Origin of the sequence: Bradyrhizobium iriomotense (assembly GCF_030160715.1) — a bacterium.
Classification (GTDB): Bacteria; Pseudomonadota; Alphaproteobacteria; order Rhizobiales; family Xanthobacteraceae; genus Bradyrhizobium; species Bradyrhizobium iriomotense.
Window position 1 is genome coordinate 1 of record NZ_BSOW01000026.1, and the last position, 57671, is coordinate 57671.

Annotated in this window: 47 protein-coding genes (1 of these 47 running past the window's edge); 23 read left to right on the plus strand and 24 right to left on the minus strand. The window is 62.9% G+C overall.

Annotated features, from left to right (window positions below):
* Window positions 1-217: 217 nt before the first annotated feature.
* From QQL28_RS31140 to QQL28_RS31210, 15 genes are all read right to left on the minus strand, one after another.
* Entirely contained in the window at window positions 218-1036 is an 819-nt protein-coding gene (locus QQL28_RS31140) for an ABC transporter ATP-binding protein (RefSeq protein ID WP_284271684.1), read from the minus strand.
* A gap of 85 nt (window positions 1037-1121) precedes the next feature.
* Complete coding sequence (locus QQL28_RS31145) at window positions 1122-2450, minus strand: ABC transporter substrate-binding protein (protein ID WP_284271685.1); 1329 nt, start codon at window positions 2448-2450, stop codon at window positions 1122-1124.
* 99 nt (window positions 2451-2549) lie between these two features.
* On the minus strand, window positions 2550-3677 hold the full coding sequence (locus QQL28_RS31150; protein WP_284271687.1) for a branched-chain amino acid ABC transporter permease: 1128 nt from the start codon (window positions 3675-3677) through the stop codon (window positions 2550-2552).
* Between the two features lie 15 nt (window positions 3678-3692).
* Complete coding sequence (locus QQL28_RS31155; RefSeq protein WP_284271688.1) at window positions 3693-4622, minus strand: branched-chain amino acid ABC transporter permease; 930 nt, start codon at window positions 4620-4622, stop codon at window positions 3693-3695.
* Between the two features lie 9 nt (window positions 4623-4631).
* Window positions 4632-5417, minus strand: coding sequence for an ABC transporter ATP-binding protein (locus QQL28_RS31160; RefSeq protein ID WP_284271689.1), 786 nt, complete (start codon window positions 5415-5417; stop codon window positions 4632-4634).
* Entirely contained in the window at window positions 5414-7384 is a 1971-nt protein-coding gene (locus tag QQL28_RS31165; protein ID WP_284271851.1) for an AMP-binding protein, read from the minus strand. The genes QQL28_RS31160 and QQL28_RS31165 overlap by 4 nt, the downstream gene beginning before the upstream one ends.
* Window positions 7385-8648: 1264 nt before the next feature.
* Window positions 8649-9107, minus strand: a complete 459-nt coding sequence (locus tag QQL28_RS31170; protein ID WP_284271690.1) for a hypothetical protein — start codon at window positions 9105-9107, stop codon at window positions 8649-8651.
* Between the two features lie 402 nt (window positions 9108-9509).
* Window positions 9510-10871, minus strand: coding sequence for a tyrosine-type recombinase/integrase (locus QQL28_RS31175; protein WP_284271691.1), 1362 nt, complete (start codon window positions 10869-10871; stop codon window positions 9510-9512).
* A 310-nt stretch (window positions 10872-11181) separates the two neighbouring features.
* A complete protein-coding gene (locus tag QQL28_RS31180; protein ID WP_284271692.1) occupies window positions 11182-12309 on the minus strand; it encodes a M24 family metallopeptidase in 1128 nt (375 codons plus the stop codon).
* A gap of 40 nt (window positions 12310-12349) precedes the next feature.
* The gene (locus QQL28_RS31185; RefSeq protein WP_284271693.1) at window positions 12350-13564 is read right to left on the minus strand and encodes a M20 family metallopeptidase; all 1215 of its coding nucleotides are present in this window, start codon (window positions 13562-13564) and stop codon (window positions 12350-12352) included.
* An 18-nt stretch (window positions 13565-13582) separates the two neighbouring features.
* Complete coding sequence (gene nikE / locus QQL28_RS31190; protein ID WP_284271694.1) at window positions 13583-15157, minus strand: nickel ABC transporter ATP-binding protein NikE; 1575 nt, start codon at window positions 15155-15157, stop codon at window positions 13583-13585.
* Entirely contained in the window at window positions 15154-15984 is an 831-nt protein-coding gene (locus QQL28_RS31195; protein WP_284271695.1) for an ABC transporter permease, read from the minus strand. Before QQL28_RS31195 ends, nikE begins: the two co-directional genes overlap by 4 nt.
* A complete protein-coding gene (locus tag QQL28_RS31200; protein WP_284271696.1) occupies window positions 15977-16924 on the minus strand; it encodes an ABC transporter permease in 948 nt (315 codons plus the stop codon). The genes QQL28_RS31195 and QQL28_RS31200 overlap by 8 nt, the downstream gene beginning before the upstream one ends.
* A 15-nt stretch (window positions 16925-16939) precedes the next feature.
* Window positions 16940-18487: an ABC transporter substrate-binding protein gene (locus QQL28_RS31205; RefSeq protein WP_284271697.1), complete on the minus strand. Its 1548-nt coding sequence runs from the start codon at window positions 18485-18487 to the stop codon at window positions 16940-16942.
* An 18-nt stretch (window positions 18488-18505) separates the two neighbouring features.
* Window positions 18506-19822: a M20 family metallopeptidase gene (locus QQL28_RS31210; protein ID WP_284271698.1), complete on the minus strand. Its 1317-nt coding sequence runs from the start codon at window positions 19820-19822 to the stop codon at window positions 18506-18508.
* 81 nt (window positions 19823-19903) lie between these two features.
* Here QQL28_RS31210 and QQL28_RS31215 point away from each other — a divergent pair, with 81 nt between their 5' ends.
* A complete protein-coding gene (locus QQL28_RS31215; protein WP_284271699.1) occupies window positions 19904-20665 on the plus strand; it encodes a GntR family transcriptional regulator in 762 nt (253 codons plus the stop codon).
* 182 nt (window positions 20666-20847) lie between these two features.
* Here QQL28_RS31215 and QQL28_RS31220 read toward each other — a convergent pair whose 3' ends face one another.
* A complete protein-coding gene (locus QQL28_RS31220; RefSeq protein ID WP_284271700.1) occupies window positions 20848-22221 on the minus strand; it encodes a DUF1254 domain-containing protein in 1374 nt (457 codons plus the stop codon).
* A 48-nt stretch (window positions 22222-22269) separates the two neighbouring features.
* Window positions 22270-23601 carry a DUF1254 domain-containing protein gene (locus QQL28_RS31225; RefSeq protein ID WP_284271701.1) on the minus strand — a complete coding sequence of 444 codons (1332 nt, stop codon included), beginning with the start codon at window positions 23599-23601 and terminating at the stop codon, window positions 22270-22272.
* A gap of 190 nt (window positions 23602-23791) precedes the next feature.
* On the opposite strand from QQL28_RS31225, the gene QQL28_RS31230 reads away from it, so the two are divergent.
* The 5 genes from QQL28_RS31230 (at window position 23792) to QQL28_RS31250 (ending at window position 28981) form a co-directional block, all read left to right on the plus strand.
* A complete protein-coding gene (locus QQL28_RS31230) occupies window positions 23792-24712 on the plus strand; it encodes a LysR family transcriptional regulator (protein WP_284271702.1) in 921 nt (306 codons plus the stop codon).
* Between the two features lie 150 nt (window positions 24713-24862).
* Window positions 24863-25567, plus strand: coding sequence for a GntR family transcriptional regulator (locus tag QQL28_RS31235; protein WP_284271703.1), 705 nt, complete (start codon window positions 24863-24865; stop codon window positions 25565-25567).
* Between the two features lie 157 nt (window positions 25568-25724).
* Window positions 25725-26687, plus strand: coding sequence for a dihydrodipicolinate synthase family protein (locus tag QQL28_RS31240; protein WP_284271704.1), 963 nt, complete (start codon window positions 25725-25727; stop codon window positions 26685-26687).
* 45 nt (window positions 26688-26732) lie between these two features.
* On the plus strand, window positions 26733-27977 hold the full coding sequence (locus QQL28_RS31245) for an NAD(P)/FAD-dependent oxidoreductase (protein ID WP_284271705.1): 1245 nt from the start codon (window positions 26733-26735) through the stop codon (window positions 27975-27977).
* Between the two features lie 2 nt (window positions 27978-27979).
* Window positions 27980-28981 carry a 4-hydroxyproline epimerase gene (locus QQL28_RS31250; protein ID WP_284271706.1) on the plus strand — a complete coding sequence of 334 codons (1002 nt, stop codon included), beginning with the start codon at window positions 27980-27982 and terminating at the stop codon, window positions 28979-28981.
* On the opposite strand, the gene QQL28_RS31255 is transcribed toward QQL28_RS31250, so the two are convergent.
* Window positions 28960-29583, minus strand: a complete 624-nt coding sequence (locus tag QQL28_RS31255; RefSeq protein ID WP_284271707.1) for a TetR/AcrR family transcriptional regulator — start codon at window positions 29581-29583, stop codon at window positions 28960-28962. The genes QQL28_RS31250 and QQL28_RS31255 overlap by 22 nt on opposite strands.
* Before the next feature lie 257 nt (window positions 29584-29840).
* Here QQL28_RS31255 and QQL28_RS31260 point away from each other — a divergent pair, with 257 nt between their 5' ends.
* From QQL28_RS31260 to QQL28_RS31315, 12 genes are all read left to right on the plus strand, one after another.
* Complete coding sequence (locus QQL28_RS31260) at window positions 29841-30596, plus strand: ABC transporter ATP-binding protein (RefSeq protein WP_284271708.1); 756 nt, start codon at window positions 29841-29843, stop codon at window positions 30594-30596.
* On the plus strand, window positions 30593-31300 hold the full coding sequence (locus tag QQL28_RS31265; RefSeq protein WP_284271709.1) for an ABC transporter ATP-binding protein: 708 nt from the start codon (window positions 30593-30595) through the stop codon (window positions 31298-31300). The genes QQL28_RS31260 and QQL28_RS31265 overlap by 4 nt, the downstream gene beginning before the upstream one ends.
* Window positions 31301-31339: 39 nt before the next feature.
* Entirely contained in the window at window positions 31340-32530 is a 1191-nt protein-coding gene (locus QQL28_RS31270; protein WP_284271710.1) for an ABC transporter substrate-binding protein, read from the plus strand.
* Between the two features lie 10 nt (window positions 32531-32540).
* Window positions 32541-33401, plus strand: a complete 861-nt coding sequence (locus tag QQL28_RS31275; RefSeq protein WP_284271711.1) for a branched-chain amino acid ABC transporter permease — start codon at window positions 32541-32543, stop codon at window positions 33399-33401.
* 1 nt (window position 33402) lies between these two features.
* Window positions 33403-34344: a branched-chain amino acid ABC transporter permease gene (locus QQL28_RS31280; protein ID WP_284271712.1), complete on the plus strand. Its 942-nt coding sequence runs from the start codon at window positions 33403-33405 to the stop codon at window positions 34342-34344.
* A gap of 13 nt (window positions 34345-34357) precedes the next feature.
* Window positions 34358-34864 carry a hypothetical protein gene (locus tag QQL28_RS31285; protein WP_284271713.1) on the plus strand — a complete coding sequence of 169 codons (507 nt, stop codon included), beginning with the start codon at window positions 34358-34360 and terminating at the stop codon, window positions 34862-34864.
* A 75-nt stretch (window positions 34865-34939) separates the two neighbouring features.
* Window positions 34940-36166 carry a metal-dependent hydrolase family protein gene (locus QQL28_RS31290; RefSeq protein WP_284271714.1) on the plus strand — a complete coding sequence of 409 codons (1227 nt, stop codon included), beginning with the start codon at window positions 34940-34942 and terminating at the stop codon, window positions 36164-36166.
* Between the two features lie 156 nt (window positions 36167-36322).
* Window positions 36323-37330, plus strand: a complete 1008-nt coding sequence (lhpH, locus tag QQL28_RS31295) for a trans-3-hydroxy-L-proline dehydratase (RefSeq protein WP_284271715.1) — start codon at window positions 36323-36325, stop codon at window positions 37328-37330.
* Window positions 37331-37423: 93 nt separating this feature from the next.
* The gene (locus QQL28_RS31300; RefSeq protein WP_348522531.1) at window positions 37424-38662 is read left to right on the plus strand and encodes a metal-dependent hydrolase family protein; all 1239 of its coding nucleotides are present in this window, start codon (window positions 37424-37426) and stop codon (window positions 38660-38662) included.
* A 109-nt stretch (window positions 38663-38771) separates the two neighbouring features.
* Window positions 38772-40019 (plus strand): DNA polymerase IV, encoded by a 1248-nt coding sequence (gene dinB / locus QQL28_RS31305; protein ID WP_284271717.1) that lies wholly within the window; start codon window positions 38772-38774, stop codon window positions 40017-40019.
* 298 nt (window positions 40020-40317) lie between these two features.
* Window positions 40318-42648, plus strand: coding sequence for a bifunctional salicylyl-CoA 5-hydroxylase/oxidoreductase (locus QQL28_RS31310; protein WP_284271718.1), 2331 nt, complete (start codon window positions 40318-40320; stop codon window positions 42646-42648).
* Entirely contained in the window at window positions 42645-43823 is a 1179-nt protein-coding gene (locus QQL28_RS31315) for an acyl-CoA dehydrogenase family protein (protein ID WP_284271719.1), read from the plus strand. Before QQL28_RS31310 ends, QQL28_RS31315 begins: the two co-directional genes overlap by 4 nt.
* Window positions 43824-43855: 32 nt before the next feature.
* Here the strand turns inward: QQL28_RS31315 and QQL28_RS31320 are convergent, their stop codons facing one another.
* From QQL28_RS31320 to QQL28_RS31335, 4 genes are all read right to left on the minus strand, one after another.
* Complete coding sequence (locus QQL28_RS31320) at window positions 43856-45865, minus strand: putative bifunctional diguanylate cyclase/phosphodiesterase (RefSeq protein ID WP_284271720.1); 2010 nt, start codon at window positions 45863-45865, stop codon at window positions 43856-43858.
* A 288-nt stretch (window positions 45866-46153) separates the two neighbouring features.
* Window positions 46154-47305, minus strand: a complete 1152-nt coding sequence (locus tag QQL28_RS31325) for a caspase family protein (RefSeq protein WP_284271721.1) — start codon at window positions 47303-47305, stop codon at window positions 46154-46156.
* A gap of 121 nt (window positions 47306-47426) precedes the next feature.
* Window positions 47427-48188: a cyclase family protein gene (locus QQL28_RS31330; protein WP_284271722.1), complete on the minus strand. Its 762-nt coding sequence runs from the start codon at window positions 48186-48188 to the stop codon at window positions 47427-47429.
* Window positions 48189-48197: 9 nt separating this feature from the next.
* Window positions 48198-48524 carry a hypothetical protein gene (locus QQL28_RS31335; protein WP_284271723.1) on the minus strand — a complete coding sequence of 109 codons (327 nt, stop codon included), beginning with the start codon at window positions 48522-48524 and terminating at the stop codon, window positions 48198-48200.
* 121 nt (window positions 48525-48645) lie between these two features.
* Here QQL28_RS31335 and QQL28_RS31340 point away from each other — a divergent pair, with 121 nt between their 5' ends.
* Window positions 48646-49683: a CobW family GTP-binding protein gene (locus QQL28_RS31340; protein WP_284271724.1), complete on the plus strand. Its 1038-nt coding sequence runs from the start codon at window positions 48646-48648 to the stop codon at window positions 49681-49683.
* Window positions 49684-49727: 44 nt separating this feature from the next.
* Here the strand turns inward: QQL28_RS31340 and hisC are convergent, their stop codons facing one another.
* Window positions 49728-50780, minus strand: coding sequence for a histidinol-phosphate transaminase (gene hisC / locus QQL28_RS31345; RefSeq protein ID WP_284271725.1), 1053 nt, complete (start codon window positions 50778-50780; stop codon window positions 49728-49730).
* A 219-nt stretch (window positions 50781-50999) separates the two neighbouring features.
* On the opposite strand from hisC, the gene QQL28_RS31350 reads away from it, so the two are divergent.
* The 4 genes from QQL28_RS31350 (at window position 51000) to QQL28_RS31365 (ending at window position 56880) form a co-directional block, all read left to right on the plus strand.
* Window positions 51000-52475, plus strand: a complete 1476-nt coding sequence (locus QQL28_RS31350; RefSeq protein ID WP_284271726.1) for an FAD-binding oxidoreductase — start codon at window positions 51000-51002, stop codon at window positions 52473-52475.
* Window positions 52476-52616: 141 nt separating this feature from the next.
* Window positions 52617-53279 carry a TetR/AcrR family transcriptional regulator gene (locus tag QQL28_RS31355; protein WP_284271727.1) on the plus strand — a complete coding sequence of 221 codons (663 nt, stop codon included), beginning with the start codon at window positions 52617-52619 and terminating at the stop codon, window positions 53277-53279.
* A complete protein-coding gene (locus QQL28_RS31360) occupies window positions 53276-55957 on the plus strand; it encodes a molybdopterin-dependent oxidoreductase (protein WP_284271728.1) in 2682 nt (893 codons plus the stop codon). Before QQL28_RS31355 ends, QQL28_RS31360 begins: the two co-directional genes overlap by 4 nt.
* Window positions 55954-56880: an FAD binding domain-containing protein gene (locus QQL28_RS31365; RefSeq protein WP_284271729.1), complete on the plus strand. Its 927-nt coding sequence runs from the start codon at window positions 55954-55956 to the stop codon at window positions 56878-56880. The genes QQL28_RS31360 and QQL28_RS31365 overlap by 4 nt, the downstream gene beginning before the upstream one ends.
* 18 nt (window positions 56881-56898) lie before the next feature.
* On the opposite strand, the gene QQL28_RS31370 is transcribed toward QQL28_RS31365, so the two are convergent.
* Window positions 56899-57671: the 3' portion of an IclR family transcriptional regulator gene (locus QQL28_RS31370; protein ID WP_284271730.1), read on the minus strand. Its footprint extends 10 nt past the window's final position; 773 of the gene's 783 nt are visible here — the last part of the coding sequence; its start codon lies off the right edge, out of view; it ends in the stop codon at window positions 56899-56901.

Consider the following 57671-nt stretch of genomic DNA (forward strand, 5'->3'; position numbering starts at 1 on the left):
CCATCCATGCTGGCCTCCTTCCAGCCAGCATGGTGAATCAGAAACGGGCTGATTTGGGAATCCCAAATCGATTCAACTTAACCCCATCCCGCTTTAGCGGGAAGGGCAGCTCTTGGCGCAAAGCGGACATTCGCGAGACTCCCCTGTCACAGAAGGCCAGAAGCAGACCGGTGGCAGGCAATCACCGGCCCTAGCGGCTCAAGGCAAATCGTCGGCGCTAAGCGAGCCAACGCTTTCGCCGCTTGTAGTGCTTCACATCGCGATATGATTTTCGCTTGTCGCCGGCGACTCCAAGATAGAACTCCTTGACGTCCTCGTTTGCGGCGAGCGCGCGCGCTTCGCCGTCCATCACCACGCGGCCATTTTCGAGAATGTAGCCGTGGCTCGCATATCTGAGCGCCATATTGGTGTTCTGTTCAGCGAGAAGAAACGACACACCCTCCTTGACGTTGAGATCCTTCACGATCTCGAAGATCTCCTCGACGATCTGCGGCGCCAAGCCCATCGAAGGCTCGTCGAGCAAAATCATCTTGGGGCGCGACATCAGCGCTCGCCCAATCACGCACATCTGCTGTTCGCCGCCTGACGTATAGCCCGCGGTGGAACCGCGTCGCTCTCTGAGACGGGGGAAATAGGCGTAGACCCGCTCCAGATCCTGCGCGATCGCCAACTTGCCGTCCCGCCGCGTGAAGGCGCCGGTCATGAGATTGTCTTCGACCGTAAGATGGGGGAAGGCACGCCGCCCCTCCATCACCTGAATGCAACCCCGCCGCACCAGATCGTTCGGCGAGAGGGACTGCACCTCGACCCCGTCGAACAGGATCGCGCCCTTGGTGACCTCGCCGCGCTCTGCATGCAGGAGATTGGAGATCGCCTTCAGTGTCGTGGTCTTGCCAGCACCATTGGCGCCGAGAATCGCGACAATACCGCCCCGAGGGACCTCCAGCGATACGCCCTTCAACACGAGGATGACGTGATCGTAGACAACCTCGATATTGTTGACCGACAGAACCGGAGCTACCTTTTCCGTCACCATGACAACTACCTTGTAAATTGACACGCGTCCATCTTTCCAAGCAGGGGTCCGGGAGCCGGCACAGGCCCCCGGATCGCCCACATGCTCAGCTTTCCTTCGCGCAGTCGCGCGGCTTGATCTTCTTGTCCGCGGCATACTTCGCGGAAACCTCGGCTACGAGCGGGTCGATCAGCGGTTCGTCAGCCGTGTACCAGTCGGAGATCACTTTCCAGGACTTGCCATCCCACTGCTGTACGCGCCCATCGCGCGTGCCCTCGTGGTCAGAGCAGGAGATCCTGATCGGCTTCAACATTCCCTCAAAGCCGAGCTCCTTGATGCGCGCATCATTAAGGTTGAGATTCTCGAGGCCCCAACGGACCTGCTCGCCCGTCAGCGGCTTCTGACCGAACTTCTCCTGCGCCTTGCGGATCGCCTCCACGCCGAGCATGGCATTCACGATGCCACGGTTGTACAGAATTTCGCCGACCTTGCCAGGTTCTGTCGAGCCTTTACCCTTGGCGTAGACGTATTTCGCTACGTCGGCATGCACCGGAAACTGACCTGCGCCATGCTGAAGCATCAGCGACTTGTAGCCTGCGGCCTGATCACCTGCGGGCGTCACATCCGGCTCCGCACCCGACCACCAAACACCAATCATCTTGTCGCGCGGGTAGGCGACGGCCGCCGCTTCCTTGACTGCCGTGCTATTCATTACGCCCCAGCCCCAGACCAGCACATAGTCTGGACGGTTCTGGCGGATCGCCAACCATTGCGACTTCTGTTCAACACCGGGGTGCGTGACCGGGATCGGCGTGAACTCAAAGCCGTATTTCTTTGCCAGCACCTGCAGCATCGGAATCGGCTCTTTGCCGTACGGGCTGTCGTGATACAGCAACGAAATCTTCCTGCCCTTCAGCTTGTCGAACCCGCCCAGTTCCTTCGCGACATGCTGGATTGCTATATCGGCCGCGGACCAATAAGTGCCAAGAAAGGGGAAATTGTATGGGAACACGGCGCCGTTCTTCGAGTCGGCTCGGCCATATCCCATCGTTATGATCGGGATCTTGTCCGTCTCAGTCTTTTCGGTAAGGGCGAAGGTGATGCCGGTCGACAGCGGATTGATGAAGGCCGCGCCGGTGGGCCCCTTGCCCTTGAGGCGCTCGTAACACTCGACGCCCTTGTCGGTCGCGTAAGCTGTCTCGCATTCCTCGACCAGAAGTTTGACGCCGGTGATGCCGCCGTCGCGCTCGTTGATCAGGTTGTAGTAATCGGCAACGCCGTTGGCATACGGCGCGCCGTTTACGGCGTACGGTCCCGTCCGGTAGGACAGTATCGGGACGAACTGTTCGTTTTGAGCCGAGGCCGGTGCGATGAACGCTGCGCCCGACAACATGGCCGTTGCCAGTGTGGCTAGGCTGCGTGCAATATTTGCCATTTCGATATTCTCCTGCTTGAGCTTCTCCTTCGTATTTCGCTTCGTTCGTTCTTTGCTAAGGGCTGTCACCCGCGTTGCGGTCTAGACGCGATCTATCCTTCAATAGGGAAATGGCCAAAGTCTAAGCTTCTCCTTGCCAATCGATATCAGCCGGGCGAAGCCACGGGGTTCTTTGATAAGGAGATAGCAGATCAACGACCCGAAGATGATGAATTCGAGGTGCGTGATCGTTTGCGTCGATAGTGGCACGCCGAGCTCGGTTGGAACGAGGTTCAGCATAATCGGCACGATGAGGATGAAGGCCGCCCCGACGAACGACCCCATGATCGATCCGAGCCCGCCGATGATGACCATGAACAGAAGCTCCAATGAACGGTCTATCGAGAACGCAAGGGGTTCCCAGGATCCCAGGTAGACGAACGCCCAGAGGGCGCCCGCTACCCCAACGATGAATGAAGAGACCGCGAAAGCCGTGAGCTTTGCATAGAGCGGCCGGATACCGATCAGTTCGGCGGCGATATCCATGTCGCGGATCGCCATCCACTGTCTGCCAAGATTGCTGCGAACGAGATTCTTCGTCAACACCGTCAAGACAACCACGAACAACAGGCAGAGCAGGTAGCGCTCGACCGGCGTGCGAACGACCAGGCCGAAGAAATCCAGCGCCGGCGCGTTCACCGATCCCGACGGGGCGTAATTGGTGAACCACGGGATCCGCAGGAATACCCAATCGAAGAAGAACTGCGCAGCGAGCGTTGCAACTGCCAGATAGAGGCCTTTGATCCGCAGACTGGGAATACCGAACAGGATTCCGGCACCCGCCGCCATGAGCCCCCCAAGTAGAATGGAAGCCAGCACCGGCAACGGCGGGATTGAGATCGCGAAGCCAAGAAAGCCAAGCGGGATATGTACGCCTGTCGCCAGTTTGTAGGCGGAATAGGCGCCGATGGCCATGAACGCGCCGCTGCCGAGCGAGATTTGGCCGCAATAGCCGACGAGAATGTTGGTCCCGATGGCGGCGAGCGCCAGGATAAGGAAGGGGAGCAAGATGGCCCACAGGAGATAGTCGCTGCCGAACGGCCAGATATGGAAGGTGGCAAACATCGGCACGCCGATGAAGGCGATACCGAGCAAGACAGCGAGCGCAATACGGTCCTGACGGATCGGGAAGATCGCCATGTCCTCTACGTAGGTCGTCTTGAACTGGCCAGCCTCGCGATAAAGCACCACGAACTCCTTGCCTCAGATACGTTCAATGATCCGCTCGCCGAACAGACCCTGGGGGCGCACGAGCAGCACCGCCAACGCCAGCACGTAGGCAAACCAATATTCGATACCGCCGCCGATGGACGGCCCCAGGTACACTTCCGCAATCTTCTCACCCGCCCCCACAATGAGCCCGCCGGCAATGGCTCCCGGAATTGAGGTGAGCCCCCCGATGATCAGGACCGGGAGCGCCTTCAGCGCGAGAAAGGTGATGGAGAACTGCACGCCAAGCTTGGTACCCCACACGGTCGCTGCAACGAGCGCAACGAGACCGGCAACGAGCCACACCACGAACCAAATCCAATTGATCGGAATCCCGACCGAATGCGCGGCCAAATGGTCGTCAGCCACAGCCCTGAGTGCGCGACCCGTCCTAGTGCGCTGAAAGAAGATCGCGAGGCCGGCAACCAGAATGCCCGCGATCAACGCACCCAAGACGTCCAGCTTGTTGATCAGAATCCCACCCGGAAAGAGCTCCTCAAATACAAACCAGGCGTCCGTCGGGAATAGCCGTAACGGGTAGACGTCCGACCCGAAGATCATCTCCGCCGCGCCCTCAATGATGAATGTCACGCCGATCGTGGACATGAACAGCGTGAGGCCGTCCTGGTTAACAAGAGGTCCGATCACGAACCGCTCGATTAGCCAGGCGGTCGCCGCCATGATCGCGGCGGCAAAGCCGAGACCGAGGACGATCGCGGCCCACAGCGGAAAGCCGTTGACAACCAGGAGATCGAGGGTGCGAACCAGCGCCAGCCCTGCGAGCAATACCATTGCTCCCTGAGCATAATTGAACACGCCGGATGCCTTGAAGATCAGCACGAAGCCGAGTGCGACCAGCGAATAGAGCACGCCGGACATCAATCCGCCGATCAGAATCTCGAGAAATTGACCCGTTGCGATCACGAACGCTCCTCAGTGTGAAACGCCAAGATAGGCGTCGATGACGGCCTGGCTTTTCTTCACCTCGTCCGGCGTGCCGTCGGCGATCTTGACGCCGTGATCGAGCACCGCCACTCGATCCGAGAGATCCATGACTACGGCCATGTCGTGCTCGATCAGCGCGATTGTCGTGCCGTAGTGATTGTTCACGTCGACGATGAACCGCGACATGTCCTCCTTCTCTTCGAGGTTCATGCCTGCCATTGGCTCGTCGAGGAGAAGTAGGTCAGGCTCCATCGCGAGGGCGCGACCAAGTTCGACGCGCTTCTGCAAACCGTAGGGCAAACGCCCAACCGGCACCTTGCGGATCGCCTCGATCTCCAGAAAGTCGATGATCTCCTCGACCCGGCGCCGATGCTCGAGCTCCTCTGCCAGAGCAGGTCCGTAACGCAGCATCTGCCACAACAGACCCCGGCGCACCTTCAAAGTGCGGCCGGCCATAATATTGTCGAGCGCGCTCATTCCTTTAAACAGGGCAACATTTTGAAAGGTGCGAGCGATGCCTCCACGGGCCGCCTCGAATGGCTGCATTCTGGTCCGGGTTCGTCCCTTGAAGGTGATGGTACCGGAATCGGGATGGTAGAAACCGTTTACGACATTGAGCATCGAGGTCTTACCGGCGCCGTTGGGGCCGATAATGGCGCGAATCTCGCCTTTTCGGACGTTGAACGAAACGTCTCTCAACGCTCTGACGCCGCCAAAGGCCAGCGCTACGCCCTCCACATGGAGCAGGATTTCGTTTGTGTCCGGCGCTCTCATGCGGCCTTTCCCCGAGGCTTGGCCCCGTTAGTTACCTGCATGTCGCGAATCTTGACCCGCGCCGCGATCGTGCCCTTGCGACCATCCTCAAAGGTGACTTCGGTGGAAATGTCGGCCTCATACGAGCCGTCGTAGAGTGCCGTGAGCAGCGGCGCATAGCGCTCTGCGATGAATCGGCGGCGCACCTTCTGCGTGCGGGTCAATTCACCATCATCCGCATCGAGCTCCTTGTGCAAAATTACGAAGCGGCGAATCTGAGCGCCTGCGAGCATCTTTTCTTGGGCGAGAGAACGGTTCACCGCGGCAACGTCTTTTGCGACCATTTCATAGACGAGCGGATGCCCGGCAAGCTCCTGATAGGATCCGTAGGCGACGTTGTTACGTTCCGCCCAATTCGCGACGGCAATCGGGTCGATGTTGAGCATGGCGCAAACGAACTCTTTTGAGTCACCGAAAGTGACCGCTTCCCTGATGTTGGGAAAGAACTTCAGCTTGTTCTCCAAGTACTTCGGTGCGAACATTGTGCCGTCCGCCAGTTTGCCGACGTCTTTTGCGCGATCTATGATTTTTAGATGTCCGGTCTTTTCATCGAGAAACCCGGCATCGCCGGTCTTGACGTACCCGTCGGGCGTCATGACTTCAGCGGTTTTTGCCTGATCCTTGAAATATCCGATGAACATGCCGGGCGAGTGAAACTGCACCTCGCTCGATTCCGTAATGCGGATGTCGACGTTCGGCGCAGCCGGGCCAACCGTATCTGAGTAGATCTGGCTATCAGGCTGGCACGTCACGTAAAGGAACGCCTCAGTCTGACCGTAGAGCTGCTTCAGATTTAGTCCGATCGAACGGTAGAACGCGAACAGATCCGGACCGATGGCCTCACCTGCAGTGTATGCGACGCGTACCCGAGACAGGCCGAGAACGTTCTTGAGTGGCTCGTAGACCAGAAAGCGCCCGAGCGCATAGAGCAACCGGCCCGACAGCGGCACCGATTTTCCGCTTGATACCTGCTCGCCATACCGGCGCGCGACCTCGAGGAAGTACTTGAAGGTTCGTCGCTTGATGGGTGCAGCGTCTTCCATGCGGATCATGAGCCGCGTTAGCATGGCCTCGAAGCCGCGCGGCGGGGCGAAGTAGAAGGTTGGTCCGATCTCGTGCCGGTCCTGCTCGATCGTGTCACTACTCTCGGGACACGCCGTACAGAATCCAGCGATGATGCCTTGCACGTAGTTGAGGTAATGATCGCCCACCCAGGCCAGCGGCAGATAGGCGAGCACCACGTCGTCGTAGGTCAGTCCGTCGAACCTTGTGGTATCGGTTGCGGCGTCAATGCAGCCTCGTGTCGACAGCATGACGCCCTTCGACGCTCCGGTCGTTCCCGACGTGTAGAGGATGACCGCGATGTCCGAACCATTTCCTGCCCGAACGAATTCATCAATCCGTTCGCTAAGCGCGGCATCGCCCGCAAGCGCCGCCCGGCCATCCTCGATGACTTTGCCGATTGCGATCGATCGGCAGTGATCATAGCTATCGAGGCCGCGCGTCTCGTCATAGACGATCTTGTCGAGTTGCGGCAATCGATCGGACACCGACAAGACCTTATCGACCTGCTCCTGGTCTTGCGCTGCGACCAGCTTCGCCTCGGCATGAGCGAGAACAAAAGCAAGCTCGTCGGCCACCGCATCCGAGTAAACCGGAACGGGAATTGCGCGCAGCGTCTGCGCCGCCATCATGGTCCAGTAGAGCTTTGGCCGATTGGAGCCAACTACAGCGATCGTGTCGCCCGGCTGCAAGCCAAGGCGATGCAAGCCCGCGGCGTAGGCACGCACGATCTCGGCAACTTGAGCCCAGGTCCAGCTCTGCCAGATCCCCAATTCCTTAAGCCGAAACGCCGGACGCGTGCTAAACTGCGCAGCATTTCGCAGCAGCAATTTGGGGAACGTGTCAAACGATCCGCCACCGGCCATGTCGGTCTCGATCCCAAAAACCGGCGCGTTGGTTCGCCCCTGCTTGTGGTGATGCCGGCCCGTTTTGGGCAGCAGCCATGCGAGTGCCGCATGGTCCAACATTACAACGGATGGAGAATCCTACAAGTCCGACATTGATAGATTCCGCTCGGCGGCGGTCCACCCCCGCCGGGGATAGTTTACTGGCCGCCAAGCCCAGAAGCGAATCTTGCGGCCAAACCAGTCCAGAAGGTGTCCGCGGCGGGAGGACACTGATCGGCTCCGAAGGGGTAACCCCAATAGCTAGTAAGTCTCATGTTCGGCGGGGGCCGAGGCGCAAGAGCCGAATGACATTCTCGTTCGCTCAGTCTGCGGGTCCTATGTTTGGGTGCGCTGCCACCAAACCAATCTCATCTGCTGCGCGGGCACTCTTCGTTTTTGCGACGTGCGTCGCTTCATCGATTGAGGCCCCCAGCTCCCGGTAGGTGGATCGAAGCGATGCTTCTGAGGTGTGCATTGGGATCCGACGCTCGCCCAGGGCAGGTCCGGCTTCCCCCTGACAGCGCCCACGACGTCCGGTATCCCAGCGCGCCCGACAGCGGTTGATCTACAGGTCGATCTCCAGGTTGGGAGCATCAGCCCAGCGCGCCTGCAATCCGATCGAGAGGTCACTGAGGATGTGCCCGGACCAGCCTGATTATCTGGGCAGTTACGCTCTCGTAGGCGTCCAATTTCTAGTGCTTTCCGAAAAACAGAAATTCTACCTGCGCCGTCAGGCAAATCAGTGGTTCATAGGGTGCATGCTGGAAAGGTTCGGCCTTCTGCAGCGCGATGCTTAGACAGCGCGTCTACTTCCATCCCAAAAACACAACATGTTCCTATGCGCAGCGCACACTGAGGCCGACATCGCCACGGCTCTCGAAGCGGCCGAGCTGGCCTTACATCTGTGGCGGCACTTCGCACAAGTGGATGAGAGGGTTTGCAGCGCGCAATACCTGTGGTCGCATCGCCTGATGCAAGACTTTGCAAAAAGACGGATGAAGACAAGCCAGCCGACCGGGATATAGGGGAGAGCGCGGTCGAGGAGAAAATCCTCAGTAATCGTTAACAGTATTAGTGCAGGGCCAGTTCTGAGACGCGGTGGCGTTGATGCTCGGGGCCTCCGCCTGCCGGAGGTCACCTTCCGTTGTGCTTGAGGCGGTGGCGCGACAACGGACTGGGCGTCCGTCATCGATAATGGCGGCGGCGCGCCCAGATGGCCTGCTCTGCGGCAGCACCTTACCCTTTAGCAGCCTCGGCAGATCGTGAGATTGGGCTTCAGTTTCTCAATTTCTGCTTGATCGCTCAGCGACTTTATCGCCGATGGCCTCTCGGCAACGTCGGGCTTTTGCCTGACCTTGGACTGTTTTGGGCGAGGCCTAATGGGCAGCGGCTCGCCTGTCTCCTCGCCATCGTCGATACCTACGGTAAAGCCATCGGGACCGGTCTCCTGTGACGGAGACAGCTTGCCGATGCGCGGCCTGGGCAAAATATTGTCGGTGGCCGGTGCCGGCGCGTCTTTGTCATTGGCAGGCGGTGGCGAGTTCTTGGCGGCTGCGGATCGTGCGGAGCCTTTGGCGGTCGATGTTCGCGCTGGAACGTCGTCGGTCGCCGTTGGTGGAGAAACGTTTTTGGTGGCCGGTGGCGACGGACCTTTGGCGGTCGCCGGTGGCGGCGAGGCAAGGATGACGGGCGGCGGATACATCGGGACTTCTGGCGCCATTGTCGGCGGAGGCGACGAACCTTTGGCTGTCGCCCTGCACCCCAGATTGAGACCGCCCCAGTGACACGTAGCCGCCGGTGGCGAACCTTGGTCGGTCACCGAAGGCGGCGGGGCCAGCGAGGTTTGACATCGAGCGCCGCCATGCAGCCAAAAACTGACAAACAACGAACCAACGGCAAATAATGCAGCGCTTTTCAATCGCATTCTGCAATCCGCTTCGCTGTTGAAATCACTGACACCTTAGCTGCGCGCAATCTTGACTACTTACGTCGCGATCAAAAGGTGACCAAAATAGGGAGGATGCACTAGAGACGATGCGGTTTACTGGCGTACGCCTGATGTCGAAATCTCAAATGTGGCCGTGAGTGAGAGTCCCCGAGCAGGCTAGGCGGCCCGCCGAATCCTTTGTTCCGCATCGAGATTGACCGGCCACATTTCACAATTCTTGGTCGCTCGTCGGCTGGCTCCGCGCCCCAGCCAATCTTGCAAGACTTGCATATCGGTAAGCGAGGGCCCTAAAGCGGCGAACACCGCGCTGCTGATAGCTTGCTGCTGGCTTCTTAGATGGTCCTCAAGGAGCTTGTGCCGGGTGATATACCCGGCGTTCACACCCGGGATGGCGTGGTTCATCAGGAGCTTTGCATCAACCTCAGAGACAGCGGCTGATGTCGCGATGGTTCGGAACGTTTGACGAAGGTCATTACCCCACTTGGAGAGCGTATCTCGATCTTCCTTTGTTTCCGCCACGTGGCCCGACTCGCTGTCGGCGGGGAATACCCATTCCCGCGCCTGAGCCGGATACATCTTCGCGCCAAAGCGAATTGCCCGAATGAGACACATGATCATCTCCCGCGACAGCGGAATATCGAAAGCACGTTTCCTGCCGCCTTTGGGTTTGGCGATGTGCAGTGTTCGCCGCCGAAAATCGATGTGGGTCGGCTTGACCTCCTGCAACGCAGTCGGCCTTGATCCAGAAAGCAGCGTGAACAAGTGGAATTCTCGCCGGACTGGATTGTCGAGGGCGGCCAGTTCTGTGAACCATCCTTTAAGATCGCTGGCGCCCATTCCGGTGTCGCGGCGCTCTTCCTGGTTCCAGTCGATAGCGTCTGCGGGGTTGTCGGGCGGCAGTGACCTATTGGTCTTACGGGCATGATTGTAGATCGCGCGCAGCGTTCGCATGCTCCCGTTCGCCATGTATGGACCATTCGTCTTGGTGGTCTCGTCGTGTTTCTTTGCCACTCGCGCGGGATCCAGTCCCAGTTCGCGCAATGGGACATCCAGCCATTCCATCAAGATCCGTTCGACGTGATCGCGATAGCCGCTTATCGTCTTTTCACTCCGGCCTTTTCGAATGAGGTGGGCTTCCAGATATCGTTGCCAAGCTTCGCAAAGCGTGATCTCCGCTGCGAGCGGCTTATTCGGGACCTTTCCAACGGTGTCGGCTGGCTGATCCTCCTTCGCCGGTTTTGGGTGCTTCCCTTGGCTGATCTGCGCCAGGTATTCCTTCGCCGTGGCGCGCGCAGTCCGGCTCGACATATCGGAAGTATCCCCGATAGACACCCTGATAGATGAGACGCGTTTTCCGTCTCGTCGGAGATCACCTTGAACTGTGAAGGTCCGTTTTCGTTTTCCGATGACGACGAAGAAGCCCTTCAGTTCTGTGTCGCGTGCCAAATACCAGCCATCTTTTGGAGTAGGCAATTGGGCGATCGTCTTGTCAGTCAGCAGAATGCGAACGTCAGCCATGATGGATGTCCTGAGGCACTAAACCGGTTTTCAAACGGTGTTGGCAAATCGAGATGTTTGGAGGTCTGGGTGCGAAGGACTGCGACGCTATGCGAGAAAGCTCGATAAACAAAGGGCTTCTCGAAGGATCGTAGTAGCGTAGCGCGCGTTTAGAAACAGCAGCGAACAGATCGTCTTGAACTCTTAATCAGCGGGTCCCAGGTTCGAGCCCTGGTGCGCCCACCATTTTGAAATCGGGCACTTTCGGCCGAACGGATTTGCCGCGCCGACGGCTCAATTCGCGGCTGTTGCGATGCGACGGGCCCGCAACTCAAACCTGAAAAATCTGCCGCGGTGCGCGCGTCAGGCATTCATGACCGGTTGCCGTTACCAGCACGGTTTCGCTCAGCGCAAGACCGTCGGCGGAAACGTACATGTGGAACACCATGCCTTCCTCCAGCGTCCAGTCCACGGTGGGAAGGAAGATGCGTGAGAAGTCGCTGGTGCGCGGTGTGTGGGCCGGATAGCAGCCGAGCGAATAGCCGGTGATGTTGGGATAGTCCGGCCGCAGGCCGTCGGCGAGCATGGCATCTCTGGCCAGTGCGTCGACATCGGCGGCGCTCGCGCCCGGCATCATCGCCTCGAGTTGCCGGTCCTGGATTTCGATCAGGCGCCGGGCGAGTTGCGATCGACGCGGGTCGATCTCGCCGATCACGGCCGACCGCATCAGGCGGGCGCCGTAGCCGTCGATATAGGGCAACAGCTCCATATGCAGGATGTCGCCCTTGGCGAGCGGCTGCTTGGTCAGCCCCCCGTGCAAAAAGGCGTTGCCGACACCGGCGGTGATGATCCCCGCGCGTGCGGCGTCCGCGCCTTCCTGCATGAAGACCTGATAGACGGCTGCCGCAGCGTCGCGGGCCGATCGGCCTTCGCCGGATGCTCTCAGAGCCGCATCGATGCCGAGGTCGCCGATCCCTGCGGCGCGCCGGAGCACCGCGATTTCCCTTGCGCTCTTCCTGGCGCGGAGCTCAGCCATCACGCCTGAGAAGTCGACAAAGCGCGCGTCCGGCAGTTGTGCCGCTAGACGCTTGAAGCGGGAAAGCGGCATGCAATAGGAGTCTTCGTCGAGTCCGACACGGCCCTTCCCGCAGCCGAGACTCCGGATGGTGTCGGCGAGTACCTGGACCGGGTCTTCCCAATCGGCAAAGGCAACGGAGCGTGACAGCCACGAGTTCTCGGTGAACGGGCCGAGGTCGACGGCGCGAAGGATCATGATTGGCTCGCCGTCGCGTGGCAGGAGGCAGGCCCGGTACATGTTCTCCGAAATCAAGAAGCCGGTGAGGTAGGCGAGGAACTCGCTCTGGTCGATGATGAGGACATCGAGCTCGCGAGTGGCCATCTGCTCGCGCACGCGCTTGACGCGCGTCTCGTATTCGTCGATCGGAAACAACATCGTCATTCACCCTTCGTGGGACCGGATGCGCGCTTTCGAGCGCCCACTATCCGCAAATCTCCAGCATGGCGAGCATGTAGATGCGGATCATGTCGACGAAATCGACGATGTCGACCCGTTCGTCGGGCATGGTGTTGTAGCGCCCGCCAGGGCCGCAAACGATGCCTTCCATCTTGCCGAAATAGTGCAGATGACCGGCGTCGGTGCCGTAGAAGCAGCTTGGGGCAACGGCTCCCGTCGGCTGGTCCTGTCCACGCACCGTGCGATAAGCGCGATTGACGGCCTCGACGATTGGGCTCGTGCGCGCCACTTCGAACGGCGGCATGGTTGGCACGCCGGAGCGGTCCTCCGACATGATCTCGGCCTTAAGGCCGGGAAACCGTGTTTCGAGCGCGTCGAGCTCGCGGCGCATGTCGGCTAGCGCACCGGCCTCGGTCTGGCCCGGCGCGTAGCGGCCCGAGCCCTTGATCCGCACGAAATCCGCAACCTGCGGCGCGCGCCATTCGTGCAGCTCGCGCCCGAGCGCGCCGTGGACGACGCCGACATGGACGCGATTGATCCCTTCATGTTCCGGCGAAAGGGCGCCCGAGAACTTCATCGCGTTGAGGCGCGGAATGAGATCGCACGCCGCCGTGATCGCATCGACCGCCTCCTCACGCTTGGACAGATGACGGGTATTGCCGGTGAGCTCAATGATGAACATGAAGGCCGCCGCGTGCATGGTCATGGCCTTCAGGTCGGTCGGCTCCGAATTGATAAAGTAGTCCGCACGAAGTCCCTGCTCGACCAGCGAGTAGGTGCCGACTCCGCCTTGCAGCTCGCCAACGACGTAGGTGAGGATGACGTCGCCCCTGAGTTTGACGCCGGCGTCGATCAGCGTCTTCACCGCGCAGAAATAGGCGGCATCGCCTGCCTTCATGTTGGAAACGCCGATGCCGTAGATGAAGGCGTCGTCGACCTTGCCTGCCCAGGGATCGATGGTCCAGCCCTCGGTCACCGGGTTGGTGTCGAGATGGCCGTTGAACATCAGGCTCTTGCTGCCGCCGGTGCCTTTCCAGCGGCCGACGGCATTGACGCGGCCCTCATTGCCGAAGGGGGCGAGCTCGGTCGTAAGGCCGATCTCGCGCATGCGGCCGGCCATGTAGGCTGCAAGCTGCTTCTCGCCATCCGACTTGGAATAGCTCTTGTGCTGCACCATGCGTGACAGCAGATCGAGGGCGGCGGGCACATCGATCCGGGCGAGAAGTGCGTTGTGATCCATGGCAGGAAATCCTTGTCGTCAGCCGACCGGCACGGGGGAGGCGGCCATCAGTTCGCGGGTGTAGGGATGAACGTGGTCTGCGTCGAAATCTTCAACCGGCAAAAGGTCGACCACCTCGCCTCGGCGCATCACGGCGATGCGGTGAGCGATTTGACGGATGAGGTTGAGATCGTGGGTGATGAAGAGAAAGGCGGTCCCGGTCTCGGCGCGCAGCGCCAGCAGCAATTCGATGATCTGTGCCTGCACGGAAACATCCAATGGTGCCGTGATTTCGTCGCAGATCACGAGCTTTGGCCGCGCGGCAAAGGCCCGCGCAATGGCGACGCGCTGCTTCTCGCCGCCGGAGAGCTGGTGGGGCCAGCGACCGGCGTAGGACGCCGGCAGGCGAACCTGCTCGAGAAGGCGGGGGATCTCGTCCGCAGTGCCGCCATAGAGCTTCAGCGGGCGCGACAGAATTTCGCCGACCTTGTGGCGCGGATTGAGCGAGGAGTCCGGATGCTGGAAGATGATCTGCACGTCGCGGCGATAGGCTGCGTTCATGTCACGCGCGCTCGTTATCACGTGCTTGTCGAAGCAGACCCTACCCGAAAAGCGCGCAAGGCCGGTGAGTGCCCGCGCCATCGAGGATTTGCCTGACCCGGACTCGCCGACGAGGCCGAGGATTTCTCCGGCCCGCACGTCCAGCCCGACACTCTTCGTTGCCGGCGGCGGTGCATGGCCGAAAAGGCTGGCGCGGCCGTAATGGACCTCGATGTCCGAGGCTGAGAGGAGAACCTCCTCACTGGACTTGTCGTGAACGAGCCGTCGTTCCGGCCTCGGCACGGCTTGCACGAGGGCCTGCGTATCGGCATGGCGTGGCGCGCGGAAAATATCCGCAGCCGGAGCCTGCTCGACCAGGCGGCCGCGTTTGAGGACCGCGACCCGGTCGGCGACCCGCGTCACCAGCGCAAGATCGTGGGAAATATAGAGCGCAGCAACGCCGGTCTCCTCGCGCAGCCGGGCGAACAGCTCGAGGATGCGTGCGCCGGTGATGACGTCGAGCGCCGTGGTCGGCTCGTCGAACAGGATGACGTCGGGCCGGCAACCGAAGGCCGTGGCAATGATCACACGCTGCTTCTCGCCGCCGGAAATCTCGTGCGGATAGCGCCGCATGATCGCGGCTGGATCGCGCAGGTCGACATGACCGAGCAGATCGATGGCAAGCGCGTCCGCTTCGCTCTGCTTGAGGCCGCGGTGCTGGGTCAGCGTCTCCGTGACCTGCCGGCCGATGGTCAGCGTCGGGTTGAGCGAGGTCGACGGATCCTGAAACACCATGCCGATCCGGCGTCCCCGGATCTTGGTCAGTTCCCGCGGGCTCAGGCGCCGGAGGTCGACGTCGCCGAGACGCAGCGATCCCGCAACCTCGCGGGCATTGTCCGGCAGGTGGCGCATCAGCGCCCAGGCAAGCGAGCTCTTGCCGGAGCCGGATTCCCCGACGAGGCCCAGCACCTCGCCCGGCCTGATCTCCAGCGAAATTTCGTGCAGCACGCGCACCGGTCCTGCGGCGGTCACGTAGTCGAGCGTATAGTTCTGGATCGCAAGTGCTGGGGTCACCGCTCATCCTTCGGATTGAGCACGTCGCGAAGGCCGTCGCCTAGGAGGTTGAAGGCAATCGCGGTGAGCGCGATCGCGACCGAGGGCGCGATCAGACCCCACGGCGCCTGATACATGTATTGCCGGGCATCCGCCACCATGAGCCCCCATTCGGATGCAGGTGGCTGGGCGCCGACGCCGAGGAAGCTGAGCGTTGCGAACAGCATGACGGCGAACGACACGCGGATCGTGGATTCGATCACGATCGGCGCCATCACATTGGGCAGCATCTCGCGGAAGATGATCCATCCCGCTCCCTCGCCACGCGCGATGGCCGCCTTGACGTAGTCCTGATTGCGCACGTTGAGCGCGACCGAGCGCGCCACGCGCGCCATGCCGGGCGCGAAGGCCACCGCGATGGCGACGACGGCGTTGCCGGCGCCGTTGCCGAGTGTCGAGACCAGCAACAGGGCCATCAGGAGGCCCGGGATCGCCATCACGGCGTCGTTGGTGCGCATGATGGCCTCGTCGGTTCGGCCGCCCAGATATGCCGAGCCGACGCCGATGATCGCGCCGGCTGCGCTGCCGACGAAGGTTGCGATGAGAGCCATCGGCACGGTCGAACGTGCGCCGACCATGAGGCGACTCAAGATGTCGCGGCCGAATTGGTCCGCGCCGAGCCAGTTCTGCCAGCCGGGTGCGCGAAACCGGCCGAGAAAATCGATCTTCTCCGGAGCATACGGCGCCAGCGCCGGCCCGAACAGGCATGCGACGGCGACAAGCGCCACGAGCGCGACGCCTACAAACCCCTGTGGCCTTCGGATCAGGCGGATGAATAGCTCAGTCATAGCGGATCCGCCGGTCGAGAAGGGCGTAGGCCATGTCGGCGAGCGTGTTGGTGACGGCATAGGTGGCGGCCATGATCAGTGCGCCCGCCTGGATCGACGGCAGGTCGCGCGTGGTAATGGCGACCATCAGCGCCCGTCCGATGCCGGGAATGGCGAAGATCTCTTCGATCACGATGATGCCGCCGAGCAGATAGCCGACGTCCAGCGCGATGATCGTGACGACCGGCAAGAGTGCATTGCGCAGAGCGTGGCGAAACAGCACGGTGCGTTCCGGCAACCCCTTCAACCGCGCGGCGCGGATATAGTCCGATTTCAGCACGTCGAGCGTCTCGGAGCGCATCATGCGCATCACGTGGGCGATGAGGATCACCGAGATGGTCAGGACCGGCAGCGCCAGATGGTGAATGCCGCTGCCGAAGTCTTCCAGCGGTGAGACGTAGCCGGTCGCCGGCAGCCAATGCAGCGTGTCGGCCAGCAAGAGCGCAAGCAGCGTCGCGGTGACGAATTCGGGCAGCGAGACGCCGAGATAGGCGATGAGACTGACGCCCGTGTCGGCAAGCCTGCCTTGCCGCAGTGCCGCCACCACACCGAGCGGCACGGCGACGACCAGCGTGACGAGGATCGAGGACACCGCGAGCAGCAGCGAACGCGACAGCGCCGCCAGCATGTCCGGGCCGACCGGCTGGCTCGTCCGCATCGAGACGCCGAAATCGCCGGCGAAGACGTGACCGGCCCAGCGCAGATATTGTCGCCAGGCCGGATCGCCGAGCCCGAGCTTTGCCCTGAGCGCGGCCAGCATTTCGGGCGTCGCATTCTCGCCAAGCAGCGACTGGGCCGCGTCGGCCGGCAGGATCTGCGTGATGGCGAACACCAGCATCGAGACCACGATGACGGTGTAGACCATCAGCATCAGCCGGCGCGCAAGCCAGGTGAGCGACACCTGATGTCTCCGGCGTCAGGCGCGCTTCGGCGCACCGGCGCCGAGCGAGACCATATCGAGACGGAACACCGAACCGCGCGGATGCAGCGTGTAACCTTCGACATAGGAACGCTGTGCCGCAAGCAGATCGAAGAACGCCGAGATGACCGTCGGGACTTCCGTGTTCATCATCTCCTGCGCCTTCGCGTAGAGCGCGGTGCGCTTCGCTTCGTCGGTCTCGACCCGGGCCGCATTGATGACGGTGTCGAACTCGCTGTTGTTCCAGCGAGTTTCGTTCCAGGTCGCGTTCGACGTGTAGAGCAGGTTGAAGATCGCATCTGCGGTCGGCTGCATGTTGTAGAAGCCGACGTAGAAATTGCCCTTCTTCCAGACTTGGTCGAGATAGGTCGCGTGCGGCATCGTCTGCACGTTGATCCGGAAGCCGGCTGCGGCGGCCATCTCGCGAACCGCGACGCCGAGCTGAGTACGGGTGGCCGGCCTGTCGGAAGCGATCAGCGTCAGATCGATACCGTTGGGATAGCCCGCGTCGGCCAAAAGCTGCTTCGCCTTGGCGATGTCGGGCTTCTTCTGCGGAATATTCTTGTAGAAGTGGTAGGCGGAGCTCAATGGCGTGTCGTTGCCGGGCGTCCCGTAGCCGCCGGCGACGAAGCCGACGGTTGCCTCGCGGTCGACCGCCAGTGCCAGGGCCTGGCGGACCCGGACGTCGTTGAATGGCTTCTGGTCGCAGCCGAGGTTGATATTGAGGAACTGGCCGGAGGGCGTTCGCAGTGCTTTGACGCCGCTGGCCTTGACAAGTCGCTCATACTCGCCGGGCGTCGTCGTCAGAAGCAGGTCGATCTCGCCGGAAATCATCGCCGAGGCTTCGGCGGTACGGTCCGGATAGATGAGCAATTCCACGCGGTCGAGATAGGGGCGCGTCGGGTCGTAATAGGCGGCATTTCGTTCGACGACGATCTTCCGATCGGGCTCATAGGACACGAGCTTGAAGGGGCCGGTGCCGTTCGCTGTCGTCGAAAGGCTGGCGATGTCGGTCGCGATGACCTTCGCAGGCACGATACGCGCGTTGAGATAGGTGAGGGCCACCGGCAGGTCGGCGTAGGCGCCGGAGAGCGTGAACTTGACGGTCAAGGGATCTATCGCCGCGACCTCCTTGATCGGACCGACATTGGTCCGGCCGGGCGAGGCAGTTTTCGGATCGAGGATGGCATTGATGGTAGCGACGACATCCTCGGAGGTCAGCGGCGAACCGTCGTGGAACGTAACTCCCGGGCGCAGCTTGAAGGTCCACTCCGTCCGTGTCTCATTCGGTTCCCAGGAGATCGCAAGGTCTGGCTCGACGGTCATGTCCGGCTTCAGCCGGGTCAGGTTGGAGTAGAGCAATTCGGTGACGAGATACTCCGGATTGACCCGCGCCAGCATCGGATGAATCACCGCCGCCGCCTGGTCGAGCGACATCCGCAGCACGCCGCCGCGCTTGGGGGCATCGGCGATGGCGATCCTGGGGAGGGTGACGAGGCTGATTGCAGTCCCGGCAAGAAAGAGGCGGCGGGTGACGGTCAGCATAAGAGTGTGCTCCTTGAGTTAGCCGATGACGGCTGCTTCGGGCGAAAGATCGGGACGGAATTCGGCTGACAGATAGGCCAGGACCGACTTCGCGAGCGCGACGATGTCGGTGAGCGTCGTGAATTCGCCGGGCGCGTGAATTCGGCTGTCCGGCCGACCAAGGCCCGTCAAAAGGATCTCCTGCATGCCGGTGGCTTGCACCCAGCCGAAATCGGAACAGCTCGTGGCGCCCCATTTGGCGAATTCGTCGGGTGCGTAGCCGAACCCGGCCGACAATGCCTCCTGCCAACGCGGCCAGTGTGGACCGGTCGGATCGGACGTCGGCATCAGGTGACCGTTGAGGATGATCTCGATCTCGGCGTGAGGCGTGGCCGTGCGGATCGCATCCTCGATTTCGCGGCGCGCGGCGAGGAAGTCCTCCTCCGGCGCGTAGCGGCGGCAGATGAGGATCTCGAACCGAGAGGGAATCTGGCCGCCGCATTGGCCGCCGTGAGCGGCGGAAATATCGAGCTGTGCCGCAAGCGGACGCGTCGCTCCTGGCGGCGCGGGCAGGGCGGATACGCGCTCTGCGATCTTCGGCTTCAAGGCGGCGAGCGTATTGAGGATCGGCAGTGCGGCCTCGATCGCATTGGCGCCGCCGCCTGCGCTTGGGGCTTCGCTCGCATGAAGCGTCCTGCCGTGCACCCGCAGCAGAAGCGTGAAGAGACCGAAGCAGCCGGCCCAGATTCGTGGCGCCGCTGCACCGTTGAAGTTGAGGATGTGACCTTCCAGCAAGCCCTGTTCGGCGAGATAGCGTATGCCGGGATAGAGCCCGCCTTCCTCGTCGGTGCAGAGCAGCAGCATCGGATCGTAGCCGAGCGCCAGGCCGGTTCTGTCGGCGGCGCGCAGCGCCAGCAGCACGGCGGCGATGGTCCCCTTCATATCGGCGGCGCCAAGGCCGATCAGGCGGTCGCCATCGCGCGTCAGCCGCAGGGGATCGGTTGCCCAGCCCGGTGCAGCGGGCACGGTATCGACGTGGAAATATAACCCCAGTGTCGGCTTGCCCGAGCGTCGGCGTGCGATGAGATTGGTGCGCGCGCCATGCGCCGGGCCGCCGGCGACGCGCCATAGCTGCTCGGGCACATCGACGCGCCGACATTGCAAGCCGAGCGTCGCGACGGCGCTCTCCATCAGTCCGGCAAACGCATCGTATCCCGCGCCGGGCGGGAAGCTGGTGTCGATCGCCACCATTCGCGCGAGATCGTCGACCGCGCTTTCGGCAATCCGTTCGATCTCGGCAAAGCTGTCGGCCAGTGTCGGTCCGGCCAGCCTGGGGCTTGATGGGGGCGAAATCATTTGCGGTGGTTGATTTCTATATTCTATAAAGAAATAGACGATGGACGCCGACTGCTGTCAATTCCAAAGAATGAGGCACATGTGACCGGCAAACAGGCAAAGGCAGCGACGAGCGGCCCCTCGAGCCTGCCGGTTCCGCTGTACGAGCACGTCAAGCGACAGATCGCCGAGGCGATCCTGGTCGGGGAACTGTCCCCCGGCACGGTCCTGCCGGGCGAGGTTGCGCTGGCGGCACGATACGGAGTTGCGGTCGGTACCATGCGCCGCGCCTTGGCGGATCTGACGGCCGACGGCATGCTGGTGCGCCGTCGCAAGACCGGCACCGTCGTGACCGGCCGTGCGCCGCAGCACAGCCTGCGCTTCTTCTTCCAATACTTCCGCCTGCATGGTGAAGACGGCAGCCTGCAGCGTTCCGTGCCCGAGGTCTTGTCGGTGACGGTCCGGCCGGCCGACAGGAAGGAGGCGGCGCTCTTTTCCGAGCCGGTGGGTGAGCCACTGCTCTGCCTCCATCGCATCCGGCGGGTAAGCCGCGCACCGGTCATGCATTCGCGCATCAGTGTCGTTGCGCGCCGCGTGCCCGATTTCCCTCGTGCGCCGGCCCGCGTGCCGGCGCTTCTCTATCTTCATCTGCTCGATGCTTATGGCATCCGCATTGCAGCGGTCCGCGAAAAATTGCTGGCCGAGGTTGCGGACGCGGAAGATCGGCGTCTGCTCGGCCTGCGATCGCCGAGCGCCGTCTTGGTCATTTGCGAAGAGGCATACGATCAGACCGGAGCATTGGCGCTCCTCAGCGAGCACCGCGCGACGACCGCGCATCACCACTATGTGAATGAGATCCGCTGACTCGGTTGGAGCGAGAGACGCCCCCCATTTTTTATTGGGAGCGGCCGAAGTTTCCGAGGGCAGGGGAGACAGGCGAGCCTACGCTTCTCCGCGATAACGTTCACCCAGCGGTATCCGTTCAAGTCGGCGCCGATGCAATGACACCCGCTTTGGACGGGCCCCACTGTTTGAGTGAAGTTCCCTTACTGGATCCTTTCCACGCCTGAGATCCGAAACCGGTAGTCGAGGATATCAGACTTCGGCTGATAGGCCCGGAAGACCATCTTGAACTGGCCTTTCGGCGCCGGAAGCCAGTTCGCGTCCATGTCGCCGCCGGGCGCTTCATGTTGGATCAGAATGTCGATGCCGCTGTCGGCGTTCTTCTTCAGTCCGCTGGTGCGATCGCCAATCGCGTAGCGATTGATGGGATTGGCGGTGAAGAACAACCGGCCATCCTCCATCAGTTCATACATCGACAGCGACCAGAACGCTTCGACAGGAATGCCGGTCGCGGGGATGTGAAGGCGGTATTTTCGCTCGCCGGTGAACGCGTCGCCGCGCGTATCCGTTTCGGCGCTCGGGTAGACAGCCTCGGCGGGCTCAAGGGCCAAGAGTGCGTTGAGGGCGATGACTGCCCGATAGTTATAATCCGTTCCAAAGTTTCCGATCTGCGGCGGATTGTAGTACCAGCCGTTGACCGGCGTTGCGTCTCCCGCCAGGGATTTCTTGAGCGACGCAAGCATCGCCGGGAAGTGCCGGTCCCACTCTGCTCGGACATCAGCGGGCAACGCGTCCCACGAGCATGCCTTGCCACAGATGCCGATTGTCGCAAACCGCTCCAGTAGCAGTTTCTCGTAAGATGGCACCTCATTCAGGGCCAACGCCTGATTGACGATTGCCACGAACGCCGCCGCACTGTTCGTTACGGGAGCAATCCCCTTCGGTCTCTGGGATTCCTGCTTGCTCAGCGACTCGATCCGGGTTCCGTCCTGCAGCGCGCGGACAGCGGGCAAGTCCGCGGGTCCGTCGACCACGATGCGCGTGAGGACGAGGACATCGACGGTCGGTGAACGAACGAGCCTCGCGTTCTCCGGCAACTCGCCCTGCCAGTCGGGGCCGACGACGATGAAGTCACCCTCGCGCGTACCCGTCAGCCGGCGACCGATCGTCGCAAAGTGGTTCGAGAAAATGTCGTAGAACGCGATGGAGTAGTAACGTCCGTTCGTGGCTGGCACATGGATTCGAACGGGCCCCGCCGACAGATCGAGAAAAGCTCTCGAATAGAGTGTGTCGTTGTTTGGGGTCGTGACCACTCGCCGCCGGTGGTCCACGAGGTCACGACCGTGCACGAATTGATTCGCCGGCGCGCGCGCGGGATTGGCGGGATCTTCGAGGTAGCTCCAGCGCAACCGCATCATTTCAGCAATTGGAAAGGCGTATGTGAATGCCTGTTTGATCGTCGAGCCGGTCGAAAATGGTGTGGCGGGCTGCGCTTTCAGCGACTGAGCAAGAAACGGGGCGATCATTAGCAGACCTGATCCCGCCAACGTCGTCACCGTGTTCCGAAGTCGGTTCATGTCCTTCTCCGTCTTTGGTTTGCATCGAGATGCCGGGGAGCAGCTGCCTTAGGCTGATTGAACGGCAGGAACCTGATAGTTCCCTTCAATTAAGGATGGCTTCGGCAGGTATGCCCGCAAGATCAGGACGAACTTGCCGTCGGCCGGCGTCGGCAGCCAATTTGCGTTCGGATTTGACGTCGGCTCCGTCCGCGACATCCATACTTCGAGCGAACCACCGGCACCGCGCTTCAAGTCGGGAGTCCGGTCACCGATCGTGTACCGATTGATCGCATTCTCGGCGAAGAATAGCTGGCCGTCCGCCGTCACGCGGTACATCGAGAGAGACCAGAATGAATCGGCGGGCGGAAGTTGATCTGCCGAGAATGTCAGTTTCCACGACTGCGAGCTGTCGAATCCCCGCCCATCGGGACCTCCGGAGCGCAGATACATCGCTTCGACCCGAGGCAATGCGCCGAGACCGGCGAGGGCGACCAGAGCGCGATAATCGTAATCCTCGCCGAAATCACCGAGACTAAAGCGAGGGAAGGTCCAGCCGTTTCTCATCAGGGCATTCCGCCGCGCCTGCGCCATGACACTTACCGCCTCGGCGATGCCGGCCTTGATCTCGGGGATCTGTTCGGGAGAGAATCGCGCGGGATCGAATGTTCGCCCGAACTCGATCAACGGCGCCATGCTGTCGAGCATGCGTGCATCCGTCACCGGAGGCGGGCTCTCATTCATGAGTTCTTGCACGGATGCAAAATACTGGTCCCATGGCGCCGAGCGTTTCGCATGGCTCTTCGGCGCGGCCGCTTCGGGCCCCTTGATCGTCCATCCGTCCTGAAAAGCATGTGCCTTTGGCAAGTCGCTTTCGCCGTCGACAAGGGTTCGCCCGAGGACCCACACCCAGTTGGTCGGGGAGCGGATGGCCATGCTGCTTGTATGGTTAGGACCCACGATAGTGAATGTCCTCGCGCTGGATCCGCTCGTGCGGGTGCCGACAATTGCGAAATTGTTCGAATACATGTCCAACAACGGCACGCAATAGTACCTGCTGCCGGAGGCTGGCACGCTGATCGTGATCGGCCCGTTTTCCAGATTCAACCATGCTTGGGAATACAAGGTGTCATTGTTGGGGGTGGTGACGAACTGTCCCTTCGCGGTGATCAGCGCACGCTGATGCTGGAAGGTGTTGACCTTGACACCATCGGCGCTACGCGCTGCGCGCTGTTCAGCCATCTCGATGAGGGGAAGGCCCCAAAGCCACGCATTACGTGCGGCGACTCTGAGGTTGGCCGGCGCGGCGGCCTCGGACGCAGTTTCAGAACGCGAAGCCGCGCGGACTCGGGTCGAAACCAGCGCCGCTGCCATAGTGGCGAGAAACTGTCGACGTTCCACTTGTTCGCTCCCTGCTTGCTTGTTTGGCCGGCGCCATGCGTCGTGACCACCGAAAGCCCGGCTGACGAACAGGGTGAACTACTGGAACATGCCTGTAAATTTGATTATATTCAGTAGGTGATTACTTTCTGTTATATCAGGGCGCCCCAGAATGCTCACAGCTTCGGACTTGCTGCTCAGGCGGCTGCGAATGCGGCATTTCCAGTTGCTCGTTCTGCTTGGCGATCTGGGTTCGTTACGCGCGGCTGCGGCGTCGCTCAACCTCACGCAGCCCGCCGCCAGCAAGATGTTGGCCGAGGTTGAACGGACGTTCGGGGCTCCGTTGTTCGATCGAGGGCGGCATGGCGTCGAGCCCAATATCTTCGGCCGCTCCGCGATTCGCCACGCACGCGTGATGATGGCTGAAACCGAGCATGCCGCGAACGAATTGAACGCGATGCGAGGCGGCGCGACCACTGTCGTACGTGTAGGAGCACCGTCGATTACCGATGTCGTGCCGAAAGCGACGGTGGAACTGATGCGGCTTATTCCGGGCACGTGTGTCGAGATCCGAGAGGGGCGTGCGCGCGACCTCCTCAAACTTCTTCTCGATGCCGAACTCGATTGCGTGTTGGGTGCTCTGCCGTCCGAAACGTTGACGAACGATCCAATCGAACAGCTTCAATCGGAGGTCGTCTTCAACGATCATATCTGTGCAGTCGTGGCGAAAACAAATCCGCTATCCCGCAAGGGCAGGGCAAGCTGGCATGATCTGTCCTCTCAACGATGGATCGCTCCTCCTCGCAATACGCCCGTCCGGCGGGCCTTCATGGCGGGGTTTCTGAACAACGGGCTAACTCCACCCCAGCCGGTCGTGGAAGCGGTTTCACCTCCAACGCTTGGCGCACTCATAAGGCTGGATCGTTCATTGATCGGCGTCGCCCGCTATGGCAGCGCTCGGGACAGCGACGCGTTTCCCGGCACTCGGATCGTTGAAATTGTGCCAAAAATGACCTTGCCTCCGATCTGCGCGATTCTGCGCCGAACATCGGTGCAACGTCCCAAGGCCGTCGTCACCTTCGTCGAGGCTCTCAAGCGCGCCGCTCGCTCGTCACGCCCGCGCGCGACTTGACCAAGCGAGAGCCGAAAGAACTGCGCGTGAAAGGCAACTTGCCGGCAGAATGAACAATGGCTCAAATGCTATCCTTGTAGCTCTGTCCTTCTTGCATGTTGCTCCACCAGCCAGTGGGGCACTATATTTCGTGTCGACAAGAGGTTTTGCATGATCGACAGGACGATCGTTCCTTCAACCGACCGTAAGCGCGGTGAAGGGGTCAAATTGGTTTACGACATCCTCCGCGACGACATTCTGGATCTCGTCCTGCCGCCCGGCAGCCCGATCGATGAGGTCCAGTTGGCGGAACGACTGTCGATGTCGCGTACGCCGATCCGCGAAGCACTCGTGCGGCTGGCCGGTGAGGGGCTCGTCACCGCGCTGCCAAATCGCTCGACGATCGTGTCGAACATCGACTTTCTCAACCTCCACACCTTCTTCGACGCGCTGACGCTGATGTATCGCGTGACAACACGGCTGGCCGCTGAGTGTCGTACGGAAGTGGACCTTGAAATCATTCGCACGCGTCAGGCCGAGTTCACCCGTGCCGTGGAGGCGCACGATGCGCTCGCCATGATCGCCACAAATCGCAATTTTCACGCGGCGATCGCTGAGGCGGGGCGCAATCCCTATTACATCAGTCTTTTTGGCCGGCTTCTCGATGAAGGCCGGCGAATCCTGCGCATCTACTACTCCTCGTTCGACGATCATCTGCCCCGCCGCTACGTGATCGAGCACGAGGACATCATCGCTGCGATCGACGCCCGCGACGTTGAGAAGGCGGACCAACTGGCCTCCGCCCATGCCGACCAGATCGTTCGGCACATTCAGGAGATGATCGGGCGCGACCGCCGTCAGCGCATTGCGCTGTAAGCTATTCCCAAAGTTCAACAAATCTTACCCGCCGCCGCCTCGCGCGTGCGGCTCTTCGCGCTTGCATTCTTTGTGTCGACAAATAAAATACAAATGATATGCTGAGGTCGAATGACCGGACCGGCGATCCGGAAAATGGCAAACCCAGGAGATTCGAATGAGCGCGAAGATCTTTTCCGGCTGCATTCCGGCTTTGATGACCCCCTGCACCGCAGAGCGCCAACCCGACTTCGAAGCCCTTGTGCGAAAGGGGAAGGAGCTGATCGCTGCCGGCATGTCCGCCGTCGTCTATTGCGGCTCGATGGGTGATTGGCCGCTCATTAGCGATGAGCAGCGCATGGAGGGTGTCGAGCGGCTTGTGAAGGCGGGCGTTCCGGTCATTGTCGGCACCGGCGCGGTCAACACCGCCAAGGCCGTGGCTCATGCCGCCCATGCTCAGAAGGTCGGCGCGCAGGGGCTGATGGTCATCCCGCGCGTGTTGTCGCGCGGCCCATCGGTGACGGCTCAGCGCCATCATTTCAAGGCGATCCTCGCGGCGGCACCGCAGCTCCCGGCCGTGATCTACAACAGTCCCTATTACGGCTTCGCGACCCGCGCCGAGCTTTTCTTCGCCCTGCGTGAGGAGCATCCGAACCTCGTCGGTTTCAAGGAGTTCGGCGGCGCGGCCGACTTGCGCTACGCGGCCGAGAATATCACCAGCCGCGATGACGATGTGTCGCTGATGATCGGCGTCGACACGAATGTGTTTCATGGCTACGTGAACTGCGGCGCGACCGGCGCCATCACCGGCATTGGCTGCGTTTTGCCGAAAGAGGTGTTGCATCTGGTCGCGCTCAGCCAGGCAGCCGCAAAGGGCGACACGGAGGCGCGCCGACGTGCGCTGGAGCTGGAGAGCGCGCTGGCGGTCCTTTCCTCGTTCGACGAAGGTCCGGACCTGGTGCTTTACTTCAAGCATATGATGGTGCTGAAGGGTAACCCCGAGTACAAGCTTCATTTCAACGAGACCGATGCCCTGACTGACAGCCAGCGCGGTTATGTCGAGGCCCAGCTGAAGCTGTTCGAAACTTGGTACGCCCAATGGTCGAAAGAACTCGGCGCGTCGCAAAGGTACGCGGCCTGACGTCAAGGTTGGTAAGCCCTCTAGCGGGAGCTGAGTGAGCAGACGATGTCCGACACGGCAGTTTCCGACACGATCGTGATCGGAGCAGGTGTCATCGGCCTGTCTGCCGCGCTGGCCCTGCAGGCCCGGGGGCATCGCGTCGTCGTGCTGGACCGGGAAGGTCCGGCTGCAGGGGCTTCAGCTGGCAACGCGGGCGCCTTTGCCTTTACCGACATATTGCCGCTCGCTTCGCCCGGCATTTTGCGCAAGGCGCCGAAATGGCTGCTCGACCCGCTTGGGCCGCTCTCGGTCCCGCCTGCCTATGCGGCGCGAATCGCGCCGTGGATGTTCCGCTTCTGGCGGGCCTGCGCGCCCGGTCGTGTGGCCCGATCGACAGCGGCGCAGACATCGCTCATGGACCTGTCGAAAGCGGAACTCGAGCCTTTCCTGCGGCGGACCGGGACGCTCGCCATGTTACGCAAGGAAGGCAATCTGCAAGTCTATGAGAGCGAGTCCGAATTCCGTGCCTCGCTGCCCGGGTGGCAGGCCCGCGCCGATCATGGAATTGCATTCCGCCATATGACGGCAGCGGAGATGGCGGAAATCCAGCCCGGCATTGCCGCGCGCTTCACCCACGGCACCTTCACCCCGGGTTGGTATTCAATCTCCGATCCGAAGCTCTACACGCTAGCTCTCGCCGAACGTTTCGCCGCCGATGGCGGGGTCATCCAACGTGCAGAAGTAACCGCATTGCGCCCGCTGGAGAATGGCATCGAGGTGATTGCCGGCGTCGCGCACCGCGCAGATCATGTGGTCGTCGCAGCGGGGGCTTTCTCGCACAAAATCATCCGTACCATAGGCGAGCGCGTCCCGCTCGAAACGGAGCGCGGCTACAACACCACACTCTCGACCGATGCCTTCGACCTGCGCACGCAGATTACGTTCGGAGGGCATGGCTTCGTCGTCACTCGCTTGTCCACCGGCATCCGCGTTGGCGGCGCAGTCGAGCTTGGCGGTCTCTCACTGCCGCCGAACTTCGCGCGCTCCCGCGCCATGCTGACAAAGGCAAGCGCTTTCCTTCCCGGTTTGAAGGCCGAAGGCGGAGTCGCGTGGATGGGATTCCGTCCCTCGCTGCCCGACAGCCTCCCGGTCATTGGCCGCGCCCGCGCGACGCCGCGCGTCACCTACGCGTTCGGCCACGGTCATCTCGGCCTGACGCAGTCGGCCGGCACCGCCAGGCTTGTCGCCGACCTGGTCGCAGGACGAATGCCCGCCATCGACCTTTCTCCCTTCTCGCCTCGGAGATTCTGAGCATGGCCACCCACACCTTCTCCTGTATCGATGGGCATACCTGCGGCAATCCGGTGCGGCTCGTCTCCGGTGGCGGCCCGCGTCTGGAGGGCGCGAACATGCTCGAAAAGCGCGCTCACTTCCTGCGCGACTATGACTGGATCCGCACCGGTCTGATGTTCGAGCCGCGCGGACACGACATGATGTCGGGCTCCATCCTCTATCCGCCGACGCGCCCCGATTGCGATGTGGCGGTGCTGTTCATCGAGACCTCCGGCTGCCTTCCGATGTGCGGTCACGGCACCATCGGAACCATCACGATGGGCATCGAGAATGGCCTCATCACACCGCGCGAACCAGGAAAGCTGTCGATCGACGCGCCGGCCGGCAAGGTCGATATCACCTACCGGCAGGAGGGCCGCTTCGTGGAGGAGGTGCGCCTCACCAACGTTCCCGGCTTTCTTTATGCCGAGGGATTGACCGCCGAGGTGGAGGGCCTTGGCGAGATCATCGTTGACGTCGCCTATGGCGGCAATTTCTACGCGATCGTCGAGCCGCAAAAGAACTTCCGCGACATGGCCGACCATACGGCAGGCGAGTTGGTGGGGTGGTCGCCGCGTCTACGCGCGGCGCTCAACGAGAAGTATGAGTTCGTCCATCCCGAGTACCCGGAGATCAAAGGTCTCAGCCACATTCAGTGGACGGGCAAACCGACGAAACCAGAGGCGCATGCTCGCAACGCCGTCTTCTACGGCGAGAAGGCCATCGATCGCTCGCCATGCGGTACGGGCACCTCGGCGCGCATGGCGCAGCTCGCGGCGAAAGGCAAGCTCAAGGTCGGCGACGAGTTCGTGCATGAATCGATCATCGGCTCGCTGTTCAAGGGGCGGGTCGAGGCCAACGTCACGGTCGCCAACCGGGACGCGATTGTTCCCTCGATCGCAGGCTGGGCCCGCATGACCGGCATCAACACCATATTCATCGACGATCGCGATCCCTACGCTCACGGCTTCGTCGTGAAATGAAAATCTGAAGTAACGATCCGCTTCCATTCCTCCACGAGCTTGCCCTGAACGTTGCTGGACGTCTCGGAGCTGAAGTTGGGGTTCAAGGCGATGCCGCGGAGCACGCACAGGTTCATCTGGACGAACTGCCGCGTCTTCTTGTCGGACGCGCTGGTGCCGAGGAGTTGTGCGATCAACCGGTCGCGATGCGCCGACCAGCGGACCATGATGGCGCGAATGCCCTTGCCAAGCTCGTCGTCGTTACGGGCCGCAAGCATGATCTCGAGCGATGCAACGTAATGTGGCGATCGGTAGAGATTGTTCCAGAGAAGGTCGGTCACCTCGACCGGCTCCAGGCGCTTCGGGTATCGCGCGATCTGCCCCCATCCGTGCTCCCATGAAGTCATCAGATAGTCGTAGGCTGCGATGATGAGCTGATTGCGCGACGAGAACTGATGGGTGAGGGCGCCGCGAGACACCTTCGCACGTTCGGCGACATCCTCGGTTGCGAATCGCCCGTAGCCCACCTCGTTCATGGCATCGAGCGCGGCGCGGCACAGCTTCTCGCGCGTCTCCACCGAGCGCTCCGCCTGGGTTCGCTTTGTAACCTTCGTTCTGTTCATGGGTATCGCCGCTTGGAGCTCCGCCGGTCGAGAGGAAACAACGCGGTGCCACCACCGCTCGCATCCCATACAGCGCGTCCTGCATGAGGCGCAACTGGGGGTGCGCATTTGCACCAAAATCTATCATCCGCTGCTCAACAAACAAACAGGGTTGTCTGTTTTTATGTTGACGGCAATTCGTCCTTCTGTCTTGATTGCATCAATCCAGACGTGGTGCCGGTCAGCGGCATGAGCTTGCTGAACCGGCGGAGGTGCACATGCTCGAGATCAGCGGCGTCACGCGGCGATTCGGCGGCGTCCAGGCCCTCTCAGGGGTAGATCTGACGATTTCCCCGGGCGGTATCACCGGGATGATCGGACCGAACGGCGCCGGCAAGACGACGCTGTTCAACTGCATTTCGGGCATCCTGCCGATCTCCGGCGGCGAGATCCGCTTTCTCGGTCAACGCATCGACGGATTGCGGCCCGACCAGATTTCCCGCCGCGGACTCGTCCGCACGTTCCAGATCGCCCGCGGCTTCCCGCGCCTCACCGTACTCGAGAGCCTGCTTCTCTATGGCGCCGACCAGCCGGGGGAGTCACTTGCGGCTGCGCTGATCCGCACGCGCGCGAGCATTCGCCGGGAAGAGGCACTCGTCGAAAAGGCCTGCAAGCTCGCAGAGCGGCTCAAGCTGTCGCATGTCCTTGGCAACAAGGCCTCGGACCTCTCGGGCGGACAGAAGAAGCTGCTCGAGATTGGCCGGGCGATGATGCGGGATCCGCAAATGCTGCTGCTCGACGAACCGATGGCCGGCGTCAACCCTTCCCTGATCCGCGACATCGGCGATCGCCTCATCTCCATCGCCGAAGATGGCGTCACGATCGTGCTCATCGAGCATCAAATGGATCTGATTGCGCGTCTGTGCCAGCACGTGATCGTGTTGGCGGACGGCAGGCGGATGATCGAAGGAACGTTCGACGCCGTTGCCGGCAACACCGAGGTCCAGAACGCCTACATGGGGGCACGGCGATGAACGTGCTCGCTGTCGAAAACGTCGTGGCCGGCTATTCGGTCGGCGACCAGATCCTAAAGGGCGTCGACTTCGTGGTGAAGCCGCGCGAGATCGTGTGCATCGTCGGGCCGAACGGGGCAGGGAAGTCAACGCTTCTCAAGACGATCGCCGGCCTGTTGCGTCCCTCGCAAGGGCGCATCCTGCTGGCCGACAAGTCGATCGGAGGCATGAAGCCGCCCGACATTTCCAAATTCGGTATCGCTTTCGTGCCGCAGGAGCACAACGTCTTCGGCAACATGACCGTTTACGAGAACCTCGAGATGGGTGGCTATGTCGCCCGCGATCACATCCGCGCGCGCGCCGAAGCGGCAATGGACCACTTTCCCGTTCTTCGCCAGAAGCGCAGGCAACTCGCCAGGACCTTGTCGGGCGGCCAGCGCCAGCTCTTGGCCGTCGCAATGGCGCTCATGGTCGATCCGGAGCTCATCCTGCTCGACGAGCCCACGGCCGGACTGTCGCCGGTCGCAGCTACGGAACTGTTCGGCGAAATCATCCGACTGCGTGACGTCGGGAAGGCGATCGGGCTCGTCGAGCAGAATGCTCGCGACGCGATGGCGATATCGGATCGCACCTACGTTCTCGTCGACGGCAGGAATAACGTCGAAGGTCCATCGCATCAGTTGCTCGCCGACAAGGAAATCAGCCGCAAATTCCTGGGCGGTTAAGCACAGCTCGCATCCGTTTCAAACTTAGGGAGTACTCACATGAAGAGACGGACTTTTCTTTCCGGAGCCGCTGGTCTCGCAGTCGGTCTCGCGCTTCCCTATCTCGCGCGTGCGCAGGGCGGGCCGCTCAAGCTCGGCGTCCTTACGCCCCTGACGGGGGCGGGCGCACAGGATGGCCCGCGCATGCTGAAAGCGATGCAGGCGGTGGTCGATGAGGTCAACAAGGCGGGGGGTGTGCTGGGGCGGCAGATTGCGTTGATCGTCGAAGACGATCAGACCAACCCCGAAGCCGCCGTTCGCGCCGCCCAGAAGCTCGTCGGCGTCGATGGCGTGCCGGTCATCATGGGTACCTGGGCGTCGGCGGTCACATCGGCCGTGGCGCCGGTTTGCTGGGACAGCAAGACCTGTTTGATGACGGTGTCGGGCGCGGATTCCATTACCCAGCTTCCGCATCAGGGCTACATCTTCCGCACCCAGCCGACGACGACGCTGCAGGCGACGAAGCACGCCGAGTACATCGTATCGACCGGCGCGAAGAAGGTGGCCTACCTCGCCGTGCAGACGCCTTTCGCCGTGACCATGAAGGACATCATGACGGCCGTGCTCGAGAAGAACGGCTCGTCGATCGTGCGGGGAGTGGTCTACGAACCCGCGAAGGCGAGCTACCGCTCCGAGATCGACAGCGTCCTGGCGGCCAAGCCGGACATGATCTATCTCAACAGCTATTCGCCCGATCTGACCGTGCTGCTCAAGGACCTGTTCCGCGCCGGCTACACCGGCGGACGCTTCACGCAATCCTATGCCTACAATGCCAAGACAGCGGAGAGTCTACCGGCGGAGGTGACGGACGGGCTCGTCGCCGTGCAGCCGTCCAGTGATGTCGACAGCAACGCATATGCGCTGCTGCAGAAACGGCTTGGCGTGGCTTCGCCGGATTCTTACGAGGCTCAGGCGACGGACTGGGTCAGCCTGACGCTTCTTGCGATCGAGAAGTCCAAGAAGACCAGCGGAGCGGACATTCGCGACGCCGTTCGCTCGATCTCGCAAGGTAGCGGCGCCAGGGTCGCATCGGCGGTCGAGGGACTGAAGCTGCTGCGCGAAGGTAAGGACGTGAACTACGACGGCGCCAGCGGCAACTGCGACTTCAACGAGAAGGGCGATATTATCGATTGCCGCTTCCGTTACAGCCTGGCCAAGGGCGCAAAGTTCGAACTGATCAAGATCGTTTAAGGGGGCGGTGATGGACGTCCTGCAACTTATCGCCAATGGCATGATGGCGGGCGGGGTTCTCGCCGTGCCGGCCATCGGGCTTGCGGCGATGTACTCGGTGTTGCGGTTCCCCAACTTCGCCATCGCATCGCATGCCACCGCGGGGGCGTTCGCCGGCTGGATCGCGAACGCCTCGCTCGGGCTTCCGGTGCTGCCCTCCTTGATCGTCGCCCTGCTGGCCGGCGGCGCCATCGGCCTGCTGACGGACGAATTTGTGCTGCGGCCTTTTCGCCGGGCGGGCTTCATCACCACGGCAATCGGTTCGCTCGCCTTGACGATCGGCCTGGAGAACGTCGTTCGGCTCGTCTTCGGCAATGAAATGCGCGGCTACGATCTTCCGCTCGCGCGCGATGTCGTCCTTGCCGGCATTCACATCGGTCCGCAGCAACTCCAGAACGTCATGGTGTCGGTCGTCGTCATGGCGCTGGTGTTCGGCTTCCTGTCGTTTACCCGCATGGGAAAGGCCATGCGCGCGGTCGCGGATAATCCTCCGCTCGCCGACATCAAGGGCATCGATGCGCGCATGGTCGCTCGTATCGTATCCTTCATGGGCATGGGCCTCGCAGGACTCGGCGGCATGCTGATAGGACTTGATTCGTCGATTGATCCGCTCACCGGCTTCCGTGTGATGCTGCCGATCTTCGCGGCAGCCGTCGTCGGCGGGCTCGGCAGTATTCCCGGTGCGGTTGCGGGCGCGCTCGTGGTGGGTGTCGCCGAGGAGCTCTCGCTCCTCGCTCTACCGCCCAGCTACAAGTCGACGGTCGCATTCCTGGCAATCATCCTCATCCTGGCAGTCCGCCCGCGAGGCATCTTCGGACGGGAGGCCTACTGACATGGTCATCTACCTGCTCAGTATCTCCGTCGTCGCCACGATCTACGCGGTGATGGCGCTAGGTCTCAACGTGATGTGGGGCACGGCGGGCCTCGTCAACCTCGGTCTCGTCGGGTCAGCGGCCGTCGGTGCCTATACCAGTGCTCTCGTGACGACGCGGATGGGCTTGCCAATTCCTGTCGGCTTGCTGGCGGGCGTGCTGGCAGCTGTCCTGATCGGCGCGTTGCTGTCCCTCGTTACGACCCGGCTGAAGGATAACTACCTGGCGATCGTGACGCTCGGCTTCGCCGAGACCATCCGCATCGTCGCCTCAAACGAGATTTGGCTGACGAACGGCACCGACGGAATCTCCGGCATCCCTGGTCCACTCCGGGCAGTCCTGACGCCGCTGCAATTCAACGCTCTCTACCTCGCGATCGTGGTGTGCCTGCTTGGTCTCGTCTACGTCGTCTGCCAGCGAATCCTTTACTCGCCGTTCGGCCGCGTTCTTCACGCCATTCGCGACGATGACGTCGTCGTCGGCGTCGCCGGCAAGAACGGCCGCGTCTTCAAGGTGCAGGCCTTCGCCATCGGCAGCGGCATTGTCGGGCTCGCGGGGGGGCTTTATGCCCATTACACCTCCTTCATCGCGCCCGATCTGTTCGTGCCGCTGATCACGCTTTATGTGAAGTTGTCGCTGCTCTTGGGTGGCGTCGGAAATAATCGTGGCGCCGTCGTTGGCGCGGCGATCGTCATCGTTGTCCTCGAGAGCACACGTTTTCTCGTGCCGCTCATCCCCTACATCTCTCCGACCCAGGGTGCGGCGATGCGCGAGATCATCCTCAGCGCGGGCCTTTTGATCGTGCTGCGCTTCCGGCTCAAGGGGCTCGTCCCGGAAGCGCACGATCACCTCACGGTTCGGCCGCAACAAAACACCGCCGGGCTGCGCCCGGCGACCACATAGGGAAAGTACCCGGATGACCGCCAATCGCCCGACGCTGGATGATATGACTCAACTGGTCGATGCAACGACGCGCGGCCTCGATCTCGCGGACGCATGCCGTACGCTCGACGGCATCGCCGCGCGGCGATACGATTACAAGCTGTTCACCGTTCTGCGCCTCTGTCGCAGGGATAGCTCGGTGGAGCGCGTGCATTCGAGCGACCCCGTCGCCTATCCGTTGCTTGGGCGCAAGCGGACGCCGGATACGGTTTGGGGAAAGGTCGTTCTGACGGACGGCAAGGTCCTCGTATCCCGCACGCCTGACGATATCCGTGAGAACTTTTCAGACTACGAGACGATCTTCGCGCTGGGCGTCGGGAGCATGATCAATGTCCCGATCCTCTGGAACGGTATCGTCCGCGGCTCGGCGAACATCTCCTTCGCCGGCGATGGATACGTGAAGTGCGATCCTGCAGATCTGCAGATGCTTTGCGGAATCATCGCGCCCGTCGTCGTTGCGACGTCATCTTGCGAGATGTGATCGGCACGGATTCCGCTGCATCACTTTAACCTGGTCACCATCAACACTCCAATCTAGCCACGAGATCCTAACATCATGACGCAGTTTCTTTTCACGGGGGGAGCCCTTCTTGTTCCTGGCGCAAAGGAGCTGGAGCATGGGATCGATCTACTGGTCGAGGGTGAGCGCATCAAGGAGGTCGGCCGAAACATCCAGAGCTCGTCCGCGACGCGGATCGATCTGGGTGGAAGGACGCTCATGGCCGGACTCATCGACGCGCATGTGCACGTCATCGCGTCGAGCGTAAACCTCGCAGAGAACGCAGCTCTCCCCTCGTCGCTGGCGGCGCTCCGCGCAGCTCACATCATGAATCGCATGCTGATGCGTGGTTTCACGACCGTGCGCGATGTTGGCGGCGCGGATCACGGCCTCAAGCGAGCCGTTCAGGAGGGCCTCATTGATGGTCCTCGCCTCGTGATCTCCGGCAAGGCGCTCGGGCAGACGGGCGGACACACGGATTTCCGCCCTCGGTCGGATGACCGCGGCACTTTCGACGAGCGCCTCGGCGCGCTCGGGCGGATCGCTGACGGTGTCGACGCGGTGCGCCGCGCAGCTCGTGAGGAGATCCGTAGCGGCGCCGATCTCGTCAAGATCATGGCCAATGGCGGGGTTGCCTCGCCGAACGACCCGATTCATGCGCTCGGCTATTCGCGTGACGAGATCCGGGCGGCGGTGGAGGAAGCCTCGAACGCCGGAACCTATGTGTCGGCCCATCTCTACACCGACGAGGCCATTCGTCGCGCGGTCGAGTGCGGCGTCCATTCGCTCGAGCATTGCAATCTCATCCAGCCTCAAACAGCGGCGCTGGCGGCGAAAGCAGGCTGCGTTGCTTGCCCCACGCTCGTTGCCTACGAGGGGCTCGCGATGGAGGGCGCAAGATTCGGCCTCAGCCCGGATTCAGTCGCCAAGATCGAAACCGTCCGGCGGGGCGGCATGGAATCGCTCGGCATCATGCGGGATGCCGGATTGCCGATGGCCTACGGTTCGGACCTGCTCGGCGAGCTGCAGAAGTATCAGTCGATGGAGTTCACGATCCGGTCGCGCGTTCTGCCGACACACGAGATCCTGACCTCGGCCAGCACTATCGCAGCGCGCCTCTGTCGGCTCGAAGGGCAGATCGGTGCGCTGACCCCCGGCAGCTACGCCGACCTGATCGTGGTCGATGGCAATCCGTTTGCCGAGATCAGCATCCTCGATGGCCAGGGCGAGCGGATCCCGGCCGTGATGAAGGGCGGGCGCTTCTACAAGTATCAGCTGGCATGAATCAATTTTCGGGCGGCGCCAGAGCCAACGGCTCTGCCTATTAGGCCAGGCGACGATCGATTCTGGCCGTGCATCGTATCGAGTCCAGCAACTTGCCTTGTCCTTGGAGTCAGTCCAACGCCGTTGCTTGGAGCGGCTCGAAAATCAGGATCGACCATGAACATTGAAAGAATGCTTCGCACCGTTGAGGTTCATACGGGTGGTGAACCATTCAGAATTGTCGTGAGCGGCTTGCCGCGCTTCCCGGGCAGGACGATCGTCCAGCGCCGCGATTGGGTGAAGCAGAATATCGACGAGCTGCGCCAATCGCTGATCTTCGAGCCGCGCGGACACGCGGATATGTACGCTGGATACCTGACGGAACCGGTTTCGCCCAATGCCGACTTCGGTGTGATTTTCGTCCACAACGAAGGCTATAGCGACCATTGCGGTCATGGCGTCATCGCGCTCGCGACTGCGGCGACCGAGCTTGGCTGGGTCGCGCGAACAGAACCGGAGACTCGCGTGGGCATCGATGCGCCTTGTGGCTTCATCGAAGCTTTCGTGTCCTGGGATGGCGAGCGCGCCGCGAGTGTCCGTTTCGTCAACGTGCCTTCGTTCCTGGTTCATGCCGATGCCGTGGTGGAAACGTCGAGCTTCGGCCGGATCACCGGAGATGTCGCATTCGGAGGCGCGTTCTATTTCTATGCGGACGGCCGTCCGCATGGCCTGGCAATCCGCAACGGTAACGCGGAGGCGTTGATTCGTTTCGGCGCGGAGGTGAAGGCTGCGGCGAATGCAGCGTACCCGGTCGTGCATCCCGAGATTCCCGAACTGAATCACATCTACGGAACGATCATCGATGGCGATCCGCACGATCCTGCCTCGACGCAGGCGAACGCCTGCATCTTTGCCGATCGTCAGTTGGATCGTTCGCCGACGGGATCCGGAACGGCCGGGCGGATCGCGCTGCTCTACGCCAAGGGGCTGATCGGCATGAACGACACGCTGATCAACGAGTCGCTGATCGGAACTGTCATGAGGGCGCGGGTGCTGCGCGAGACGCGACTTGGCACATATTCCGCGGTCGTGCCGGAAGTTTCGGGTAGCGCGCATGTTTATGGTCAGGCGACCTGGATGCTCGATCGCCACGACCCGCTGCGATACGGCTTCCTGGTTCGATAGCTGCGTGGACGTGCTGCAGCTGGACGTTACCGCGACCAAGCGGAACCGCTGCCTCCCCGCATCTCATCGAGCAAGTAACAGAACGGAGTGCCCATGACCGTCGTCTTCAAGAATGCCCGTGTCTTCGACGGAACGAGCCGACAGCTCAGAGATGGCCTGTCCGTCGTGGTTCGAGATGAATTCATCCGCGAGGTGTCGCCAGATCCGGTCGAATCAAAAGGGGCGCATGTCATCGACTGCACCGGAAAAACGCTGCTGCCGGGCCTCATCGACGCCCATGTGCATGTCACCGCGAACAGCGTTGACCTCAGCGCGGGCAAGCAATGGCCTTCGTTCGTATATACCCAGTCTCGATACATCATCGAGGGCATGCTGGATCGAGGCTTCACCACGGTACGCGATGGCGGCGGCGCCGATGCAGGTCTGGTGCGGGCGGTCGACGAAGGTTACATTCGAGGGCCGCGTCTCATCATTTCAGGCGCCGCGCTCAGTCAGACGGGCGGTCATGGAGATATGCGCTCCATTTTTCGTCGGCCGGATGAACTCGCGCGAGAGACGACGGGCAGCTCGATCGCGCGCATCGCCGACGGCATTTCAGAGGTCCGCGAAGCCGCCCGCGATGAACTGCGCAAGGGAGCCCACTTCATCAAGGTGATGGCATCCGGTGGGGCCGCCTCCGTCACCGACCCTATCGAGAACCTGCAATATTCCGGGGAGGAGTTGCGCGCCATCGTCGAGGAGGCCGAAGCCTGGAACACCTATGTCATGGCTCATGCCTACACGCCGCGTTCTATTCGCGCGGTGGTGATGGCGGGCGGGCGCACCATCGAGCATGGAAATCTCATCGACATGGAAACGGCCGAACTCATGCGTGAGCACGGAACGTACCTCGTGCCCACCCTGGTCGCCTCTGATATCCTCACTCAATTCGCCGACAGATACGGCTTTTCTCGTCAGAGCATGCGCAAGATCGCGCAAGTGCGTGATCGCGGCTTGGAAGGCCTGTCGATCAGCCGGGCCGCCGGTGTAAAAATCGGTTTCGGCACCGATTTGCTGGGCATCGAGCTCCATCCCTGCCAGGGCGAAGAATTCACCTTGCGCGCCAAGGTCGAGGAGACGGTAGACACCCTGATTTCCGCGACGAGCGTAAACGCCGAGATGATGATGATGCAGGGTAAGCTCGGGGTGATTGCGCCCGGAGGCTATGCCGATCTTCTCGTCGTCGAGGGCGACCCGACGGTCGATCCGAAGGTCTTCACGCACAAGGGCGAGAACATCGATGTCATCATGAAGGGCGGAGAGTTCTTCAAGGACCGTCTCACCGGCAGATAGATGCAGCACCTAGGCGTGCGCGCATTCTGCCGCTTGACACCCGCCATCAATGTTCTCATTATGTTCTAAGTAGGAAACGTTCTCGAAACGGCACGGGCAATCGATCGGGATGGCAACGACAGCCACCATCCTGCACGCGGACCTGGATGCCTTCTATGCCTCAGTAGAGCAGCTGCTTGATCCCTCGTTGCGCGGCAAGCCCATCGCCGTCGGCGGCGGGGTCGTGCTTGCCGCTTCTTACGAAGCGAAGGCCTTCGGAGTTCGCGGGGGCATGCCCGGACGACAAGCGCGCGAACTGTGTCCGCACATCACCTTTGTCGGTGGGCATTTCAGGGACTACCAACGACTGGGAGATGCCGCCATCAAGGTGATCGGCGATTTCACGCCGCTGGTGGAACGGATCTCCATTGACGAGGCCTTTGCCGACGTTGCGGGCTGCACCCATCTCTTCGGTGCGCCTCCCGAAATTGCGAGGGCAATCCGCCATCGGGTGCGGACGGAGCTTGGCCTTCCGATCTCGGTCGGTGTGGCACGTACGAAGCATCTCGCAAAAATTGCCTCGCAAGTGGCCAAGCCCGATGGGCTGGTGGTCGTCCAGCCCGGTACAGAGCTGGAATTCCTTCATCGTCTGCCCGTCGAATTGATGTGGGGCGTGGGACCGGTCACGAAGGCGCGGCTCGCCGAAATCGACGTGCAGACCATTGGGCAATTGGCAACCACACCAGGATGGTCGCTCGAGCGGTTGCTCGGTCCCGCGGTAGGAGAGAAACTTGCAGCGCTGGCGTGGAATCGCGATCCGCGGCAAATCAAGGCCCATCGCCGCGCCCGATCGGCAGGAGCGCAGTCGGCAATTGGCAGGAAGCCCGCCGAAGAGCAAGTTTTTCGACCAACCCTACTTCACCTCGCTGACCGGGTCGGCACGCGGCTCCGCGCTAAATCCAGACCTGGCCGAACCGTGACCGTCCGCGTTCGCTTCGCCAATCTGAATTCGGTCACCCGCTCGGTCACGCTCGACGCACCAGTTTCCGCAACCATGATCCTCGCCGAGATTGCAGAGGATCTCGTGCGCGCGGTCCTCGCAGAACACCCTGATGAGAGGATAATCTCGCTCCTGGCGATCTCTGTCTCGCATCTCGAAGAGCACTGGGATCTGGCGCTTGAACTTCCGCTTGGCCTTCCGGATGAACGCTGTCGCCCCGGCAGCAAAATTGGCATGGCACGATGGGCGGCCGACCGTGCCGTCGATAAGATCCGCGATCGCTTCGGATGGGATGCCATTGGATATGGCTCGGTGGCGCTTGGCATCTCTCGTTCCGTTCCCGATGAGTTTCGCGAGCTCGCCGAAAAGGACCTGTAACAGTCAGGCGCGAGGAGCAGGTTTGCTGGGACCTGCCATGCGGGAGCTCTCGCGAGCTTCGACGACGACGCCGATGCTTATGACGTCGTTCAGCCAGTTCGGATTTGGCGGAGGCACGTCCCTCCAGACCGGCCGTGCCGTCAAGCCGTTAACAAACCGCCGCTTTTCGGCCGGCGGCAGACATAAGCGGGCCGCCAGGCCCTGGCGCCTTGACAACCCGATCCAGCGAGATATTTTATACTTAAAATAATTTGACTGCCAGCTCTCTACACGGCGCGGCGCGCGAAAGCGAGGGATCATGCGCATAGTCTGTATCGGCGGCGGCCCGGCCGGGCTCTACCTGGGCCTCCTGATGAAGCGCCGGCACCCGGAGCACGTCGTCACCGTCGTCGAGCGCAACAAGCCTTACGACACGTTCGGCTGGGGCGTGGTGTTCTCCGACGCCATGATGCAGGCGATGCGAATCGCCGATCCCGAAAGCGCGGCCGAGATCGAGGACGCCTTCAATCATTGGGACGACATCGAGCTCGTCTTCAAGGGGACGCGCCAGCGCACGACCGGCCATGGCTTCATCGGCATCGGACGCAAGCACCTGCTCAATATCCTTCAGCGGCGCTGCGAGACGCTGGGCGTCGAGCTGGTCTTCGAGCGCGACGTCGAGTCCGATCTCGAATTCCCCGACGCCGATCTGATCATCGCTTCCGACGGTGTCAATTCCAGGATCCGTGCCCGCTACGCCGAGCAGTTCCAGCCCGACATGGTGATCCGGCCGAACCGCTATATCTGGCTGGGCACCAAGAAGGCGTTCGACGCCTTTACGTTCGATTTCCGCAGGACCGAGCACGGCTGGTTCCAGGCACATATCTACAAGTTCGATAATGAAACCTCGACCTTCATCATCGAGACGACGGAAGAGGCCTACAACGGCCATGGGCTCGGCGACCTCGACCAGCAGGGTTCGATCGAATTCTGCGAAAAGCTCTTCGCCGAGACGCTGGACGGTGCGAAGCTCTTGACCAACGCCCGCCATCTGCGCGGCTCAGCCTGGCTCAATTTCAGCCGCCTGATCTGTGGCAAATGGAGCGTGTTTAACGGCAAGTCCCACGTCGTCTTGATGGGCGATGCCGCGCATACCGCGCATTTCGCGATCGGCTCGGGCACCAAGCTCGCGCTCGACGACGCCATCGAGCTCGCCAACCAGTTCGATCGCCATGGCCACAGTCGCGACAAGATCGAGACCGTGCTGGATGCCTACGAGGAGGTGCGCCGCGTCGACGTCGCCCGCATCCAGAATGCGGCGCGGAACGCCATGGAATGGTTCGAGGTGGTCGGCCGGCGCTATGCCGACACGCTCGAGCCGCCGCAGTTCTTCTATTCGATGCTGACGCGCTCGCAGCGCATCAGCCACGAGAACCTTCGGCTGCGCGACCGCACCTGGCTGGAAGGCTTTGAGCGCTGGTTTGCCGCGCGCTCAGGGATCGCCGTCAAGGACGGCGATCGCGTGCCGCCTCCGATGCTGACCCCGCACCGCGTGCGGGGGCTTAGCCTTGCGAACCGCATCATGGTTTCGCCAATGGCGATGTATTCGGCGCAGGACGGGCTCATCAACGACTTCCACATCGCCCACCTCGGTGCACGCGCCATGGGCGGTGCCGCGCTGATCTTTGCCGAGATGACCTGCGTCTCGCCGGATGCGCGGATCACGCCAGGTTGCCTCGGCCTCTGGAACGACGCACAACAGGCGCAGTGGCGTCGCCTCGTCGATCTCGTTCACAGTGTCGGACATGCCAAGGTGGGCATTCAGCTCGGCCATTCCGGACGAAAGGGCGCGACCCGGGTTCCCTGGGAAGGAATCGATCAGCCGCTGGTATCAGGAGATTGGCCGCTGATCTCTGCGTCGGCGCTGCCCTATCTGCCTCACAGCAAGTTGCCGCGGGCGATGGACCGCAACGACATGGACCGCGTGCGCGACGATTTCGTCGCGGCAACCCGTCGCGCCGCGGCGGCCGGCGTCGAATGGCTCGAGGTCCATTGCGCCCACGGCTATCTGCTGTCGAGCTTCCTGTCGCCGCTGACCAACCGGCGGACCGACGAGTATGGCGGCAGCCACGACAACCGTGCGCGTTTTCCGCTGGAGGTGTTCAAGGCGATGCGCGCCGCGTGGCCATCCGATCGCCCGATGTCGGTGCGCCTGTCCTGCCATGACTGGACCGAGGGCGGCAACACGCCGGCGGACGCGGCGATCTTCGCCGCGATGTTCAAGGAAGCGGGCGCAGACGTGATTGATTGTTCGTCGGGACAGGTCTGGAAGGAGGAGCGGCCGATCTACGGACGCCTGTTCCAGACTCCCTTCGCCGACCTGATCCGCAACGAGGTGGGTGTCGAGACCATCGCAGTCGGCGCGATCTCCGAAGCCGATCACGCCAACTCGATCCTCGCCGCAGGCCGCGCCGATCTCTGCGCCATTGCAAGGCCGCATCTCGCCGATCCCGCCTGGACGCTGCATGAAGCCGCGCGTATCGGCATCACTGCGATGAGCTGGCCGAAGCAATATCTGTCGGCCAAGGGGCAATATGAAACCAATCTCGCCCGCGCCGCCGCGGCGGCCGCGCAGGAGATGTCAAAATGAGCTCTGCTGCCAAGGTGATCAGGCGCGACTGGCTGGACTGGCCGTTCTTCGAGCCGCGCCATCATGCAATCGGCGAGGCACTCGATCGCTTCGTCCGGTCGGGAGCTCTCGACAAGATCGACCACAGCGATGTCGACGGCGCCTGCCGCAAGCTCGTGCGGGCGATGGGCGAGGCGGGCTTGCTCGATTGCGCGGTCGCAGCGCCCGATGGTGATGCGACCACGATCGATTCGCGTTCCATCTGCCTATCGCGCGAGTCGCTGGCCTATGCCGACGGGCTCGCCGATTTCGCCTTCGCCATGCAGGGGCTCGGTTCCGGCGCCATCGCGCTCGGCGGCTCGGCGGAGCTGCGCAGGGCCGTGCTGCCGAAAGTTCGATCGGGCGAATGGCTGTCGGCCTTCGCTCTGTCCGAGAAGGCGGCGGGGTCGGACGTTGCGGCCATGTCCTGCGCTGCGCGCGCCGATGGCGACGATTACGTCATCGACGGCGAGAAGACCTGGATCTCGAACGGCGGCATCGCCGACGTCTACACGCTGTTCGCGCGAACCGGGGAGGCGCCGGGCGCCCGCGGCATTTCGGCCTTCGTCGTCTTCCCAGGTGATCCCGGGTTCAGCATTGCCGAGCGCATCGACGTCATCGCGCCGCATCCACTGGCGACGTTGCGCTTTACGAACTGCCGCATCCCGGCGAGCCGTCGTCTTGGCGCGCCCGGCGGCGGCTTCAAGCTCGCCATGCAGACGCTCGACATCTTCCGCGCCTCGGTCGCCGCCGCGGCCCTCGGCTTTGCGCGGCGCGCGCTCGATGAGGCGCTGTCGCATGCGCAGAGCCGGCCCATGTTCGGCGCGACGCTTGGCGACCTCCAGTTGACCCAGGCCGCGCTCGGCGACATGGCGACCGAGACCGACGCCGCCGCGCTCCTGACCTACCGCGCGGCCTGGCGCCGCGACGTTCAGAAACTGCCGACCACCCGCGAAGCTGCGATGGCTAAGTTGACGGCGACCGAGACCGCGCAGCGCGTCATCGACCGTGCCGTGCAGATGTTCGGTGGACGCGGCGTGTGCAAGGGCGAGATCGTCGAGAGCCTCTATCGCGAAATTCGCGCGCTGCGGATCTACGAGGGTGCGACCGAGGTCCAGAAGCTGATCGTTGCGCGCGAGCTTTTGAAGCCGCGCTGAGGCGGCAGGCAGGTTGCCGCCGGTGAGAGATCTCAGGCGCTCGCGCGCGCGACGTCGTTGCCGAGGCGCTGGTGCTCCTCGGTGAGATAGCCCGACACCGCGTCTATCCGCATCGGCTTTGCGAAATAGTAGCCCTGGATATAGTCGCAGCCGAGCCGTCGAAGGCTCTCGAGCTGCGCGCGCGTCTCGACGCCTTCGACGACGCACGCGATCTCCATGTCCGCGCACAGGCCCGTCAGCGACTTGATGATCTTGTGGCTCACGGGATTGTCGTTGACGTCGGCGACGAAGCTGCGATCGATCTTGATCTTGTCGAGCGGCAGGCGGTGCACGTGGCTGAGCGAGGAATAGCCGGTGCCGAAATCGTCGAGCGAGATGCCGCAGCCCATCGCCTTCAGCGTGGCGATCGACTGCTGCGCCCGGACGAAATCGAAGGTGACCGCGGTCTCCGTGATCTCGAAGTCGATCCGCCGCGGCGGCACGCCGCTCTTCTCGATCACCGCGATCAGCGGCAGGATGCCGTCGGACGAGCAGATGTCATGGGCCGAGAGGTTGAACGACAGGCTGATATCGTCGGGCCAGGCTTTGCTTGCTGCCAGCGCGCGAACCAGGAGTGCCTGCGTCAGGCTGCGGATCAAGCCGATGCGCTCGGCAGCGGGGATGAAGTCGGCGGGCGAAACGAGGCCGAGGCGCGGGCTGTGCCAGCGCGCCAGCACCTCGAAGCCGGCGGTCCGCTCGCTCATCGCATCGACGATGGGCTGGAAGACGAGTTCCATCTCCGCGTCGAAATCGGCGGTGCGGAGCAGGTTCTCGATGACGCCGCGGCTGCGGATTTCCGCTTCCAGCTCGCTCGAGAAGATCACGGTGCGGCCGCGCGCATGGCGCTTGGCGTGGTAGAGCGCATAGTCGGCGCATTCGTAGAGGACTTCCGCATCCATCGCCGAGCGCGGATATAGCGCAAATCCGATCGAACAGGAGAGCCCGGTATGCGCCGTGTCGAGCTGATAGGGCAGCTTGACGCGATCGCCGATCCGGGTGCCGAGTTCGGCGAGATCCTCGTCACTGGGATCGCCTCTCACCACGAGACCGAATTCGTCGCCCCCGAGCCGCGCGAACTCGACGCGATGAGGGCCAAAACCCTCGCAGACCTCGCGAATGCGCCGGCCTGCCTCGATCAGCACGCGGTCGCCGACGGTGTGGCCGTAATTGTCGTTGATCGGCTTGAAGCCGTCGAGGTCGATGATCCCGACCGCGAGCCGGATCTGCCGTCGCTCGGCATCGCCGAAGGCGCTGGCGAGCTCGGCGAAGAAGCGGCGGCGGTTCGGCAGCTCGGTCAGGGAATCGAGATTGGCGAGGCGGAAATTCTCGTCCGACAGTGCTTGCGTCGCCACCTGCTGAGCGAGCAACGATTTGCGGGATGCGACGAGGTCGGCGAAGTCGCGGTAGTAGATGAACAGCACCGTCACCATCGCGCCCGACACCAGGAGGCAGTTGACCGCGATCGCCTTCAGCGTCGGCTCACCCGTCGAGAAGTAGAAGATGGCGTAGGGAATATTGACGATCAGCGTCACGATCAGGGCCGCCGAGCGCAGATGCATCAGGCAGAAGATGCAGCCGATGACGGTCACCGCCATGTAGAAGGCGACCTGCCCCTTGGCGAACGGATCGCCGTAGGGAAAGAGCGCGAAGGACCAGGCGGTGAAGCCGGCTCCGATCGGAACCGTCAGCCAGTTGGTGGCGCGCAGATTGTGCAGGATGTCGGCGTCGCTGCGCACGAGATGGCGTTGGCGCAGCCACCAGAATGTCCTCAATGCCGCAACCGCGGACAGTGCGCCGGGCACCACCATGGTCAGCCACGCCGGCGCCACCGGGACGAAGGTGTAGGCAACCGCGAGCGTGTTGGCGATCAGAATGAAGTAGAGCAGCGGAATCTGCTTGGAGAACGCGTCGAACTGCGCGCGCGTCAGGTCGGGGTTGTCGGCGGGCACGCGAAACAGCCGCACCGCCGCCGCAAGGTGAGATTTGAAGTTTGCAACGAGCATTGAAAATCGAGCCCCGGATCCCGCGAGAGTCCTTTGAAACGTGCGCGATCTTGCACAGCACGGGTAAAGGGCGGGTTAGACCGGTTCCGTGCGGGGGGCCTCGGAGGTCGTGCGAAACTCGCATTTCTACTGGCGTGGCGGGCGGTTGAGGCGACGTTAAGGATAGCGGTCGCGGCAGGTGGCCGTTTGCGACGTCAATTTCGCAAGATCGGCGCCATTACGCTCTGCTAACTATGTGGAGCGGGGGACGAGGTGTCGTTTGCGGTTTCGACGCCTAGGTCCTGGGTCTCATTGCAAGGCGCGCTTCCAGTAGCCGGTGCCCAGCTTGCCGGTGATGACGGCGGTGGCATCGCGGATTTCGTAGGAGCCGGCGTCGGCATAACCCGAGAGTCCCTTCAAGGCGTGCAGCGACCAATGGCCGTTCATGGCGGCAATCGTGCCTTCATGCGCCGGCGCGGCGCGCCGCCCTTCGGCGTGGAACGCATAGGTGCCATCGCCCATGATGCGCCACGTCCAGCGCGACATCCCGCGATCGTTCGGCACCATGATCTCCCAGGTGCCGACCAGTGCGGGGTCGATGACCGATGCGACCGGAGCCGGCGCCGCCGCGACTGCCGGTGAGGCATTCGCCTGTTTCGTGACCTCTTGCTCGGCCGCGGACGGCGCGCCCGCGAGATAGATCGCCCGGCGCGAGAGCGAGCCGTAGACGAAGGGCTGCTGCTCGTTGCGTGTTGCCTCCATGACGTCGTCACGTACGTTGCGGAACATGAAGGTGATCTCGACACCCGGTGTCTCGATGTTGTGCAACAGCGCCGTGGTGAACGGGCTGTTGCGGCCGTCGCCGTCGAGCGCGGTTGTGCCGTCGCGCGCGGCATAGGCGACGAGGACGTTGCCGGCTGGCTCGATACGGCCGAGGCCGTTCGTCGCCGTCGCACGCAATGCCAGCGACCGCTGCATCTTCGCGGCGAACGGGTTGTTGCGACAGGCGTCGAGGATGACGAGGCCGAGGCTCGCGGTGCTCGTGACCTGCAACATCACGCTGCGCAGGCTGATTGCCTCGTTGGCCGCGTCGGTGTCCTTCTTCAATTCGGCATCGACCGGGATCAGCCAGTTCTCGCCGCTGATTTCCATGCCGTGGCCGGCGAAATACACCGCCGCCATGTCGGCGCCCGCCGCATCGCGGCCGAGCGTAATCAGGCCGCGACGCATCTCGTCGAACGAGGCGTTGCCGATGAGGGTGACCGCGAAGCCGAGACGCCTGAACGCGTTCGCGACATCGCCGGCATCGTTCGGCGGATTGGGCAGCGCCGGCACGCTTTTGTAGGCGCCGTTGCCGATCACCAGCGCCACGCGCTTGCCGTCGGCCGCCGCGGGAGCCGGCGCGCCGCCCGCGAGCGCAGCGGCAATGACTAATCCAAGAAAAAGCCGGCGCCGGTTCATGGCGCATCATACAGCGGCGCGAGCGACGCGGCTATTAGGGTCAGCCCCCATCCCGCTGCTGGTGATGTGGACCCGGCCAGCGCGCGGGCGGTGTCTCCGCCCGCGCGCCGATGCGACCGCGTCACGTAATGGCGATCGGGCAGCCGTTGCTTCCCGTGGCGCCCTTGATGGGGGCCGGGGCGAAGCAATAGACGAACTGGTACTTCTTGTCGGCGATCAGCTCGTCGAAGATTAGGTTCTCGTGGTTGTGGATGCCGTGCTTGGTTTGCAGCTCGGCATGCACCACGAAGGCGAGCGACTTGTCGGGATTCGGCACCACCTCGACCGCCCAGGTGTCGGCCGCGGTGAGCGCGAGGTCCTTTTCGATCACCCATCGCGCCGCGTCGAGGCCAATGCCAGGCTCGCCGCTGTTGAAGCGATCATTGTTCTTCATCCATAGCGAACCCCATCCGGTATGGAACATGATCGCGTCGCCGGGCTTGATGTCGCTCTCCGACATGTTCTGCTTGGCCAGCGCCGCCTTGATGTCGGCTGACGTGATCTCCTGGCCGGCGTCCATCATGCCGCCCTTGAGCGCGACCATGTCGACGAGATGGGCACGGGTGAACAGCGGCTTGAGCTTCTCGACGCCGAGCTTCTTCAGGCCGTAGGCGTCGCTGATCTCTGCCGCGGTATGACCGTTGTAGAACCGCATCTCGCTCTTGTCGCCGTCCTTGCCGAGCTGGATGCCGATGTGGCCGAGGCCGTCGAATTGCGTGCCGGTCTGGCCGATCTCGGTGGAGAGAAACTCGTCGTGATAGACGAGCTTGTTGTCGCCGAACGGGCCGCCGGTCGGGCCGCCTGGAATGCGCAGCGTGAAGGCGCGCGGACCGAACAGCGGCATGCCGCCCTCCTAGACGCGGCCGATCTTGTAGATCTTGCCGTCCTTGATCCATTTCGCCGCGTCGAGAACTTTTTCCGGGGTGATGTGGTTGGAGGCGCCTGCCTCGTCATCCTTGCCCCATTTTGAGGGCCACCACGGCTTGTCCGTTCCCTTGGGCATTGAGGTCGGAGTCTGCGCCTGGGCTTCGCTGACCGGCGCGAGCGAGAACTTGCCATGCATCGTGCCCGCGAGCGCGGCCCCTGCAGCGCCGGCGAGGCCTGCCGTGCGGAGCAAGGTCCGACGATCGGTCGTGGTCATTCCGCCCTGCAGTTCTTCGCCCTTGATTTCATTAGGCATTTCACTCTCCCAGGTTGCGGCCCAGAGAAGCCGGGCTCTAAAATTGTTTTCGCCATGCTCCTCCTACGTTAGGTTGTTGTCCAGCGACAAAAATAAGACGGCAAAAGGTGAGGGTGCGCCGATGAGCCTGTTCGAGAGCGACAAATCCGCCGCGCGCCTTCCGGTGTCGTTGATCACCGGCTTTCTCGGTAGTGGAAAGACGACGCTGCTCAATCACTTGCTGCGCCACAGCGACATGAGGGACAGCGCGGTCATCATCAACGAATACGGTGAAGTCAGCCTCGATCATCTCCTCGTCGAGCGCATTGACGGCGAGGTGGCCGTGCTCGCGAGCGGCTGCATCTGTTGCACCGTCCGCAGCGACCTCGAGGAGACGCTGCGTGGGCTCCTGGTGCGGCGTGACCGCCACGAAGTGCCGCCGTTCCGCCGCATCCTCATCGAGACCACGGGTCTCGCCGATCCCGCGCCGATCGTGCAGTTACTCCTGAACAATCCGCTGGTCTCGCATTTCCTGCGGCTCGATGCCGTCGTGACCACGGTGGACGCCGTTAACGCGGAGCATCAGCTCGATCGTCAGTTCGAGGCGGTGAAGCAGGTCGCGCTCGCCGACCGGCTGCTGATCACCAAGTCTGATCTCGCCGGCGATACCGCCGCGCTGGAAGCGCGCCTGCGCCGGCTCAATCCCGGTGCCGGAATAGAACGGGTGGCGCATGGCGAGATCGATCCGGCGCGGCTGTTTGGCGCCGGCCTCATCGATCCCGAGAAGAAGACGATCGATGTCGCGCGCTGGCTCAACGAGGAGGCCTTCGTGAGGCACCGTGACTCTGTCCACGCGCACGCCGGCCACGCCCACGACCATGGCCATCACCATCACGATGCATCGATCGCCAGCTTCATGCTTGCCTTCGACGAACCGCTCGACTGGATGGCGGTCTCGAACTGGCTTGCGCATCTGCGCTCCGGGCGAGGCGAGGACCTGCTGCGCGTCAAGGGGATTCTCAACCTCAGCGGCGAGCCGGCGCCGGTCGCGATCCACGGCGTGCACCACGTTTTCCATCCGCCGGTGGCGCTCGCGAAATGGCCCGACGCCGACCGCCGCTCGCGCATCGTGTTCATCACCCGCAACATCGCGCGCGACGAGGTGCTTGCGCTCTGGTAGGCCGTGCGCCCAGCGGCGTGAGCAATCCCGGACTGGCCGCGCGGTCAGACGAGGCCGCGCAGCTCGGCGATCAGCCGGCCGCACTCTTCCTCCGTGCCGATCGTGATGCGCAGGAAGTTCTCGATGCGCTGCCTTTTGAAATGCCGGACCAGGACGCCGCGCTGGCGGAGCGCAGCCGCAAGATCCGCGCCGCCTTGGCTCCGATGGCGCGCGAAGACGAAGTTTGCCTGCGACGGCAACACCTCGAAGCCGAGCCCTGCGAGCTCACGCGTCAGCGTTTCGCGGTTCGCCATGATGCGGCTACGCGTCACCTGAAACCACGCATCGTCCTCGATGGCCGCTGCGGCGCCGGCAAGCGCAAGGCAATCGATGGGGTAGGAGTTGAAACTGTCCTTCACCCGCTCCAGCGCCTCGATCAGCGGCCGCTGCCCGATCGCAAAGCCGACCCGCAGGCCGGCGAGCGCCCGCGATTTCGAGAAGGTCTGAATGACCAGCAGATTGTCGTGGCGTGCAACGAGCGGCACGGCGCTCTCGGCGCCGAAATCGACATAGGCTTCATCGACCACCACGAGTTGGTCCGGATGCTCGGTGAGCAATGCCGCGATCGCCTCGCGCGGAAGGGCGCTGCCGGTCGGCGCGTTCGGATTGGAGAGAAGGATCGCGCTGCATGGCTGTCGGTAGTCGGCGATCTGCACCCGCATCTCGGCATCGAGCGGCACTTCCTCGTGAGCGATCCCATAGAGGCCGCAATAGACCGGGTAGAAGCTGTAGGTGATGTCGGGAAACAGAAGCGGCGCATCGTGCTTCAACAGCGCCTGGAAGGTATGGGCCAATACCTCGTCCGACCCGTTGCCGACGAACACCTCCTCGGGCGCGACCTTGTAGTGGGCGGCAATCGTCTCGCGCAGGTGCGATGCCCGCGGATCGGGATAGAGGCGCAGTCGCTCCACTGCCGAAGCGACGGCCGCGAGCACGCGCGGCGAGGGCGGATAGGGATTCTCGTTGGTGTTGAGCTTGACGACGCCGTCCCGCTTGGGCTGCTCGCCCGGCACGTAGGGCGACAAGGTGTGGACGACGGGACTCCAGAAGCGGCTCATGATCTCGGACCTGGGGGAATGATCCGATCACAGTAGGATATGCCGGGCGTCGGCGGAAGTCCGCTCGTGTTCGAAGCTCGAACCTGATCTGCGCAAACGTCGGAGGTCAGCACGTTCCTGCGAGCGAAGGCTTCATGCTAGGGTTGGCATCCAAGGTCGAATACGACCGACAACAACAAAGGCCGGCGCGTTCAAGCCAGGCTCCAAAGAGAGGAACACATGCCAGGTGCAGCCCTTCCCATTGATCCCTCCGTTCCAGGCGCCCCAGTGACGGCGGCCATCCTCGACAACTTGCGGAGGATCGTGGGTGACAAGGGGCTGATCCTGGAGGAGCACGACAAGCAGCCCTTCGTGACCGAGTGGCGCGGGACGCTGGTCGGGAAGGCTGCTGCGATCGTGCGTCCGGCCAATACGGCAGAGGTCTCCGCGGTCGTGAAGCTCTGCTACGACAACGGCATCGCCATCGTGCCACAGGGCGGCAACACCGGTTTGATGGGCGGTGCGACGCCATGGCCAACTCACCGCGGCATCCTGCTGTCGCTCGGCCGCATGAACCACGTGCTCAACGTCGATCCGGTCGGCTATTCCATGACAGTGGAGGCGGGCTGCATCCTCGAGACGATCCAGGAGACAGCAGCGCACCACGACCGCTTCTTTCCGCTCAGCCTCGGCTCGCAGGGCTCATGCATGATCGGGGGCAACCTCTCCACCAATGCCGGCGGCGTGCAGGTGCTGCGCTACGGCAATGCGCGCAACCTGGTCCTGGGCCTCGAGGTCGTGCTGCCGAACGGTGAGGTCTGGGACGGGCTGCGCGCGCTGAAGAAGGACAACACCGGCTACGACCTCAAGAATCTCTTCATGGGCGCCGAAGGCACGCTCGGCATCATCACCAAGGCGGTGCTGAAGCTCTGGCCGGCGCCGAAGGACGTGTGCACGGCATGGCTGGCGATCCGCGATCCGCAGGCCGCCATCGAGATCCTCTCGGAAGCATATGGCGCCTCCGACGACAATGTCGGCTCCTGCGAGCTCATGAGCCGCGCCGGCATCGACATGGTGCTGCGTCACATCCCCGGCACCCAGGATCCGCTCAAGGCGGAGACCCCATGGTATCTCCTGCTCGAATGGTCGTCCTCCCGGCCACGGCTGGACGGCAGCGCGGGCATGTCGGAGAAGATGGAGCAGTTCCTGGCCGATCAGCTGGAGGCGGGCCGCGTGCTGGACGCGGTGATCGCGCAGACGCAGGCGCAGTCGCGCAACATGTGGCGCATTCGCGAAAGCAAGGCCGAAGCCAACCGCGCCGAGGGGCCGAGCTTGAGCTACGACGTGTCGGTTGCGATCTCCAGAATCCCTGAATTCATCGACAAGGGCCTCAAGGCCGTCCTCGACATCCTGCCGACGATCCGGCCCTATCCTCTCGGCCATATCGGAGACGGCAATCTGCATTTCTCCTTCATGGGCCCGATCGGCATGGACCGGGCGACGCTCGCGCAATATTCCGCAGCGATCACCCGGGCGGTGAACGATCTTGTCGCCTCCATGGGCGGTTCGATCTCGGCAGAGCATGGCATCGGCATCGAGAAGATCGACGAGCTCTCGCACTACCGCTCGAAGACCGAGCTCGACGTCATGCGCACGATCAAGCGGGCGCTCGATCCGAAGAACATCATGAACCCCGGCAAGATCCTGCGGCTCTGATCAGCGTCGGGCACACCGCAGCAGGTCGGTGAAAAAGGCGAGGAGAGGCTATCGTTGCTGCTTGCTCGATAGCGACGGTGTGACGCGGGCGCTCACCAAATCGCGATTTGACAGTTCTCCATATTTTGTCAAAATCGACAAATGGGACCGAAAACGCGCATCCTCGATGCGACGATGCTGGTGTTTCGCCGCCACGGCTTTCGCCGCTCCTCGATCGAGCAGGTGGCCGAGGCCGCCGGCCTGACGCGGCAGGCGCTCTATCATCATTTCGAATCCAAGGAAGCGCTGTTCCGGGCCGTCATCGCGCGCGTGCACGAGACCGCCCTTGCGGCCGAGGAAGCCGCAATCGGCGCGGCGGAGAAGGCGGGCCGCGGCTTCGCCGACATCCTCGTCGCCGGCATGACGGCACGGATGCAGGCCATGATCGCGTCCTTCGACGGCTCGCCACATATCGAGGAGCTGTATTCCGAGCACCTCGTGCATGGCCGCGACCTCTATCAGAGATATGCCGCGCTCTATGCGGAACGGCTGGTCGCGACGATCGCGCGGATTGCGCGCAAGCAGAAGCTTGTGCTGCCGCAGGGCCTGTCGCCGGCCGAGTTCGCGCGGCTCGTCGAAATGGCCGTGCACGGATCGAAGTCGCAGCATCCGGCGATGCAGCCGGCAGAGGCCTTCCTGAAAGACATGGCGTTGATGGTGCGGACGCTCTGCGCAGGCGCTGTGCCGAAGGCGCAGGAGCAGCCCGCGAGCAAGGCAGTGACCAGAGAGCGACCCTCACGCAGCAAAGCCGGAGCACGTCCATGAATACGATGACCATCAACGGCCGCGTCGAGCCCTTGCCTGACGATCCGGATGCGCTGCTCATCGACGTCGTGCGCGATCAGCTCGGTCTCACCGGCACCAAGCTCGTCTGCGGTGGCGGCGTCTGCGGCGCCTGCACGGTGCTCGTCGACGGCGTGCCGGTCACGAGCTGCCTGATGCCGGCGCGCGCCGCCGTCGGAAAATCCGTGACGACGGTGGAAGGCATTGGCGCACCGGAGCTGCACCCGGTGCAGAAGGCGTTCATGGCGCATGATGCCTTGCAATGCGGCTTCTGCACGCCCGGCTTCATCGTGGAAGCGGCTGGGTTCTGCGATCGCTGGCGCGCGGCGAAGGGGACTGCCGTGCCCTCGCGCGAGGAGATCGGCGCGGCGCTGTCGGGCCATCTCTGCCGCTGCGGCGCCTATGACGCGATCTATCGCGCGGTGGCGGATGCCTGTGCCGGCCGCTTCGACGGCGACAATTTCGCAAGTCCACGCATCGAGGCGCGCGACAAGGTGACGGGCGCGGCAAAGTACACGGTAGATGTCAGGCATGACGGCCAGCTCGAGGGCGTGATCCTGCGTTCGCGTGACGCGCATGCGCGCATCGCAGCGCTCGATCTTGCTCCGGCGCGCGCTCTATCCGGCGTCATTGCAGTGTCGCTGCTGTCCGACGATCGCATCGTGCGCTATGTCGGCGAGCCGATCGCGGCGGTCGCAGCGAGGGACCGCAAGACCGCGCTCGCGGCGCTCGCCGCGATCAAGCTGACCAGCGAACCGCTGCCCGCGGTGATCGGGCTCGATGCGGCGCGGAAGGATGATGCGCCCGTGGTGTTCGACCGGGCGAGCCGCAAGAAAGCGGGCAATGTCTCGGAAGCGGCGGGCGGGCCGGCGCCATGGAAGCAGAACGTTCGCGGGCCGACCTCGGTATTTGCCAGGCGCGCCAAGCGGGCGCGGAACTGGGTGAATGAGGCGCGCCAGGCGAACAACCGTCTTCTCGTCGAGGGGACTTTCCGCACCGGCACGCAGCAGCATGCCTGTCTCGAGCCGCATGCCGCGGTTGCGCGTTTCGATGGCGCGGAGTTGACGGTGCACGCCTCCTCCCAATGGGTGGTCCATCTGAAGGAGCAGATCGCAAAGCGCTTCAAGCTCGATCCTGCGCGCGTCCGCGTGATCGCCGATCATATCGGCGGCGGCTTCGGCTCGAAGGCGGGCATCGGCGCCGAGACGATTGCTGCGGTCGAGCTCGCGCGCGCGGCGAATGCGCCGGTAAGGGTTGCCTATGACCGTCATGAAGAATTGTCGGTCGCCGGCTATCGACCGGCCGCGGAGGTGAAGGTCGCCCTGCTGCCCTCCGACCGGGGCGAGTTGAAAGCACTGTCGGTCACGGCGCATGCCGATACGGGCGCTGCGATCAACTCGACGATCGCGGGTCTGGCGCGGCTGATGTATCCGGCCGAGGCCAAGGACCTGTCGGATTTCGACGTCATCAGCAATCTGCCGCCGGGCGCCGCGTTCCGCGGGCCCGGCGGTCCGCCGATGGCATTCGCGGTCGAGCAGGCGGTCGACGAGGCCGCCCTCCGGCTCGCCGTCGATCCGATTGCCTTGCGCAAGCGCTGGGATCCGGATCCCAATCGGCAAAGGCTCTATGACTGGGCCTTGAGCCTCGACATCTGGCGCAATCGGACGTCGGTGCAGACCGGCCGCTATCGCCGCGGTGTTGGCGTGGCGACAGGCTACTGGTTCTATCTCTGGCAGCCCAAGGTCAAGGTCGAGGTTGCGGTCAAGGGTGGCCGCATCGTCGCATCGACTGCGACGCAGGATATCGGGACCGGCACCCGCAGCGTCCTGGCTGAAACGGTCGCGCGCGAATTCGATATCGAGGCGAGCGAGGTCGAGGTTCGCATCGGCGACTCTTCGCTGCCCGAAGGCCCTGGCTCCGGTGGCAGCCGTGTCACCGCCTCGGTGCTGCCGCCGACGCTCACGGCGATCCAGAAATTGAAAGCCGCGATCCTCGATCAGGCCACGCGCAAGCCGGCACCGGGCTCGAATGCGCCTTGGCGCGAGCTGATCGCGCGCTCGGGAGATATCGCTATCTCGGAGACGCGTGGCGAGGACGGCAAGAACACAGCGCCCGGCATCCGCTCGCCGCTGAAGGACCTCGGGCTTCTCGGCGTGGTGTTCGGCTGGATGATGCGGCGCAACTCCAACATCGTCATAGGCGCCGGCGTGCCCAGCTCAGTGCAGGTGATCGAGGTCGAAGTCGACACCTGGCTCGGCCATGTGCGCGTGCTCAACGTGCACACCGGACTTGCGGTCGGGAAAATCGCGGCGCCTCAGCTCGCACACAGCCAGGCCTGCGGCGCGATCATCCAGGGGCTTGGCTATGCGCTCTACGAGGCGCGCGAGGTCGATCCGCTCAGCGGCGAGGTCCTGACCGCGGGCATGGAGGATTATCGTATCCCCGGCATTGCGGATACGCCCGAGATCGACGTGCATTTCGACGAGGCCGGTTTTGATCACGTGCTCGGCAACAGTGTCGGCATCGGTGAGGTGGCGACGGTGCCGACATCGCCTGCCGTCGCGAACGCGATTTTCAATGCGATTGGCGTTCGCCTCGCCGAAATTCCGATCCGGCCCGACCGTATCGTCGCCGCCTTGAAGGGGAGGACCGCGGCATGAGCGCATCGTCGCCAACAATCGCGGGTAGCGTGCCCGAATTCCGCGCCGCCGGTACCGATCTGTCCGAGCGCCGCCGCAGCGGGGTGTCTCGTGGGCCCATCGTCGATCTCCCCGTGACGTCAGGCACGATCGGGATCGACTGGGCTGCGGACGGTTCGGCCCGCATCGGCGCTTCCACCACGATCTCGGCCATCGCGTCCGATCAACGCATCCGGGATGCCTATCCCGGTATCGCCGGAGCCGCGCAAGGCCTCGCCACGCCGCAGATCCGGCATCTGGCAACGCTCGGCGGCAACCTCGCCCAGCGTTCGCGCTGCTGGTATTTCCGCAATCCGCAGATCGGCTGTCTCAAGAAGGGCGGCTCCGGTTGCCCGGCGCGATCGGGCAATCATCTCTATCACGCAGTCTTCGATCTCGGGCCTTGCGTGGCCCCGCATCCGTCGACCATGGCCATGGCGCTGCTCGCCTATGATGCGACGATCGCGACAGACCACCGTAGCCGGTTGTCGATACCCGATCTGCTTGGTAACGGCACCAACGGCGCCGCGGATAATGCGCTCGAGCCGGGCGAAAGGATCGAGGCCATCTCATTTCCCGCGCCGCTCGCCTCCGAGCGCGCGGACTACAAGCGCGCCATCAGCCGCACCTATGCCGAATGGCCGCTGGTCGAAATCTGCGCGCGCGCTTTGGTATCCGGCGGCATCTTCCAGCACGTCCGCATCGCCGCCGGCGGCATCGCCCCGGTGCCGCTGCGGCTGACGGCATGCGAGGCGGCGTTGGAGGGAAAGCCGGCAAACGCGGAAGTTATTGCGCAAGCCGCGCAGCTCGCGACATCAGGTGCAAAGCCGCTGCCGATGACCGGATACAAGCTCGAGCTGCTGGTTGGCCTGGTGCGGGACGTGATGGAGCGAATTGCGAAGTAGGTTGGCCGTCCCCCGCACTCATCCAGCGTCATCATCGTCCTGCAGGATCGTTTCTGACAGGAGCGCTGCGGCCTTCTGGAGCGGGGCGATGAAACGGTCGAGCTCGGCAAAGCTCACGCGCGCCGCCGGGACGGAGACGCCGAGGCACGCAATCAGCTCGCGGTCCGGCGACAGGATCGGAACCGCACAGCCAACCACGCCCTTGACGTATTCCTCGTTGGTCTTTGCCCATCCGCGCCGGCGCGTCTCCTCGAGCACGTCCAGCAGGGTGTCGCAGTCTGCGATCGTCGTGTCCGTAAATTTCGTCAGCGCAAGCGCGCGGCACAGCTTCTCGCGTGCTTTCTCGGGCAAGCGGCTCATGTAGATCTTGCCTGTCGAGGTGCAGTGCAGCGGCGCCGCTTCGCCCGGATTGAATTGCAGTCCCTGTGGTTGCGAGACGCGGACGCTGTCGACATAGGCCACCATGTTGTCGCGCACGACGCCGATCTCGCATTGCTCGCCGATTTCGCCGGCGACTGCGCGCAGCACGGCATGCCGGCGCGCGGTGCGGAATGCTGCGCCGATGACCTTGGCGGCGAGGGTCACGAGCTGATTGCCGACCACGTAGCGCTTGGTCCCGAGCGCCTTCTGGAGGAGTCCGCGTTCCTCGAGGTTTCCGATCAACCGGTGCGCGGTCGGAAGCGGCAGGGCGAGCGCCTCGGCGATCTCCGCGACCGACACGGCTTTGGTTTGACCGGCGACGTGCCCGACGATGGCAAAGGCGCGGTCGAGTGGTCCGTCGGTCTTGGCTT

What these genes read in the sequence shown, in the direction of transcription:
- QQL28_RS31140 (WP_284271684.1), bottom strand. Translation starts at nt 1,036, where the DNA reads ATGGTGACGGAAAAGGTAGCTCCGGTTCTGTCGGTCAACAATATCGAG.
- QQL28_RS31145 (WP_284271685.1), bottom strand. Translation starts at nt 2,450, where the DNA reads ATGGCAAATATTGCACGCAGCCTAGCCACACTGGCAACGGCCATGTTG.
- QQL28_RS31160 (WP_284271689.1), bottom strand. Translation starts at nt 5,417, where the DNA reads ATGAGAGCGCCGGACACAAACGAAATCCTGCTCCATGTGGAGGGCGTA.
- QQL28_RS31165 (WP_284271851.1), bottom strand. Translation starts at nt 7,384, where the DNA reads ATGGCCGGTGGCGGATCGTTTGACACGTTCCCCAAATTGCTGCTGCGA.
- QQL28_RS31170 (WP_284271690.1), bottom strand. Translation starts at nt 9,107, where the DNA reads ATGTATCCGCCGCCCGTCATCCTTGCCTCGCCGCCACCGGCGACCGCC.
- QQL28_RS31175 (WP_284271691.1), bottom strand. Translation starts at nt 10,871, where the DNA reads ATGGCTGACGTTCGCATTCTGCTGACTGACAAGACGATCGCCCAATTG.
- QQL28_RS31180 (WP_284271692.1), bottom strand. Translation starts at nt 12,309, where the DNA reads ATGACGATGTTGTTTCCGATCGACGAATACGAGACGCGCGTCAAGCGC.
- QQL28_RS31185 (WP_284271693.1), bottom strand. Translation starts at nt 13,564, where the DNA reads ATGGATCACAACGCACTTCTCGCCCGGATCGATGTGCCCGCCGCCCTC.
- QQL28_RS31195 (WP_284271695.1), bottom strand. Translation starts at nt 15,984, where the DNA reads ATGACTGAGCTATTCATCCGCCTGATCCGAAGGCCACAGGGGTTTGTA.
- QQL28_RS31205 (WP_284271697.1), bottom strand. Translation starts at nt 18,487, where the DNA reads ATGCTGACCGTCACCCGCCGCCTCTTTCTTGCCGGGACTGCAATCAGC.
- QQL28_RS31210 (WP_284271698.1), bottom strand. Translation starts at nt 19,822, where the DNA reads ATGATTTCGCCCCCATCAAGCCCCAGGCTGGCCGGACCGACACTGGCC.
- QQL28_RS31220 (WP_284271700.1), bottom strand. Translation starts at nt 22,221, where the DNA reads ATGAACCGACTTCGGAACACGGTGACGACGTTGGCGGGATCAGGTCTG.
- QQL28_RS31230 (WP_284271702.1), top strand. Translation starts at nt 23,792, where the DNA reads ATGCGGCATTTCCAGTTGCTCGTTCTGCTTGGCGATCTGGGTTCGTTA.
- QQL28_RS31235 (WP_284271703.1), top strand. Translation starts at nt 24,863, where the DNA reads ATGATCGACAGGACGATCGTTCCTTCAACCGACCGTAAGCGCGGTGAA.
- QQL28_RS31240 (WP_284271704.1), top strand. Translation starts at nt 25,725, where the DNA reads ATGAGCGCGAAGATCTTTTCCGGCTGCATTCCGGCTTTGATGACCCCC.
- QQL28_RS31245 (WP_284271705.1), top strand. Translation starts at nt 26,733, where the DNA reads ATGTCCGACACGGCAGTTTCCGACACGATCGTGATCGGAGCAGGTGTC.
- QQL28_RS31250 (WP_284271706.1), top strand. Translation starts at nt 27,980, where the DNA reads ATGGCCACCCACACCTTCTCCTGTATCGATGGGCATACCTGCGGCAAT.
- QQL28_RS31255 (WP_284271707.1), bottom strand. Translation starts at nt 29,583, where the DNA reads ATGAACAGAACGAAGGTTACAAAGCGAACCCAGGCGGAGCGCTCGGTG.
- QQL28_RS31260 (WP_284271708.1), top strand. Translation starts at nt 29,841, where the DNA reads ATGCTCGAGATCAGCGGCGTCACGCGGCGATTCGGCGGCGTCCAGGCC.
- QQL28_RS31265 (WP_284271709.1), top strand. Translation starts at nt 30,593, where the DNA reads ATGAACGTGCTCGCTGTCGAAAACGTCGTGGCCGGCTATTCGGTCGGC.
- QQL28_RS31270 (WP_284271710.1), top strand. Translation starts at nt 31,340, where the DNA reads ATGAAGAGACGGACTTTTCTTTCCGGAGCCGCTGGTCTCGCAGTCGGT.
- QQL28_RS31275 (WP_284271711.1), top strand. Translation starts at nt 32,541, where the DNA reads ATGGACGTCCTGCAACTTATCGCCAATGGCATGATGGCGGGCGGGGTT.
- QQL28_RS31280 (WP_284271712.1), top strand. Translation starts at nt 33,403, where the DNA reads ATGGTCATCTACCTGCTCAGTATCTCCGTCGTCGCCACGATCTACGCG.
- QQL28_RS31285 (WP_284271713.1), top strand. Translation starts at nt 34,358, where the DNA reads ATGACCGCCAATCGCCCGACGCTGGATGATATGACTCAACTGGTCGAT.
- QQL28_RS31290 (WP_284271714.1), top strand. Translation starts at nt 34,940, where the DNA reads ATGACGCAGTTTCTTTTCACGGGGGGAGCCCTTCTTGTTCCTGGCGCA.
- lhpH (WP_284271715.1), top strand. Translation starts at nt 36,323, where the DNA reads ATGAACATTGAAAGAATGCTTCGCACCGTTGAGGTTCATACGGGTGGT.
- QQL28_RS31300 (WP_348522531.1), top strand. Translation starts at nt 37,424, where the DNA reads ATGACCGTCGTCTTCAAGAATGCCCGTGTCTTCGACGGAACGAGCCGA.
- dinB (WP_284271717.1), top strand. Translation starts at nt 38,772, where the DNA reads ATGGCAACGACAGCCACCATCCTGCACGCGGACCTGGATGCCTTCTAT.
- QQL28_RS31310 (WP_284271718.1), top strand. Translation starts at nt 40,318, where the DNA reads ATGCGCATAGTCTGTATCGGCGGCGGCCCGGCCGGGCTCTACCTGGGC.
- QQL28_RS31315 (WP_284271719.1), top strand. Translation starts at nt 42,645, where the DNA reads ATGAGCTCTGCTGCCAAGGTGATCAGGCGCGACTGGCTGGACTGGCCG.
- QQL28_RS31320 (WP_284271720.1), bottom strand. Translation starts at nt 45,865, where the DNA reads ATGCTCGTTGCAAACTTCAAATCTCACCTTGCGGCGGCGGTGCGGCTG.
- QQL28_RS31325 (WP_284271721.1), bottom strand. Translation starts at nt 47,305, where the DNA reads ATGAACCGGCGCCGGCTTTTTCTTGGATTAGTCATTGCCGCTGCGCTC.
- QQL28_RS31330 (WP_284271722.1), bottom strand. Translation starts at nt 48,188, where the DNA reads ATGCCGCTGTTCGGTCCGCGCGCCTTCACGCTGCGCATTCCAGGCGGC.
- QQL28_RS31335 (WP_284271723.1), bottom strand. Translation starts at nt 48,524, where the DNA reads ATGCCTAATGAAATCAAGGGCGAAGAACTGCAGGGCGGAATGACCACG.
- QQL28_RS31340 (WP_284271724.1), top strand. Translation starts at nt 48,646, where the DNA reads ATGAGCCTGTTCGAGAGCGACAAATCCGCCGCGCGCCTTCCGGTGTCG.
- hisC (WP_284271725.1), bottom strand. Translation starts at nt 50,780, where the DNA reads ATGAGCCGCTTCTGGAGTCCCGTCGTCCACACCTTGTCGCCCTACGTG.
- QQL28_RS31350 (WP_284271726.1), top strand. Translation starts at nt 51,000, where the DNA reads ATGCCAGGTGCAGCCCTTCCCATTGATCCCTCCGTTCCAGGCGCCCCA.
- QQL28_RS31355 (WP_284271727.1), top strand. Translation starts at nt 52,617, where the DNA reads ATGGGACCGAAAACGCGCATCCTCGATGCGACGATGCTGGTGTTTCGC.
- QQL28_RS31360 (WP_284271728.1), top strand. Translation starts at nt 53,276, where the DNA reads ATGAATACGATGACCATCAACGGCCGCGTCGAGCCCTTGCCTGACGAT.
- QQL28_RS31365 (WP_284271729.1), top strand. Translation starts at nt 55,954, where the DNA reads ATGAGCGCATCGTCGCCAACAATCGCGGGTAGCGTGCCCGAATTCCGC.